54 protein-coding genes and 3 tRNA genes (2 of these 57 only partly in view) are annotated in these 57,342 nt (G+C 69.4%); 31 read left to right on the top strand and 26 right to left on the bottom strand.

The window, feature by feature from the left end:
• From ACFY2Z_RS12930 to trxA, 5 genes are all read left to right on the top strand, one after another.
• Positions 1 to 1,533, top strand: the 3' portion of a protein-coding gene (locus tag ACFY2Z_RS12930) for a serine/threonine protein kinase (RefSeq protein ID WP_390744221.1). 186 nt of this gene lie to the left of the window's left edge; the window shows 1,533 of its 1,719 coding nt (coding positions 187-1,719); the start codon falls outside the window, past its left edge; it ends in the stop codon at positions 1,531 to 1,533.
• A 24-nt stretch (positions 1,534 to 1,557) separates the two neighbouring features.
• Positions 1,558 to 2,271 (top strand): RNA polymerase sigma factor SigM, encoded by a 714-nt coding sequence (gene sigM, locus ACFY2Z_RS12925; RefSeq protein ID WP_390744220.1) that lies wholly within the window; start codon positions 1,558 to 1,560, stop codon positions 2,269 to 2,271.
• Positions 2,268 to 3,200, top strand: a complete 933-nt coding sequence (locus ACFY2Z_RS12920; RefSeq protein WP_390744219.1) for an anti-sigma factor family protein — start codon at positions 2,268 to 2,270, stop codon at positions 3,198 to 3,200. The genes sigM and ACFY2Z_RS12920 overlap by 4 nt, the downstream gene beginning before the upstream one ends.
• A gap of 186 nt (positions 3,201 to 3,386) precedes the next feature.
• Complete coding sequence (trxB, locus tag ACFY2Z_RS12915; protein ID WP_355906678.1) at positions 3,387 to 4,358, top strand: thioredoxin-disulfide reductase; 972 nt, start codon at positions 3,387 to 3,389, stop codon at positions 4,356 to 4,358.
• Between the two features lie 41 nt (positions 4,359 to 4,399).
• The gene (trxA, locus tag ACFY2Z_RS12910; RefSeq protein ID WP_355906675.1) at positions 4,400 to 4,735 is read left to right on the top strand and encodes a thioredoxin; all 336 of its coding nucleotides are present in this window, start codon (positions 4,400 to 4,402) and stop codon (positions 4,733 to 4,735) included.
• 91 nt (positions 4,736 to 4,826) lie between these two features.
• Here trxA and ACFY2Z_RS12905 read toward each other — a convergent pair whose 3' ends face one another.
• The 9 genes from ACFY2Z_RS12905 to rpmH all read right to left on the bottom strand — a co-directional run bounded on the left by ACFY2Z_RS12905 (position 4,827) and on the right by rpmH (position 11,830).
• Positions 4,827 to 5,444 carry a GNAT family N-acetyltransferase gene (locus ACFY2Z_RS12905; protein WP_390744218.1) on the bottom strand — a complete coding sequence of 206 codons (618 nt, stop codon included), beginning with the start codon at positions 5,442 to 5,444 and terminating at the stop codon, positions 4,827 to 4,829.
• Between the two features lie 343 nt (positions 5,445 to 5,787).
• Positions 5,788 to 6,888, bottom strand: coding sequence for a ParB/RepB/Spo0J family partition protein (locus ACFY2Z_RS12900; RefSeq protein ID WP_390744217.1), 1,101 nt, complete (start codon positions 6,886 to 6,888; stop codon positions 5,788 to 5,790).
• Positions 6,885 to 7,958, bottom strand: a complete 1,074-nt coding sequence (locus tag ACFY2Z_RS12895) for a ParA family protein (protein ID WP_390744342.1) — start codon at positions 7,956 to 7,958, stop codon at positions 6,885 to 6,887. Before ACFY2Z_RS12895 ends, ACFY2Z_RS12900 begins: the two co-directional genes overlap by 4 nt.
• Before the next feature lie 306 nt (positions 7,959 to 8,264).
• Positions 8,265 to 8,981: a 16S rRNA (guanine(527)-N(7))-methyltransferase RsmG gene (gene rsmG, locus ACFY2Z_RS12890; RefSeq protein WP_390744216.1), complete on the bottom strand. Its 717-nt coding sequence runs from the start codon at positions 8,979 to 8,981 to the stop codon at positions 8,265 to 8,267.
• A 159-nt stretch (positions 8,982 to 9,140) separates the two neighbouring features.
• Entirely contained in the window at positions 9,141 to 9,653 is a 513-nt protein-coding gene (locus ACFY2Z_RS12885; protein ID WP_390744215.1) for a protein jag, read from the bottom strand.
• Positions 9,654 to 9,668: 15 nt separating this feature from the next.
• Positions 9,669 to 10,946, bottom strand: a complete 1,278-nt coding sequence (yidC, locus tag ACFY2Z_RS12880; RefSeq protein ID WP_390744214.1) for a membrane protein insertase YidC — start codon at positions 10,944 to 10,946, stop codon at positions 9,669 to 9,671.
• Between the two features lie 3 nt (positions 10,947 to 10,949).
• A complete protein-coding gene (yidD, locus tag ACFY2Z_RS12875) occupies positions 10,950 to 11,303 on the bottom strand; it encodes a membrane protein insertion efficiency factor YidD (protein WP_390744213.1) in 354 nt (117 codons plus the stop codon).
• Positions 11,300 to 11,674, bottom strand: a complete 375-nt coding sequence (rnpA, locus tag ACFY2Z_RS12870) for a ribonuclease P protein component (RefSeq protein WP_311693789.1) — start codon at positions 11,672 to 11,674, stop codon at positions 11,300 to 11,302. Before rnpA ends, yidD begins: the two co-directional genes overlap by 4 nt.
• An 18-nt stretch (positions 11,675 to 11,692) precedes the next feature.
• Entirely contained in the window at positions 11,693 to 11,830 is a 138-nt protein-coding gene (gene rpmH / locus ACFY2Z_RS12865; RefSeq protein WP_003956500.1) for a 50S ribosomal protein L34, read from the bottom strand.
• A 422-nt stretch (positions 11,831 to 12,252) separates the two neighbouring features.
• Here rpmH and dnaA point away from each other — a divergent pair, with 422 nt between their 5' ends.
• From dnaA to ACFY2Z_RS12820, 9 genes are all read left to right on the top strand, one after another.
• Positions 12,253 to 14,157, top strand: a complete 1,905-nt coding sequence (gene dnaA / locus ACFY2Z_RS12860) for a chromosomal replication initiator protein DnaA (RefSeq protein ID WP_390744212.1) — start codon at positions 12,253 to 12,255, stop codon at positions 14,155 to 14,157.
• A 983-nt stretch (positions 14,158 to 15,140) separates the two neighbouring features.
• Positions 15,141 to 16,271, top strand: coding sequence for a DNA polymerase III subunit beta (gene dnaN, locus ACFY2Z_RS12855; RefSeq protein ID WP_390744211.1), 1,131 nt, complete (start codon positions 15,141 to 15,143; stop codon positions 16,269 to 16,271).
• 178 nt (positions 16,272 to 16,449) lie between these two features.
• A complete protein-coding gene (gene gnd / locus ACFY2Z_RS12850) occupies positions 16,450 to 17,325 on the top strand; it encodes a phosphogluconate dehydrogenase (NAD(+)-dependent, decarboxylating) (RefSeq protein WP_390744210.1) in 876 nt (291 codons plus the stop codon).
• 54 nt (positions 17,326 to 17,379) lie between these two features.
• A complete protein-coding gene (gene recF, locus ACFY2Z_RS12845) occupies positions 17,380 to 18,501 on the top strand; it encodes a DNA replication/repair protein RecF (protein WP_390744209.1) in 1,122 nt (373 codons plus the stop codon).
• Complete coding sequence (locus ACFY2Z_RS12840; protein ID WP_390744208.1) at positions 18,498 to 19,031, top strand: DUF721 domain-containing protein; 534 nt, start codon at positions 18,498 to 18,500, stop codon at positions 19,029 to 19,031. Before recF ends, ACFY2Z_RS12840 begins: the two co-directional genes overlap by 4 nt.
• 361 nt (positions 19,032 to 19,392) lie before the next feature.
• The gene (gene gyrB / locus ACFY2Z_RS12835; protein ID WP_390744207.1) at positions 19,393 to 21,468 is read left to right on the top strand and encodes a DNA topoisomerase (ATP-hydrolyzing) subunit B; all 2,076 of its coding nucleotides are present in this window, start codon (positions 19,393 to 19,395) and stop codon (positions 21,466 to 21,468) included.
• A gap of 42 nt (positions 21,469 to 21,510) precedes the next feature.
• Positions 21,511 to 24,099 (top strand): DNA gyrase subunit A, encoded by a 2,589-nt coding sequence (gene gyrA / locus ACFY2Z_RS12830; protein WP_390744206.1) that lies wholly within the window; start codon positions 21,511 to 21,513, stop codon positions 24,097 to 24,099.
• Between the two features lie 18 nt (positions 24,100 to 24,117).
• Positions 24,118 to 24,864 (top strand): DUF3566 domain-containing protein, encoded by a 747-nt coding sequence (locus tag ACFY2Z_RS12825; protein WP_390744205.1) that lies wholly within the window; start codon positions 24,118 to 24,120, stop codon positions 24,862 to 24,864.
• Between the two features lie 122 nt (positions 24,865 to 24,986).
• A tRNA-Ile gene (locus ACFY2Z_RS12820) sits at positions 24,987 to 25,063 on the top strand.
• 398 nt (positions 25,064 to 25,461) lie between these two features.
• Here the strand turns inward: ACFY2Z_RS12820 and ACFY2Z_RS12815 are convergent.
• Positions 25,462 to 25,827, bottom strand: coding sequence for a DUF6344 domain-containing protein (locus ACFY2Z_RS12815; RefSeq protein WP_390744204.1), 366 nt, complete (start codon positions 25,825 to 25,827; stop codon positions 25,462 to 25,464).
• A 336-nt stretch (positions 25,828 to 26,163) separates the two neighbouring features.
• Here ACFY2Z_RS12815 and ACFY2Z_RS12810 point away from each other — a divergent pair, with 336 nt between their 5' ends.
• Positions 26,164 to 26,292, top strand: coding sequence for a DLW-39 family protein (locus ACFY2Z_RS12810; RefSeq protein WP_003999697.1), 129 nt, complete (start codon positions 26,164 to 26,166; stop codon positions 26,290 to 26,292).
• Positions 26,293 to 26,560: 268 nt separating this feature from the next.
• Positions 26,561 to 27,898, top strand: a complete 1,338-nt coding sequence (locus tag ACFY2Z_RS12805; RefSeq protein WP_390744203.1) for a hypothetical protein — start codon at positions 26,561 to 26,563, stop codon at positions 27,896 to 27,898.
• Positions 27,899 to 28,015: 117 nt separating this feature from the next.
• On the opposite strand, the gene ACFY2Z_RS12800 is transcribed toward ACFY2Z_RS12805, so the two are convergent.
• Entirely contained in the window at positions 28,016 to 29,692 is a 1,677-nt protein-coding gene (locus ACFY2Z_RS12800) for a protein kinase (protein ID WP_390744202.1), read from the bottom strand.
• 88 nt (positions 29,693 to 29,780) lie between these two features.
• Positions 29,781 to 30,329, bottom strand: a complete 549-nt coding sequence (locus ACFY2Z_RS12795) for a helix-turn-helix domain-containing protein (protein WP_390744201.1) — start codon at positions 30,327 to 30,329, stop codon at positions 29,781 to 29,783.
• Positions 30,330 to 30,510: 181 nt separating this feature from the next.
• On the opposite strand from ACFY2Z_RS12795, the gene ACFY2Z_RS12790 reads away from it, so the two are divergent.
• Positions 30,511 to 30,583, top strand: a tRNA-Ala gene (locus ACFY2Z_RS12790).
• 472 nt (positions 30,584 to 31,055) lie between these two features.
• Here ACFY2Z_RS12790 and ACFY2Z_RS12785 read toward each other — a convergent pair.
• Positions 31,056 to 31,751: a DUF5324 family protein gene (locus ACFY2Z_RS12785; RefSeq protein WP_390744200.1), complete on the bottom strand. Its 696-nt coding sequence runs from the start codon at positions 31,749 to 31,751 to the stop codon at positions 31,056 to 31,058.
• A 472-nt stretch (positions 31,752 to 32,223) separates the two neighbouring features.
• On the opposite strand from ACFY2Z_RS12785, the gene ACFY2Z_RS12780 reads away from it, so the two are divergent.
• Entirely contained in the window at positions 32,224 to 32,757 is a 534-nt protein-coding gene (locus ACFY2Z_RS12780) for a peptidylprolyl isomerase (RefSeq protein WP_311693760.1), read from the top strand.
• A gap of 97 nt (positions 32,758 to 32,854) precedes the next feature.
• Complete coding sequence (locus tag ACFY2Z_RS12775) at positions 32,855 to 33,766, top strand: rhomboid family intramembrane serine protease (RefSeq protein WP_390744199.1); 912 nt, start codon at positions 32,855 to 32,857, stop codon at positions 33,764 to 33,766.
• 304 nt (positions 33,767 to 34,070) lie between these two features.
• Here ACFY2Z_RS12775 and crgA read toward each other — a convergent pair whose 3' ends face one another.
• A complete protein-coding gene (gene crgA / locus ACFY2Z_RS12770) occupies positions 34,071 to 34,325 on the bottom strand; it encodes a cell division protein CrgA (protein WP_390744198.1) in 255 nt (84 codons plus the stop codon).
• A 142-nt stretch (positions 34,326 to 34,467) separates the two neighbouring features.
• Here crgA and ACFY2Z_RS12765 point away from each other — a divergent pair, with 142 nt between their 5' ends.
• From ACFY2Z_RS12765 to ACFY2Z_RS12740, 6 genes are all read left to right on the top strand, one after another.
• Complete coding sequence (locus tag ACFY2Z_RS12765) at positions 34,468 to 35,259, top strand: DUF881 domain-containing protein (protein WP_390744197.1); 792 nt, start codon at positions 34,468 to 34,470, stop codon at positions 35,257 to 35,259.
• Between the two features lie 31 nt (positions 35,260 to 35,290).
• A complete protein-coding gene (locus ACFY2Z_RS12760; protein ID WP_390744196.1) occupies positions 35,291 to 35,971 on the top strand; it encodes a class E sortase in 681 nt (226 codons plus the stop codon).
• Between the two features lie 52 nt (positions 35,972 to 36,023).
• A complete protein-coding gene (locus ACFY2Z_RS12755; RefSeq protein ID WP_390744195.1) occupies positions 36,024 to 36,185 on the top strand; it encodes a hypothetical protein in 162 nt (53 codons plus the stop codon).
• Complete coding sequence (locus tag ACFY2Z_RS12750; protein WP_390744194.1) at positions 36,182 to 36,820, top strand: aminodeoxychorismate/anthranilate synthase component II; 639 nt, start codon at positions 36,182 to 36,184, stop codon at positions 36,818 to 36,820. Before ACFY2Z_RS12755 ends, ACFY2Z_RS12750 begins: the two co-directional genes overlap by 4 nt.
• Positions 36,817 to 37,980, top strand: coding sequence for a class E sortase (locus tag ACFY2Z_RS12745; protein WP_390744193.1), 1,164 nt, complete (start codon positions 36,817 to 36,819; stop codon positions 37,978 to 37,980). The genes ACFY2Z_RS12750 and ACFY2Z_RS12745 overlap by 4 nt, the downstream gene beginning before the upstream one ends.
• Positions 37,981 to 38,073: 93 nt before the next feature.
• Positions 38,074 to 38,838: a class E sortase gene (locus tag ACFY2Z_RS12740; protein WP_390744192.1), complete on the top strand. Its 765-nt coding sequence runs from the start codon at positions 38,074 to 38,076 to the stop codon at positions 38,836 to 38,838.
• Positions 38,839 to 38,997: 159 nt separating this feature from the next.
• Here the strand turns inward: ACFY2Z_RS12740 and pknB are convergent, their stop codons facing one another.
• From pknB to ACFY2Z_RS12710, 6 genes are all read right to left on the bottom strand, one after another.
• Positions 38,998 to 40,980, bottom strand: coding sequence for a Stk1 family PASTA domain-containing Ser/Thr kinase (gene pknB, locus ACFY2Z_RS12735; RefSeq protein ID WP_390744191.1), 1,983 nt, complete (start codon positions 40,978 to 40,980; stop codon positions 38,998 to 39,000).
• A 170-nt stretch (positions 40,981 to 41,150) separates the two neighbouring features.
• Positions 41,151 to 42,638, bottom strand: coding sequence for a peptidoglycan D,D-transpeptidase FtsI family protein (locus tag ACFY2Z_RS12730; RefSeq protein WP_390744190.1), 1,488 nt, complete (start codon positions 42,636 to 42,638; stop codon positions 41,151 to 41,153).
• Positions 42,635 to 44,071 (bottom strand): FtsW/RodA/SpoVE family cell cycle protein, encoded by a 1,437-nt coding sequence (locus ACFY2Z_RS12725; protein ID WP_390744189.1) that lies wholly within the window; start codon positions 44,069 to 44,071, stop codon positions 42,635 to 42,637. The genes ACFY2Z_RS12730 and ACFY2Z_RS12725 overlap by 4 nt, the downstream gene beginning before the upstream one ends.
• Positions 44,072 to 44,098: 27 nt before the next feature.
• Positions 44,099 to 45,610 carry a Stp1/IreP family PP2C-type Ser/Thr phosphatase gene (locus tag ACFY2Z_RS12720; RefSeq protein ID WP_390744188.1) on the bottom strand — a complete coding sequence of 504 codons (1,512 nt, stop codon included), beginning with the start codon at positions 45,608 to 45,610 and terminating at the stop codon, positions 44,099 to 44,101.
• 120 nt (positions 45,611 to 45,730) lie between these two features.
• On the bottom strand, positions 45,731 to 46,243 hold the full coding sequence (locus tag ACFY2Z_RS12715) for an FHA domain-containing protein (RefSeq protein ID WP_390744187.1): 513 nt from the start codon (positions 46,241 to 46,243) through the stop codon (positions 45,731 to 45,733).
• Positions 46,244 to 46,253: 10 nt separating this feature from the next.
• Positions 46,254 to 47,105 carry an FhaA domain-containing protein gene (locus ACFY2Z_RS12710; protein ID WP_390744186.1) on the bottom strand — a complete coding sequence of 284 codons (852 nt, stop codon included), beginning with the start codon at positions 47,103 to 47,105 and terminating at the stop codon, positions 46,254 to 46,256.
• Between the two features lie 705 nt (positions 47,106 to 47,810).
• Here ACFY2Z_RS12710 and ACFY2Z_RS12705 point away from each other — a divergent pair.
• Together ACFY2Z_RS12705 and ACFY2Z_RS12700 are read left to right on the top strand one after the other, a co-directional pair.
• Positions 47,811 to 47,897 (top strand) — tRNA-Leu (locus tag ACFY2Z_RS12705).
• Positions 47,898 to 48,293: 396 nt separating this feature from the next.
• Positions 48,294 to 48,740, top strand: coding sequence for an SRPBCC family protein (locus ACFY2Z_RS12700; RefSeq protein ID WP_390744185.1), 447 nt, complete (start codon positions 48,294 to 48,296; stop codon positions 48,738 to 48,740).
• A 136-nt stretch (positions 48,741 to 48,876) separates the two neighbouring features.
• Here ACFY2Z_RS12700 and ACFY2Z_RS12695 read toward each other — a convergent pair whose 3' ends face one another.
• Positions 48,877 to 49,242 (bottom strand): MmcQ/YjbR family DNA-binding protein, encoded by a 366-nt coding sequence (locus tag ACFY2Z_RS12695; RefSeq protein ID WP_390744184.1) that lies wholly within the window; start codon positions 49,240 to 49,242, stop codon positions 48,877 to 48,879.
• Positions 49,243 to 49,668: 426 nt separating this feature from the next.
• Between ACFY2Z_RS12695 and ACFY2Z_RS12690 the strand changes: the two genes are divergently transcribed.
• From ACFY2Z_RS12690 to ACFY2Z_RS12675, 4 genes are all read left to right on the top strand, one after another.
• Positions 49,669 to 50,331: a calcium-binding protein gene (locus ACFY2Z_RS12690; protein ID WP_390744183.1), complete on the top strand. Its 663-nt coding sequence runs from the start codon at positions 49,669 to 49,671 to the stop codon at positions 50,329 to 50,331.
• A 185-nt stretch (positions 50,332 to 50,516) separates the two neighbouring features.
• Positions 50,517 to 51,995 carry a DUF2252 domain-containing protein gene (locus ACFY2Z_RS12685; protein WP_390744182.1) on the top strand — a complete coding sequence of 493 codons (1,479 nt, stop codon included), beginning with the start codon at positions 50,517 to 50,519 and terminating at the stop codon, positions 51,993 to 51,995.
• Between the two features lie 132 nt (positions 51,996 to 52,127).
• Positions 52,128 to 53,180 (top strand): hypothetical protein, encoded by a 1,053-nt coding sequence (locus ACFY2Z_RS12680; protein WP_390744181.1) that lies wholly within the window; start codon positions 52,128 to 52,130, stop codon positions 53,178 to 53,180.
• Positions 53,181 to 53,266: 86 nt separating this feature from the next.
• Positions 53,267 to 53,596 (top strand): rhodanese-like domain-containing protein, encoded by a 330-nt coding sequence (locus tag ACFY2Z_RS12675; RefSeq protein WP_390744341.1) that lies wholly within the window; start codon positions 53,267 to 53,269, stop codon positions 53,594 to 53,596.
• A gap of 45 nt (positions 53,597 to 53,641) precedes the next feature.
• On the opposite strand, the gene ACFY2Z_RS12670 is transcribed toward ACFY2Z_RS12675, so the two are convergent.
• The 5 genes from ACFY2Z_RS12670 to paaB form a co-directional block, all read right to left on the bottom strand.
• Positions 53,642 to 54,781 (bottom strand): acyl-CoA dehydrogenase family protein, encoded by a 1,140-nt coding sequence (locus ACFY2Z_RS12670; protein WP_390744180.1) that lies wholly within the window; start codon positions 54,779 to 54,781, stop codon positions 53,642 to 53,644.
• A 125-nt stretch (positions 54,782 to 54,906) separates the two neighbouring features.
• Positions 54,907 to 55,971: a 2Fe-2S iron-sulfur cluster-binding protein gene (locus tag ACFY2Z_RS12665; RefSeq protein ID WP_390744179.1), complete on the bottom strand. Its 1,065-nt coding sequence runs from the start codon at positions 55,969 to 55,971 to the stop codon at positions 54,907 to 54,909.
• Entirely contained in the window at positions 55,971 to 56,507 is a 537-nt protein-coding gene (paaD, locus tag ACFY2Z_RS12660) for a 1,2-phenylacetyl-CoA epoxidase subunit PaaD (RefSeq protein ID WP_390744178.1), read from the bottom strand. Before paaD ends, ACFY2Z_RS12665 begins: the two co-directional genes overlap by 1 nt.
• Complete coding sequence (gene paaC, locus ACFY2Z_RS12655; protein ID WP_390744177.1) at positions 56,501 to 57,220, bottom strand: 1,2-phenylacetyl-CoA epoxidase subunit PaaC; 720 nt, start codon at positions 57,218 to 57,220, stop codon at positions 56,501 to 56,503. The genes paaD and paaC overlap by 7 nt, the downstream gene beginning before the upstream one ends.
• Positions 57,217 to 57,342, bottom strand: the 3' portion of a protein-coding gene (paaB, locus tag ACFY2Z_RS12650; protein WP_311693716.1) for a 1,2-phenylacetyl-CoA epoxidase subunit PaaB. 162 nt of this gene lie beyond the right edge of the window; the window shows 126 of its 288 coding nt (coding positions 163-288); the start codon falls outside the window, past its right edge; its stop codon occupies positions 57,217 to 57,219. The genes paaC and paaB overlap by 4 nt, the downstream gene beginning before the upstream one ends.

Genomic DNA, 57,342 nt, shown 5'->3' with positions numbered 1-57,342 from the left:
CACAGCGACCACAAACTCGCCAGACGCTATCGACTCGAAGAATGTCTCACCCGTCTGGACGGCTTCAGCAGCTGGCGTGCGGTGGACGAGAAGCTCCGCCGTGCCGTCGGTGTGCATGTGCTGCCGTCGGACCACCCGAGGGCCCGTTCCGTGCTGGCCGCGGCCCGCTCGTCGGCGCTGCTCGGCGACCCCCGCTTTGTGCAGGTGCTGGACGCCGTCGAGGAGAACGACCTCGTCTATGTCGTGCACGAGTGGCTGCCCGACGCCACCGAGCTGACCACCCTGCTGGCGTCGGGGCCCCTGGAGGCCCATGACGCCTACCAGATGGTCACCCATGTCTCCCAGGCGATGGCCGCCGCGCATCGCGAGGGACTCTCCCATCTGCGTCTGAACCCGGGCACGGTGCTGCGCACCTCCTCCGGCCAGTGGCGCATCCGGGGCCTCGCCGTGAACGCCGCCCTGCGCGGCATCTCATCCGACACCCCCCAGCGCACCGACACGGAGGCCCTCGGCGCACTCCTGTACGCCGCCCTCACCCAGCGCTGGCCCTACGACGAGGACGCCTTCGGCCTGTCCGGGCTGCCCAAGGGTGTCGGCCTGATCGCTCCCGACCAGGTGCGCGCCGGCGTCCACCGTGGGCTGTCCGAGCTCTCCATGCGGGCGCTGGCCAACAACGGTGCCACCGCCTCCCGCCACGAGACCCCGTGCACCACGCCCGAGGAACTGGCGAAGGCGGTCGGCGAGATGCCCCGCATCCGCCCCCCGGAGCCCGCGTTCACCGCCCCGCCGGAGTACCAGCGCACGACGTACCAGCAGGGCACGTACGGCCGTCCCTCGGGCCACCCCGGCATGACCCAGCCCGTGGCGGCCCCGCCGGCCCCGCTGCAGAGCCGTACCGGCAAGGCCCTCAAGTGGGTCGTGTCCGCGCTGCTGATCGCCGCGCTGGGGCTGGGAAGCTGGCAGTTGGCCGAGGCTCTGATGGACCAGGGCGACAAGTCCAACAACACCCATCCGACGCAGACGACCGACGGGAACGACAAGAACAGCGGCAAGCCCAAACCCGCCACCCCGATCAAGATCCAGGGCGCCCAGGAGTATGTCGCCAGCGGTGACCCCCAGGCACCCGACGACGTCGCGAAGACGTACGACGGTGACCGCTCCACTTTCTGGCGGACCAAGCGCTACAACGAGGGTCCGAAGCTGGCGCCGTACAAGCCCGGCGTGGGCATCGTCTACAACCTGGGCTCCGCGCAGCAGATCTCGACCGCGTCGATAGGGCTCCGGTACGGCGGCGACCACACAACGGTCCATCTCTACGCCACGGACTCACTGACGCCCTCGACCGGAGTCGACGGGATGAAGGAGATCGGAACCGCGACGACGACCGGCACCTCTCTCACGGTGAAGGCGGCGAAGTCGGTGAAGACGCAGTATGTGCTGCTGTGGATCACGGATGTGCCAGAGGCGCCCAGCGACGGCTACAGCGGTGCCGGCTACAAGCAGGCGATCACCGACGTGATGTTCACGAGCTGAGCAGACCGAGGGGGAGGGGGTCCGGTGGCGGACGATGCCGCATACGGTGGTGTAAGCGATCAGGACCTCCTCGCCCGTCATACAGAGGGCGATCCCGACGCCTTCGGGGAGCTGGTGCGTCGGCATCGCGACCGGCTGTGGGCCGTGGCCCTGCGGACGCTGGGGGACCGCGAGGAGGCCGCTGACGCCGTCCAGGACGCCCTTGTCTCCGCCTATCGGGCCGCCCATACCTTTCGCGGCCAGTCGGCCGTCACGACCTGGCTGCACCGGATCACCGTGAACGCCTGCCTGGACCGTGCCCGCAAGGCGGCGTCCAGGAAGACCTCGCCCGTCGATGACACGGAACGGCTGGAGCAGCTCCTGGAGCCGCACGAGTCGGCTGCCGCTCCGGCCGAGCGCAATGATCTGCACCGCGAGCTGCTGGAAGCCCTGGGCACTCTTCCGGCCGACCAGCGGGCCGCCCTGGTCCTTGTGGACATGCAGGGCTACCCGGTGGCGGAGGCCGCCCGCATCCTCGATGTGCCGACCGGCACGGTGAAGAGCCGCTGCGCCCGCGGCAGAGCCAGACTGCTGCCGCTGCTCACTCATCTACGGACGGAGAGCGGCGGCCAGGACGGCAAGAAGTCGGGTGGCGGGCGGAACCGGACGCAGGGGACGTCCGTCCCACCCGCAGCGGGACCACGTGACACCGGGTCAAGCGATTCAGCTGCTGTGAAGGGCGGAGGTGGGCGAGCGTGACATCCACGACCGGCACGGCCGGACACCCGGACGCCGAAGAGCTCTCCGACCTCAGCGAGGGGCTCCTCGCGCCGTCCCGTACCACCGACCTACGGCGGCATCTGGAGAACTGCGCCCTCTGCGCCGATGTGTATGACTCCCTCGAGGAGATCCGCGGTCTCCTGGGCACACTGCCGGTACCGCAGCGGATGCCGGACGATGTGGCGAGCCGCATCGACGCCGCACTGGCCGCGGAAGTCCCGCTGGGACCAGTGGCACCCGGCGGCACCGAGACTCCCTCCGCGAGGTCGGCCGTCCCGCATGTTTCACGTGAAACATCGACCACCTCTCCGACCGACCGCCCTTCGGGCCACAGCCGCGCGGCAACGGGACCCGGCCGTACACAGCGCACACGCCGCGGCGGCCGTAGGGCCGTCGCTCTGGGAGCCGTCTTCACGACCGCGGCCCTCGGCCTGGGCGCCCTGTTGGTGCAAACCCTGGGCGGCAGCGACACGGCCAAGACCCCGAACAGGCCCACCGCGCTGCACACCGACGCGGCCCACACCTACGCCGGAGCCACCCTGGAGAAGCAGGTGACCGACCTGCTCGCCGGACAGAAGACAGGCGGGGCCCGGGCCGGCAGCAGCAAGCCCTGGGGCGTCGAGTCCCAAGGTGACACGACGGGGTCCTCGGGCATGGAGCCCAACAGGACCTTCCAGGACACCACCGGCAGCGTGCCGAGCTGCGTCGAGCAGGCCATCCACACCGACCAGCCCGTGCTCGCCTCCGACAAGGGTGTGTACCAGGGAACCCTCGTCTATCTGCTCGTCGCCCCCGACGCCTCCGTCCCCACCAAGGTCACGGCCTATATCGTCGATGCCTCCTGTGTGAAGAAGGCATCGGTCACGCCCGGCACGGTGCTGCTGACGCGTTCGTACGCACGCCCCTGAGGGCTCCCGCGTCGGACGGTCCCTGCCCGGGTTTGGGTTGGCATCTGTGTGCGGTGCAGGGTACTGCGTGTGCCCGGACACACCGGGAATGCGCGCCCCTTAGGATCCGTTGGGTGGGGTGAGAGTACTGAGAGATGCTCCCACCGGCAGATGCAGCAGCAGTCTCCAGAGACGAGGAATGAAGCCGTGAGCGACGTCCGTAACGTGATCATCATCGGCTCCGGGCCCGCCGGCTACACGGCGGCGCTCTACACCGCCCGCGCTTCCCTGAAGCCGCTGGTGTTCGAGGGCGCCGTCACCGCGGGCGGTGCCCTGATGAACACGACCGAGGTGGAGAACTTCCCCGGCTTCCAGGACGGCATCATGGGCCCCGAGCTCATGGACAACATGCGCGCGCAGGCCGAGCGCTTCGGTGCCGAACTGATCCCGGACGATGTCGTCTCTGTCGACCTCAGCGGTGAGATCAAGACGGTCACGGACACTGCCGGCACGGTCCACAAGGCGAAGGCCGTCATCGTCACCACCGGCTCCCAGCACCGCAAGCTGGGTCTGCCGAACGAGGACGCCCTCTCCGGCCGCGGCGTCTCCTGGTGCGCCACCTGTGACGGGTTCTTCTTCAAGGACCAGGACATCGCCGTGATCGGCGGCGGCGACACCGCGATGGAGGAGGCCACCTTCCTGTCGCGCTTCGCCAAGTCGGTCACGATCGTCCACCGCCGTGACACCCTGCGCGCCTCCAAGGCGATGCAGGACCGTGCGTTCGCCGACCCGAAGATCAAGTTCGTCTGGGACAGCGAAGTCGCCGAGATCAAGGGCAGCCCGAAGCTGGAGAGCCTGACGCTGCGCAACCTGAAGACCGGCGAGCTGTCGGAGCTCCCGGTGACCGGTCTGTTCATCGCGATCGGCCACGACCCGCGCACCGAGCTCTTCAAGGGGCAGCTGGACCTCGACGAGGAGGGCTACCTGAAGGTGGACGCCCCCTCGACCCGGACCAACCTGACGGGTGTCTTCGGCGCCGGTGACGTCGTCGACCACACCTACCGGCAGGCGATCACCGCGGCCGGCACCGGCTGCTCCGCGGCTCTCGACGCCGAGCGTTTCCTCGCCGCTCTCGCGGACAGCGAGCAGCAGGCGGAGCCCGAGAAGACCACCGTCTGACCCCTCCCGCCCCACCGCACCACCGAGTTAAGGAGCCCACTGTGGCCGGCACCCTGAAGAACGTGACCGACGACTCTTTTGAGCAGGACGTGCTCAAGAGCGACAAGCCCGTCCTGGTGGACTTCTGGGCCGCCTGGTGCGGTCCGTGCCGCCAGATCGCCCCCTCGCTGGAGGCAATCGCCTCCGAGTACGGCGACAAGATCGAGATCGTCAAGCTCAACATCGACGAGAACCCCGCCACGGCAGCCAAGTACGGTGTCATGTCGATCCCGACCCTGAACGTCTACCAGGGTGGCGAGGTCGCCAAGACCATCGTCGGTGCCAAGCCGAAGGCTGCGATCGTCCGAGACCTCGAGGACTTCATCGCCGAGAAGTGAGCGAGACCGCCGCTGAGCCGAAGCGGCGATGTTTCACGTGAAACACGAATGGGCCAGCCCACCAGGGCTGGCCCATTCGCATGAGTGGCCCTTACAGCGGCCGCAGCGCCGGCTCCTTCTGTACGGCTCCCAGAAGCCGGTCCAGGGCCATCTCGACGTCTTCCTTCCAGGAGAGCGTCGAACGCAGCTCCAGCCGCAGCCGGGGATATGTGGGGTGCGGGCGTACCGTCTTGAAGCCCACGGCCAGAAGATGGTCGGCTGGAAGGAGACAGGCCGGCTCCTTCCAGCGGGCGTCACCAAAGGCCTCGATCGCCTTGAAGCCACGCCGCAGCAGATCCTTGGCCACCGTCTGCACCATGACACGTCCGAGCCCTTGGCCCTGGTACCCCGGCATGATGAAGGCGGTCATCAACTGGACCGCGTCCGGAGAGACCGGGCTCGTGGGGAACGCCGTGGAGCGCGGGACATAGGCAGGCGGCGCGTAGAGGACGAAACCCACCGGGACTTCGTCGACATAGACCACCCGGCCGCACGAACCCCAGTCCAGCAGAACGGCGGAGATCCACGCCTCCTTCTCCAGCCCGGAGGTTCCGGCCTTTACCGCTGCCTCACCACTGACGGGGTCCAACTCCCAGAAGACACACGCGCGACAGCGCTTGGGAAGGTCCGGAAGGTTGTCCAGCGTGAGCGGTACGAGCCGACGCCCCATGAAGGCAGTTCCTCACTTCCTTCGCCCGCAGCGCCACGGGCGGCTGTCAGAGCGCTCCGCTCCCTGAGCAGGCTGCCGACGAACCCGCCGACCGCCCCCAGGCTCAAGCCCGCAGTCACCAGTCCGGTACGGCTCATGGCTCGCATGGCCCCCGCCTCCCCACTGAAGGTACTGCCAGGTGGATGCGCCATACCCGATCGCATCGTATCCATGATGCGATTCCCTCGATACCGCCTGAAAGCAAAGAGCGGGCCGTGTTCCGGTACACACCGGACACAGCCCGCCTTCTCCCCATGGATCGATCGGCCCCGGCCGACATCGCCAGCCGACGTCACCGGGAGACTCAGTCCTCCGGCTCCTCGATGTCGTCATCCACCAGGCTCCGCTGAAGGACCGGCCCCTCACCCGGCGCGAGGGTGCTCAGAATCCGCTCGAGATCGTCCATCGAAGCGAACTCGACGGTGATCTTGCCCTTCTTCTGACCGAGGTCGACCTTCACCCGGGTCTCGAAACGATCCGAGAGCCGGCCGGCCAGGTCGCTGAGCGCGGGAGAGACACGAGCACCGGCGCGCGGCCCCTTGGAGCGCGGCGCACTCTGCGGCCGGGACCCCATGAGCGTGACGATCTCCTCGACGGCCCGCACGGACAGACCCTCGGCCACGATCCGGTGAGCCAGCCGGTCCTGCTCCTCCGAGTCCTCCACGGACAGCAGGGCTCGGGCATGTCCGGCGGACAGCACCCCGGCGGCTACCCGGCGCTGCACAGCCGGCGACAGCTTCAGCAGCCGCAGCGTGTTGGACACCTGCGGGCGCGACCGGCCGATGCGGTCGGCCAGTTGGTCATGGGTGCAGTTGAAGTCCTTGAGGAGCTGGTCGTAGGCGGCAGCTTCTTCCAGCGGATTCAGCTGAGCCCGGTGCAGGTTCTCCAGAAGGGCGTCCAGGAGAAGCTTCTCGTCGTCCGTGGCCCGCACGATCGCCGGGATGGCCTCCAGACCGGCCTCACGGCAGGCCCGCCAGCGCCGCTCGCCCATGATGAGCTCATAGCGCGAGGACGCCAGCTGCCGCACCACGATCGGCTGGAGCAGCCCGACCTCCTTGATGGAGGTGACGAGCTCGGCGAGCGCGTCCTCGTCGAACACCTCACGAGGCTGCCGGGGGTTCGGCGTGATCGAGTCGAGGGGCAGCTCGGCGAAGTGGGCACCCACCGGAGACACGGCGGTCTCCGTGGTGCCGACCGTCGGCTCCTCGGTTTCATGTGAAACAGACGGAAGTGTGGCCACCTTCGCGGCCGCCACTCCTCGGTCCGTGGTCAGTACCGGCCCCGCCCCGGGCGCGGCGGACGGACCGCCGACTGCCGCAGCCGGGGCCGTCGCCTTCTCTCCTGTCGGGGCGGCAGGGATCAGTGCGCCGAGACCACGGCCCAGCCCCCTCCGTCGCTCGCTCACTGGATCCCCTCCACCATGCTCTGTTCCGTCTGGGCGCCCATGTGGGCGTGCTGCGCGTCATAGCTGACGCCGACACCCTTGAGCGCGATTTCCCGTGCCGCCTCAAGATACGAGAGAGCGCCGCTCGAACCCGGATCGTAGGTCAGCACCGTCTGTCCGTAGCTCGGCGCCTCCGAGATACGGACCGAGCGGGGAATGCTCGTCCTCAGCACCTCGTCGCCGAAGTGGCTGCGCACCTCTTGCGCGACCTGAGACGCAAGGCGCGTCCGGCCGTCGTACATGGTGAGCAGAATGGTCGACACATGCAGAGCGGGGTTGAGGTGCCCCCGCACCAGGTCGACATTACGCAGCAGCTGTCCCAGACCCTCCAGGGCGTAGTACTCGCACTGGATCGGGATGAGGACCTCCTGCCCGGCCACCAACGCGTTGACCGTCAAGAGGCCGAGCGAGGGTGGGCAGTCGATGAGGATGTAGTCCAGCGGCTGCTCATAGGCCTGGATCGCGCGCTCCAGCCGGCTCTCCCGGGCCACGAGAGACACCAGCTCGATCTCCGCACCGGCGAGATCGATGGTGGCGGGGGCACAGAAGAGGCCCTCGACATCGGGAACGGGCTGGACCACCTCAGCGAGAGGCTTGCTCTCGACCAAGACGTCGTAGATGGAAGGAACTTCTGCGTGGTGGTCGATCCCCAGCGCAGTGGATGCATTGCCCTGAGGGTCGAGGTCGATCACCAGGACACGGCCACCGTGGAGCGCAAGTGACGCGGCGAGGTTGACCGTCGTCGTGGTCTTACCCACCCCGCCCTTCTGGTTGGCGACCACGATGACCCGGGTCTGCTCGGGTCGCGGCAGGCCCTCACCGGCGCGCCCCAGTGCCTCCACCGCCAGTTGGGCAGCACGACCGATGGGAGTGTCGTCCATCGGGGGCGGTGTTTCACGTGAAACATCCTCCCCCATCGATTCGGTACGGGGACCGGGGACCGGATCGGTCATCGGTCCCGCGATGTTGGCGTCGGACCGCAAGGATTCACTCTCCTCGACTACAGGCTCGCAATGAACAGAGCCTCCCATGCCTTCGGGGTCGTGAACCAGTGAGGTCTGGCCTTCTGTGGAGAAATCCACCTCTGTGGACAACTCCGTGCCCTTCACGGGGGACGAAGCCCTCGAGGTGGACACCTCTCCGAGGGTTCCGAGCGGTTTGCGGTCGCGGGGTTCGGCCGCAGCCCGGCCGCGACTGATGATGCCGTGCAGGAGTGAGCGACGTTTCACGTGAAACACGATGCACAGCGGCCCTGACCGGACCTCCGCGACACTCCGAGATGCGTAGACGGGGCAGCTTGTGTGGAGTACGAGGGCTCATCGAGAATGCGCGCCCGATCAGCGGCGCCGTCGCGTCCGCCCCGTACGGGCCGCCTTCGCCCGCTTGGCCGCGAAGCGTACACCGCCGGGGCTTTCCCCCACCTCTACCCGCACCACGGTCGACAGCGGCTCCACAATGCCCTCGCCGACATGGAGGATGGATGTCTCCACGGCGCCAAGTTTCGCCAGGGCGGTGGCGGCGCTCTTCAGCTCCTCCTCGGCCGTGTCACCCTTCAGAGCAAGCATCTCCCCGTAGGGGCGCAGCAGGGGGATGCCCCAGGTGGCCAGACGGTCCAGCGGGGCAACGGCCCGGGCGGTGACCACATGGACCGGCTGGATCTTGCCCATGACCTCCTCGGCGCGACCACGGACGACGGTCACGTGGTCCAGCCCCAGCAGCTCGACGACCTCGCTGAGGAAGTTGGTGCGCCGCAGCAAGGGCTCCAGCAGCGTGATCTTCAGGTCCTCCCGGACGAGCGCGAGGGGAATGCCGGGTAGTCCGGCACCGGAGCCCACATCGCACACGGTGACCCCCTCGGGCACGACCTCCGAGAGCACCGCGCAGTTCAGCAGATGACGCTCCCACAGCCGGGGCACTTCCCTCGGGCCGATGAGACCGCGCTGCACACCCGCTTCCGCGAGCAGTTCCGCATAGCGGACCGCATCCGCGAAGCGATCACCGAACACCTCGCGCGCCTGCTCCGGCGCAGGGGGAAGCGCTGCTGCCTCCGTCACGGGGACCGTCCTTCCGTACCGCACGAGCGCACTGAGCGCAGACCACCAGAACTATCAGGGACTACCGGCTGCCGGGCACACAGCCGCCAGGAACTACAGGCTGACAAAGTTCGGCCCCGCCTGCTCAACAGACGGGGCCGGAGAAAGCTGCGAACCGATTCAGGCAGGAAGCACGACAACGAAGCGCTGCGGCTCCTCGCCCTCGGACTCGCTGCGCAGGCCCGCGGCCTTGACCGCGTCATGGACGACCTTGCGCTCGAAGGGCGTCATCGGCTTGAGCTTGACGGGCTCGCCGGAGCTCTTGACCTCGGCCACCGCCTCGGCGCCGAGTTCCGAGAGCTCCGCACGCTTCTTGGCGCGGTATCCGGCGACGTCCAGCATCAGCCGGCTGCGGTCGCCCGTCTCCCGGTGCACGGCCAGGCGCGTCAGCTCCTGGAGTGCCTCCAGCACCTCGCCGTCACGACCGACCAGCTTCTGCAGATCCCGGCTGGCCGTGTCGCTGATGATCGACACGGACGCGCGGTCGGCCTCGACGTCCATGTCGATGTCGCCGTCGAGATCGGCGATGTCCAGCAGACCCTCGAGGTAGTCCGCCGCGATCTCGCCCTCCTGCTCCAGGCGGGTCAGGGTGTCTGCACCCTCGGCAGCCGCGGAGGTGGTGCCTTCCGTCACGGGATGGACTCCTTCTTACTTCTTGGACGGGGACTTGGGCCGCTGCGGCCCCTTGCGCTGGCCGGACTGAGCCCTGCTGCGGGTACTGGAGCCGGGCTGCTTCTTCTTGGCGGTGTCGCCCGGCTTGCTGTCCTGCGGCTCGTCGGACTTGGTCAGCGACGGCGACGAAGGCGACTCCTCGGAATCATCCGCCGACTTGGGCCCACCGGACTGACGCTGGGACTTGGTCTGCCGCTTGGGCTGCTGGCGCTTGGGGGCCCCGGTGCCCGGCGTACCGTCCTCGACGGTGGCGACGGCCACGGCCTCGCTCTTCTCCACGGTGCCGTCGGCCTGGGCCGCGAGGCCCGCCTTGGTGAGACCGTTGATGAACTTGCGCTCGAACTCGTTGCGGTCACGGCCCTTGGCGACGATCGCCTTGACGATGGCCTTCTCGCTCCGCCTGCGGATCTTGCCGTGGTGCGTGACGTGCTTGGTCAGACGCTCCAGGTAGGCGGCCTGAGCCTTGGAACCCGGGGTCGGGTTGTTGTGGATGACGTACATCTGCTGGCCCATGGTCCACACGTTGGTGGTCAGCCAGTAGACGAGGACACCGACCGGGAAGTTGATACCGAAGACGGCGAACATGACCGGGAAGACGTACATCAGCATCTTCTGCTGCTGCATGAACGGCGTCTTCACCGTGGTGTCGACGTTCTTCGTCATCAGCTGGCGCTGCGTGTAGAACTGCGACGCCGACATCAGGACGATCATGATCGCGGTGACGACCCGCACGTCGGTCAGCGAGGCGCCGAGGGCGGCGACCTTGTCCGCACCGTCGGTGAACTTCGCGGCCAGCGGGGCACCGACGATGTGCGCCTTACGGGCGCTGGCGAGCAGCGGCTCGTTGATGACGCCGATCGTCTTGCCCGTCGCGATGCCGTTGAGCACGTGGTAGAGGGCGAAGAAGAACGGGGACTGCGCCAGGATGGGAAGGCACGAGGAGAGCGGGTTGGTACCCGACTCCTTGTACAGCTTCATCATCTCTTCGGACTGGCGCTGCTTGTCGTTCTTGTAGCGCTCCTGGATCTTCTTCATTTCGGGCTGCAGCGTCTGCATCGCCCGAGTCGCCTTGATCTGCTTCACGAAGAGCGGGACCAGGCAGATACGGATCAGAATCACCAGGGACACGATGGACAGGCCCCAGGCCCAACCCGTGTCGGCGCCGAAGATCGCGCCATACACCGTGTGGAACTGGACGATGACCCAGGAGACAGGTGTCGTGATGAAGCTGAAGAGGCTGGCAATCGTGTCCACTAATCATGCTCCTTGGGCATGGGACGAGGTCTCTGCGGCCGGGCTCGAGGAGAGGTTCCCCTCGGTGGCCGGTTCGGCGGCGGAGGGCCCGCCCTTGCGTGCGCGCCAGGCGTCGCGCAGCATTTCGTGCCACCGCGGGCGCTTGCGCGGCGGGACATAATCCACACCGCCGAGCGACCACGGATTGCATCGCAGGATGCGCCAGGCGGTCAGTGCCGTTCCCTTGATCGCACCGTGCCGGTCGATGGCTGTGTAGCCGTAGTGAGAACACGAGGGGTAGTACTTGCACACCGGCCCCAGCAGTGGACTGATCGTCCACTGGTAGATCTTGATCAGGGCCAGCAGTGGGTACTTCATCGCGCGCCCCCTCCTCCCAGCAGCCGCTGCAGGGCGGCGTCCAGGTCTCGGGCCAGCTGTGCAGGGTCGGCGTCACCCGATCCGGGCAGCGCTCGTACGACTACCAGGCTACCGGGGGGCAACAGGGCCACTCGGTCTCGCATGAGATGGCGAAGCCTGCGCTTCACCTTGTTGCGTATGACCGCTCCGCCCACGGCCTTGCTCACGACGAAACCCGCACGCGTCGGGGGAGCGCTCTCCCCAGGCGCGTGCGGGTCCGTGGCACCGCTACGAAGGTGGACGACGAGAAGCGGGCGTCCGGCCCGACGTCCTCGGCGTACCGCGGTCGCGAAGTCCTCGCGCCGCCTCAGCCGATGCTCGGTAGGCAGCACGTCATGACCTGTGCGCGATCAGGCGGACAGACGGGCGCGACCCTTGCTACGGCGGGACGCCAGGATGGCGCGGCCGGCACGGGTGCGCATACGCAGCCGGAAGCCGTGGGTCTTCGCGCGACGACGGTTGTTCGGCTGGAAGGTGCGCTTGCTCACTCGGGGGCTCCAGTAATGATTCGGTGGTTGGCGGGGTGTCGCCTGGCTGTCACCGTGCGCCCACGAGTAGCTCGCATTACGCCCGAGTGCACCGCTTCCCGATCACCGACATGTTCCCTGGTCGGAACTGGTACGTGATCTGTGCCCATCGGAGGCAGGCGGCAGCAGCCATCGACAACTCGACCTGGTTACGGTACGCGGGCCCGCGCCGTCCGGTCAAACCAGCGAGCCATGAGAGACACTTGTCCACAGGCTGGGGACAACAACTTGAACCACGCCGGTCGCCCTGACTACCGTGACTGGACTCCGATTCGTTCCCTTGGCGCCCGCCCAGCTGTTTCGTCCCGGGCCCGACCCGCCCGACCTGTATTCCGACCCTCCCGCGACCGCGTGTGCGTGGGACCTGTGAGAGAGCGTGCCCTGTGGCTGACGTACCTGCCGATCTTGCCGCAGTGTGGCCGCGAGTACTCGAGCAGCTCCTCGGTGAGGGGCGTGGGCCGGGGGTCGAGGCGAAGGACGAGCACTGGATCCGGCGCTGCCAGCCGCTGGCGCTGGTCGCCGACACCGCCCTGCTCGCGGTGCCGAACGAGTTCGCGAAGGGTGTCCTGGAAGGCCGGCTGGCGCCGATCGTCAGCGACACGCTCAGCCGTGAGTGCGGCCGCCCCATCCGCATCGCGATCACCGTCGACGACTCCGCGGGCGAGCCCCCGGCACCGGCCCCGTCCGCCCAGCCGCGCTACGAGGAGCCCGAGCTCCCCGGTCGCGACCCCTACGACTCCCGGAGCGGTTACGAGGGATACGGCCGCCACCGCGCGGACGACCACCGAGCGGGCCGGGCCGACCAGCTGCCCACCGCCCCCGCGGACCAGCCCCCGGCCGCCCGCACGGACCAGCTCCCGCGCACCCGCGCCGACCAGCTGCCGCACGCCCGTCCCGCGTATCCGGGGGAGTACCAGCGCCCCGAGCCCGGCGCCTGGCCGCGCTCGTCGCAGGACGACTACGGCTGGCAGCAGCAGCGTCTCGGCTTTCCCGAGCGCGACCCGTACGCGACGCCGGCGCCCGACTACCGCACGCAGTCACTGGAGCGCTCGCCGTACGAGCAGCAGCGCCCGGACTACGACGGCGCGCGCTCCGACTTCGACCAGTCGCGCCCGGACCGGCGCGAGCTGCCGGAGCCACCCTCCGGCGGCGGCCATGTGCACCGGGGCGGTCCGGCGGGCCCGGGCCTGCCCCCCACCGGCGCGCCCGGCCCGCTGGCCGCGCAGCCCGCGCCGGCGACCGGCCCGGGCGAGCCCACCGCGCGGCTCAACCCGAAGTACCTCTTCGACACGTTCGTCATCGGCGCCTCGAACCGGTTCGCGCACGCGGCCGCGGTCGCCGTCGCCGAGGCACCGGCGAAGGCGTACAACCCCCTCTTCATCTACGGCGAGTCGGGCCTCGGCAAGACGCATCTGCTGCATGCCATCGGCCACTACGCGCGCAGCCTCTACCCGGGCACCCGGGTGCGGTACGTGAGCTCCGAGGAGTTCACCAACGAGTTCATCAACTCGATCCGCGACGGCAAGGCGGACGCGTTCCGCAAGCGCTACCGCGACATGGACATCCTGCTGGTCGACGACATCCAGTTCCTGGCGCAGAAGGAGTCGACGCAGGAGGAGTTCTTCCACACCTTCAACACGCTCCACAACGCCAACAAGCAGATCGTGCTGTCCTCGGACCGGCCGCCCAAGCAGTTGGTCACCCTGGAGGACCGGCTGCGCAACCGCTTCGAGTGGGGCCTGATCACCGACGTCCAGCCGCCCGAGCTGGAGACGCGTATCGCGATCCTGCGCAAGAAGGCGGTGCAGGAACAGCTCAACGCCCCGCCGGAGGTACTGGAGTTCATCGCCTCCCGCATCTCGCGGAACATCCGGGAGCTGGAGGGCGCGCTGATCCGGGTGACGGCGTTCGCGTCGCTCAACCGTCAGCCCGTGGACCTCGGTCTGACGGAGATCGTGCTGAAGGACCTGATCCCCGGCGGCGAGGACGCGGCGCCCGAGATCACCGCGACGGCCATCATGGCCGCCACCGCCGACTACTTCGGCCTGACGGTGGAGGACCTGTGCGGCACCTCGCGCGGTCGGGCCCTGGTGACCGCCCGGCAGATCGCGATGTATCTGTGCCGTGAGCTGACGGATCTGTCGCTGCCGAAGATCGGCGCCCAGTTCGGGGGCCGCGACCACACGACGGTGATGCACGCCGACCGCAAGATCCGCGCGCTGATGGCCGAGCGGCGCTCCATCTACAACCAGGTCACCGAGCTGACGAACCGCATCAAGAACGGCTGACGGCCGCACCCGCGCACCACCGCTGAGGGCGCCCCCGGGAATCTTCCCCAGGGGCGCCCCGGCCGTTCCCGGGCACCCTGTGGGGCCCCGGGCGGGCGCCTCCGGACGCTTCCGGACGCCCTCTCGTCCCGTTCCTCGGGCCCCCGCGTGCGCCCGCTCCCGAGGAAGCGGGGTCCCTCTGCGGTCAGCTCGTCGGCAACCTGCTGTTCGAATACCTGCCGGGTTACGGCCACTCTCCACAGATACGGCGACTTTCTTCCGTCCACATGCTGGGGACTGCCGAGTTGTCCAGATCGCATCCACAGGCCGACCCGTCGAAAGACCATCCCGCCAGGTCAGCCGCTTGTGGATTGGTGGACGAACGATCTCCACAGACTGTGGACGAAACAAAGATCCACAGGCTGTGTACGAAGTTGTCCACCGACGACCCACAGACTGTGGCCGGTTGTCCCCAGTGTTCCCCAGCTTCTCCACATGCCTGTCCACTGTTCGGCAACGTGACGCGGCTTCTCACCGGACGGAGTGAAAGGCGTCACACCAAGGTGCCTGGTTGGGCTGTGGGAAAGGTGGGTAAAGCTGGGGACGGCACTGGGGAGAAGTGCCCCTCGGCTGTGCACGGGGTGTGCAGAACTTTCCGTTCTCCACAGATACGCCTGGTTGTCCACCGCCGCCGCCCACAGGGTCAGTGGACAAAATCTTGCCGCTGAGCTGGGAAAACGCAGTTATCCACGGTTTCCACAGGCCCTACTACTACCCCTACTCAGAGAGTCCGGGGAATTCGTCTGGAAGCGGGGCCTGTGCACAACTCGCCCTCCGGCCGTCGACCGCGCCTCATCACGACTTGACCCCGAGAGGCACCGACTGTCAGCGGTGTGCGTCAGACTGGTCCCCGGTGTCCTTCCCGTCACAGGGGCTCTCGACACCGAGTCAGACGAGAAGGCCAGCAGGGCGAGAACGCCGGCAACAGCAGGAGGCGGCTTACGGTGAAGATCCGGGTGGAACGCGACGTACTCGCGGAGGCAGTGGCCTGGGCGGCGCGCAGCCTCCCGGCCCGTCCGCCGGCGCCTGTCCTCGCCGGCCTGCTGCTGAAGGCCGAGGACGGTCAGCTGAGCCTCTCCAGCTTCGACTACGAGGTCTCGGCGCGCGTGTCGGTGGAGGCCGAGGTCGAGGAGGAGGGCACGGTCCTCGTGTCCGGCCGTCTCCTCGCCGACATCTCCCGCGCCCTCCCCAACCGCCCGGTGGAGATCTCCACAGACGGTGTACGGGCGACGGTGGTCTGCGGCTCCTCGCGGTTCACCCTCCACACCCTCCCTGTGGAGGAGTACCCGGCGCTGCCCCAGATGCCGAACGCGACGGGCACGGTCCCGGGCGAGGTCTTCGCCTCCGCCGTGCAGCAGGTCGCCATCGCCGCCGGCCGCGACGACACCCTGCCCGTGCTCACCGGTGTCCGCATCGAGATCGAGGGCGACACGGTCACGCTGGCCTCCACCGACCGCTACCGCTTCGCGGTCCGCGAGTTCCTGTGGAAGCCGGAGAACCCGGACGCGTCCGCGGTCGCCCTGGTGCCCGCCAAGACCCTCCTGGACACCGCCAAGGCGCTGACGAGCGGTGACTCCGTGATCCTGGCGCTGTCCGGCTCGGGTGCGGGCGAGGGACTCATCGGTTTCGAGGGCGCCGGCCGGCGTACGACGACCCGTCTGCTGGAGGGCGACCTCCCGAAGTACCGCACGCTGTTCCCGACGGAGTTCAACTCGGTGGCGACCATCGAGACCGCCCCCTTCGTGGAGGCCGTCAAGCGCGTGGCCCTGGTCGCCGAGCGCAACACCCCGGTGCGGCTCAGCTTCGAGCAGGGCGTGCTGATCCTGGAGGCCGGCTCCAGCGACGACGCACAGGCTGTGGAAAGGGTCGACGCCCACCTGGAGGGCGACGACATCTCGATCGCCTTCAACCCGACCTTCCTGCTGGACGGTCTGAGCGCCATCGACTCCCCGGTGGCCCAGCTGTCCTTCACGACGTCCACGAAGCCCGCGCTGCTCGGCGGCAAGCCGGCCGTGGACGCCGAGGCGGACGACGCGTACAAGTACCTGATCATGCCGGTGCGGCTCAGCGGCTGACGGCTGTCCACAGGACGCCCCGGGCCCGGTGGATCACCGGGCCCGGCGGGTAAACCCGCAGGTGAGAGGGGCTACGCATGAGCGCGTGGGCCCACAGGTGTGCATGAGGACCCGGGTTTAGGCTCGGACGCAGGTACGAAAGTGCCCTCATGCCACATCGCAACCTAAGGAACAACTGATGGAGCTCGGTCTCGTCGGCCTCGGCAAGATGGGCGGCAACATGCGCGAGCGGATCCGCCGCGCAGGCCACACCGTCATCGGATACGACCGCAACCCGGACCTCGCCGACGTCCACAGCCTCGAAGAGCTTGTGGACAAGCTGCAGGCCCCGCGGGTGGTGTGGGTGATGGTCCCGGCCGGTGGCCCGACCCAGTCCACGATCGACGAGCTGGCCAAGCTGCTGGAGCCCGGTGACGTCGTCGTGGACGGCGGCAACTCCCGCTGGACGGACGACGAGAAGCACGCCGAGGAACTCGCGGCCAAGGGCATCGGCTTCGTCGACTGCGGTGTCTCCGGCGGCGTCTGGGGCCTGGAGAACGGCTACGCGCTGATGTACGGCGGCGACGCCGCGGACGTCGCCAAGGTGCAGCCGGTCTTCGACGCCCTCAAGCCCGAGGGCGCCTTCGGCGCGGTGCACGCGGGCAAGGTCGGCGCGGGCCACTTCGCGAAGATGGTCCACAACGGCATCGAGTACGCGATGATGCAGGCCTACGCCGAGGGCTGGGAGCTGCTGGAGAAGGTCGACTCCGTGGAGAACGTTCGCGAGGTCTTCCGTTCCTGGCAGGAGGGCACGGTCATCCGCTCCTGGCTGCTGGACCTCGCGGTCAACGCCCTCGACGAGGACGAGCACCTGGACAAGCTGCGCGGCTGGGCGGCCGACTCCGGCGAGGGCCGCTGGACCGTGGAGGCGGCCATCGACAACGCGGTGCCGCTGCCGGCGATCACCGCGTCGCTGTTCGCGCGCTTCAGCTCGCGGCAGGACGACTCGCCGCAGATGAAGATGATCGCGGCGCTGCGGAACCAGTTCGGCGGCCACGCGGTCGAGAAGAAGTGATCCACAGGACCGCCCGGCGGTCCACACACCCCTGAGGGAGGTCGGCGAACGACCATGCACGTCACGCATCTGTCGCTGGCCGACTTCCGCTCGTACGCCCGGGTCGAGGTCCCGCTCGACCCGGGCGTCACCGCCTTCGTCGGTCCCAACGGCCAGGGCAAGACCAACCTCGTGGAAGCGGTCGGCTATCTCGCCACCCTCGGCAGCCACCGCGTCTCCTCCGACGCCCCCCTGGTCCGGATGGGCGCCGAGCGCGCGATCATCCGGGCGCAGGTCCGGCAGGGCGACCGACAGCAACTGGTCGAACTGGAGCTGAACCCGGGCAGGGCCAACCGCGCCCGCATCAACAGGTCCTCGCAGGTCAGACCACGTGACGTGCTCGGCATCGTGCGCAGCGTGCTGTTCGCGCCCGAGGACCTCGCGCTGGTCAAGGGCGACCCCGGCGAGCGCCGCCGCTTCCTGGACGAGCTGATCACCGCCCGCTCCCCGCGTATGGCGGCCGTCCGCTCCGACTACGACCGGGTCCTCAAGCAGCGCAACACCCTCCTCAAGTCGGCCGCGCTGGCCCGCCGCCACGGCGGCCGCTCCATGGACCTGTCCACGCTCGACGTCTGGGACCAGCACCTCGCGCGCGCGGGCGCGGAGCTGCTCGCCCAGCGCCTCGACCTGATCGCCGCGCTCCAGCCGCTCGCCGACAAGGCGTACGAGCAGCTGGCCCCCGGCGGCGGCCCCCTCGCCCTGGAGTACAAGCCGTCCGCGGCCGGCGAGGCCCACACCCGCGAGGCCCTCTACGAGCAGCTGACGGCCGCGCTCGCCGAGGCCCGCAAGCAGGAGATCGAGCGCGGCGTCACCCTGGTGGGACCCCATCGCGACGATCTGCTCCTCAAACTCGGTCAGCTGCCCGCCAAGGGGTACGCGTCCCACGGCGAGTCCTGGTCCTACGCGCTGGCGCTGCGCCTGGCGTCGTACGACCTCCTCCGTGCGGAGGGCAACGAGCCGGTGCTCGTCCTCGACGACGTCTTCGCCGAGCTGGACACCCGCCGCCGCGAGCGCCTCGCCGAGCTGGTGGCGCCCGGTGAGCAGGTCCTGGTGACCGCCGCGGTCGACGACGACGTACCGCACGTACTGACAGGGACGCGGTACGCCGTGTCCGACGGCACCGTGGAGCGCGCATGAGCACCGGCGAACCCGCACCGAAGAAGACCCCCGAGCTGTCGGGCGTGGACCTCGCGCGCGTGGCGCTCCGAGCCGCCAAGGAGCAGGCACGCGCGCGGGGGGACGCGGCACAGCAGAAGAAGCAGGCGCGACGCGGCGGCCTGCGCTCCGGCGCGCGCGCCGACGGCCGCGACCCCATGGCGCTCGGGGCGGCCATCAACCGGCTGATCACCGAGCGCGGCTGGGAGACCCCGGCGGCGGTCGGCGGTGTGATGGGCCGCTGGCCGCAGATCGTCGGCGAGGACCTGGCCAAGCACTGCGTCCCGCAGCGGTACGACGAGGACGAGCGCGTTCTGACCGTGGGCTGCGACTCCACGGCCTGGGCCACGCAGCTGCGGCTGCTGGCCCCGCAGCTGGTCGCGCGGCTGAACGACGATCTCGGGCACGGAACGGTCCGGTTGATCAAGGTCCATGGGCCCGGCGGCCCCGCCCGCCGCTTCGGCCCCCTGCGCGCCCCGGGGAGCACGGGCCCCGGCGACACCTACGGGTGACCGACATCACGTCGGGCCGTCGGACGCATGCGCCGACGGCCCTTTCACTGTGCTCGCGCGCGGTTGCGAACGCCCACCGGACTCCGACGTTGCCAAGGGTTGACAGCCGGAAGCGCTGAGTGCCGCGTAGAGCCCCTTGGAGACCCGTTCCGCATATGGGGAGTCGGGCGAGACCGGTTGAGGGCGGCACATGCGGATCCAGGTACCGGCAAACCCCCATCACTGTCGGCGCTACCGGTAGACTGGGTGACAATCCCGCCCCGATCGTGGGGACCGTCCGGGTAACGCTGAGCAACGCTGATCAAGGCTTACCAACGCAACACGCCGCAGCCGCTCCGGCAACCGCCGACGAGCCTGGCTTGTGCTGTGCCAGAAAGGGCGCTTCGTGGCCGATTCCGGCAACCCCAACGAGAACATCCCCTCCACCGACGCCGACGCGGCGACCAGCGCGAACGGCGAGGTGACTGCGTCGTACGACGCCAGCGCCATCACCGTCCTCGAGGGTCTGGACGCGGTCCGCAAGCGACCCGGTATGTACATCGGCTCGACCGGTGAGCGTGGACTGCACCACCTCGTGTACGAGGTCGTCGACAACTCGGTCGACGAGGCGCTGGCCGGCTACGCGGACACGATCGACGTGACGATCCTCGCCGACGGCGGTGTGCGTGTCGTCGACAACGGCCGCGGTATTCCGGTGGGCATCGTCCCTTCCGAGAACAAGCCTGCCGTCGAGGTCGTGCTGACCGTGCTGCACGCAGGCGGCAAGTTCGGCGGCGGCGGCTACGCGGTCTCCGGTGGTCTGCACGGCGTCGGCGTCTCCGTCGTGAACGCCCTGTCCGGCAAGGTTTCCGTCGAGGTCAAGACCGACGGATACCGCTGGACGCAGGACTACAAGATGGGCGTCCCCACAGCGCCGCTCCAGCGGCACGAGCCCACCGACGAGACCGGCACCTCGGTCACCTTCTGGGCCGACCCGGACATCTTCGAGACGACCGAGTACTCCTTCGAGACGCTCTCGCGGCGCTTCCAGGAGATGGCGTTCCTCAACAAGGGCCTGACGATCAGGCTCACCGACGAGCGCGAGTCGGCGAAGGCCACGACCGGGGCGGACGAGGCGGGTGCCGACGAGAAGGCCGAGGTCAAGACCGTCACGTACCACTACGAGGGCGGCATCGTCGACTTCGTGAAGTACCTCAACTCCCGCAAGGGAGACGTGGTGCACCCCACCGTGATCGACCTGGAGGCCGAGGACAGGGACAAGAGCCTGTCCCTCGAGGTCGCGATGCAGTGGAACAGCGGCTACAGCGAGGGCGTGTACTCCTTCGCCAACATCATCCACACCCACGAGGGCGGTACGCACGAAGAGGGCTTCCGCGCCGCGCTGACCTCGCTGATCAACAAGTACGCGCGGGACAAGAAGCTGCTGCGCGACAAGGACGACAACCTCACCGGTGACGACATCCGTGAGGGCCTGACCGCGATCATCTCGGTCAAGCTGAGCGAGCCGCAGTTCGAGGGCCAGACCAAGACCAAGCTCGGCAACACCGAGGCGAAGACCTTCGTCCAGAAGGCGGTCTACGAGCACCTCAACGACTGGCTGGACCGCAACCCGAACGAGGCGACGGACATCGTCCGCAAGGGCATCCAGGCGGCCACCGCGCGCGTGGCGGCCCGCAAGGCCCGTGACCTCACCCGCCGCAAGGGCCTGCTGGAGACGGCGTCGCTGCCGGGCAAGCTGTCCGACTGCCAGTCGAACGACCCCACCAAGTGCGAGATCTTCATCGTCGAGGGTGACTCCGCCGGCGGCTCGGCCAAGTCCGGCCGCAACCCGCAGTACCAGGCGATCCTCCCGATCCGAGGCAAGATCCTCAACGTCGAGAAGGCGCGGATCGACAAGATCCTGCAGAACCAGGAGATCCAGGCACTGATCTCCGCCTTCGGCACCGGCGTGCACGAGGACTTCGACATCTCCAAGCTCCGCTATCACAAGATCATCCTGATGGCGGACGCCGATGTCGACGGCCAGCACATCAACACCCTGCTGCTGACCTTCCTGTTCCGCTTCATGCGGCCACTGGTCGAGGCCGGCCACGTGTTCCTCTCCCGTCCGCCGCTCTACAAGATCAAGTGGGGCCGGGACGACTTCGAGTACGCGTACTCGGACCGCGAGCGGGACGCGCTGATCGAGCTGGGCCGCCGCAACGGCAAGCGGATCAAGGACGACTCGGTGCAGCGCTTCAAGGGCCTCGGCGAGATGAACGCCGAGGAGCTGCGGGTGACCACCATGGACATCGACCACCGCGTCCTCGGCCAGGTCACCCTCGACGACGCGGCCCAGGCCGACGACCTCTTCTCGGTCCTGATGGGCGAGGACGTCGAGGCACGCCGCGCGTTCATCCAGCGCAACGCCAAGGACGTCCGCTTCCTCGACATCTGAGTCGGTCTCAGCTGACCGCACCAGGAAGGATCTTCACCAGCAATGGCCGACGAGAACACCCCCGTGACACCTGAAGAGGGCGGCGACACCCTGCGCATCGAGCCTGTCGGGCTCGAGACGGAGATGCAGCGCTCGTACCTCGACTACGCGATGTCCGTCATCGTCTCGCGTGCGCTGCCCGACGTGCGGGACGGCCTCAAGCCCGTGCACCGCCGCGTCCTGTACGCGATGTACGACGGCGGCTACCGGCCCGAGAAGGGCTTCTACAAGTGCGCCCGCGTCGTCGGCGACGTCATGGGCAACTACCACCCGCACGGCGACTCCTCCATCTACGACGCGCTGGTCCGCCTCGCGCAGCCGTGGTCGATGCGGATGCCGCTGGTGGACTCCAACGGCAACTTCGGCTCCCCGGGCAACGACCCCGCCGCGGCCATGCGCTACACCGAGTGCAAGATGGCGCCGCTGTCGATGGAGATGGTCCGCGACATCGACGAGGACACCGTCGATTTCACGGACAACTACGACGGCCGCTCCCAGGAGCCGACGGTCCTTCCGTCCCGCTTCCCGAACCTGCTGATCAACGGCTCCGCCGGTATCGCGGTCGGCATGGCGACCAACATCCCGCCGCACAACCTGCGGGAGGTCGCGGCCGGCGCCCAGTGGTACCTGGAGAACCCCGAGGCCTCGCACGAGGAGCTGCTCGACGCCCTCATCGAGCGCATCAAGGGCCCCGACTTCCCGACCGGCGCGCTGGTGGTGGGCCGCAAGGGCATCGAGGAGGCCTACCGCACCGGCCGCGGCTCGATCACCATGCGCGCGGTCGTCGAGGTCGAGGAGATCCAGAACCGCCAGTGCCTGGTGGTCACCGAGCTGCCGTACCAGGTCAACCCGGACAACCTCGCGCAGAAGATCGCCGACCTGGTCAAGGACGGCAAGATCGGCGGCATCGCGGACGTCCGTGACGAGACCTCCTCCCGCACGGGCCAGCGCCTGGTCATCGTCCTGAAGCGCGACGCGGTCGCCAAGGTCGTGCTGAACAACCTCTACAAGCACACCGACCTGCAGACGAACTTCGGCGCCAACATGCTGGCGCTGGTCGACGGCGTGCCGCGCACCCTGTCCCTGGACGCGTTCATCCGCCACTGGGTGACGCACCAGATCGAGGTCATCGTCCGCCGTACGCGCTTCCGGCTGCGCAAGGCCGAGGAGCGCGCGCACATCCTGCGCGGTCTGCTGAAGGCTCTGGACGCCATCGACGAGGTCATCGCGCTGATCCGGCGCAGCGACACCGTCGAGATCGCGCGCGACGGCCTGATGAGCCTCCTGGAGATCGACGACATCCAGGCGAACGCCATCCTCGAGATGCAGCTGCGCCGCCTCGCGGCCCTGGAGCGCCAGAAGATCGTCCAGGAGCACGACGAGCTCCAGGCGAAGATCCGCGAGTACAACGAGATCCTCGCCTCGCCCGTCCGCCAGCGCGGCATCATCAGCGAGGAGCTCGCCGCGATCGTCGAGAAGTTCGGCGACGACCGCCGCAGCCAGCTCGTTCCCTTCGACGGTGACATGTCCATCGAGGACCTCATCGCCGAGGAGGACATCGTCGTCACGGTCAGCCGCGGCGGCTACATCAAGCGCACGAAGACCGACGACTACCGGGCGCAGAAGCGCGGCGGCAAGGGAGTGCGCGGCACGAAGCTGAAGGAGGACGACATCGTCGACCACTTCTTCGTGTCGACGACGCATCACTGGCTGCTGTTCTTCACCAACAAGGGCCGGGTCTACCGGGCCAAGGCCTACGAGCTGCCGGACGCCGGCCGGGACGCCCGCGGCCAGCACGTCGCGAACCTGCTGGCCTTCCAGCCCGACGAGGCGATCGCCGAGATCCTCGCCATCCGCGACTACGAGGCCGCGCCGTACCTGGTGCTCGCCACCAAGGGCGGACTGGTCAAGAAGACGCCTCTGAAGGATTACGATTCGCCGCGCTCCGGTGGTGTCATCGCGATCAATCTCCGCGAGATGGAGGACGGTTCCGATGACGAACTGATCGGGGCGGAGCTGGTGTCGCCCGACGATGATCTGCTTCTGATCAGCAAGAAGGCTCAGTCGATCCGGTTCACCGCGACCGACGAATCCCTGCGTCCGATGGGCCGTGCCACCTCGGGCGTCAAGGGCATGAGCTTCCGCGAGGGGGACGAGCTTCTCTCGATGAATGTTGTTCGACCCGGTACGTTCGTGTTCACTGCCACCGACGGCGGGTACGCGAAGCGGACCGTCGTCGACGAGTACCGCGTCCAGGGTCGCGGCGGCCTCGGCATCAAGGCTGCCAAGATCGTCGAGGACCGTGGTTCGCTCGTCGGCGCGCTGGTGGTCGAGGAGACCGACGAGATCCTCGCCATCACGCTGTCGGGCGGTGTGATTCGTACGCGAGTCAACGAGGTCAGGGAGACGGGCCGTGACACCATGGGCGTCCAACTGATCAACCTGGGCAAGCGCGATGCCGTGGTCGGCATCGCACGTAACGCCGAGGCGGGGCGTGAGGCGGTGGAGGTCGACGGTGACGATGCCGTGGACGAGACCGCCGAGGCCGCGGCCACCGGCACGGACGAGGGTCTGGCGCCCTCGGCCGAGTAGCACGAGGAGTGAGTCAGCGTGAGCGGAGCCACGGGCGCCGGATCGACCGGTACGGACACGGACGGCGGCGGCCGTGGCTCCGCCACGGACTCGACGCACTCCCATGAGTCTCATGGATCCCAGGGGGGAACTGTGACGGACACCCGAGGCCCGCAGACCCAGCAGTACGAGGCTGGAGCGGGTCCGGCCGCTCCGGGCGCCGCTCCGGCCGCGCAGCAGGCCGCGCCGGAGGCACAGCCGGCCGCGGCACCGGCCGACGTCTCACCCCTGCCGGGGGAGCGCCGGTCGCAGCAGGCCGCGGGGCCCTACCACCCGCCGCAGGCCTACCAGGCGCAGCAGCAGCCGGCGGCAGGCGCCGTGCGCCGTCCCCGGACCGGCGCGAGCACCACTCCCCGCACCCGCAAGGCGCGGCTCAGGGTGGCGAAGGCCGACCCGTGGTCGGTGATGAAGGTCAGCTTCCTGCTCTCCCTGGCGCTCGGCATCTGCACGATCGTGGCGGCCGCGGTGCTGTGGATGGTCATGGACGCCATGGGTGTCTTCTCCACGGTCGGCGGGACGATCTCGGAGGCCACCGGCTCGAACGATTCGAACGGCTTCGACCTCCAGTCGTTCCTGTCCCTGCCGAACGTCCTCATCTTCACGACGGTCATCGCGGTCATCGACGTGATCCTGGCGACCGCCCTCGCGACGCTCGGCGCGTTCATCTACAACCTCTCCGCGGGCTTCGTGGGCGGCGTCGAGCTGACGCTGGCGGAGGACGAGTGAGCGGGACCTGAAGGGGCGCGACGGCCCGGCCGTCCGCCCCCGGGTAACCGATTTTGGGACTTCCCACGTCGTGCGCTAATCTTCAGGGGTCAGCGCGCGGGACACACACCGCAAAGCGCGGCGGGGCTATAGCTCAGTTGGTTAGAGCGCATCCCTGATAAGGATGAGGCCACAGGTTCAAATCCTGTTAGCCCCACCAGCACGAGGACCCCCGACCGATCAAGGTCGGGGGTCCTCGGCATTTACGGCGCACATCAAGAAAGCCGCCTTGCGTCCCCCTGTGACCTGCCCGGATGCCTCCCGTCCGGAGTCGGCGAGAGTGATCGACGTCGTGCTGACGCCGAGAGTGGGCGATTTCCTGCCGGTGGATCCGGCGTCCCGTGGATGGGCAGGGTCTGATCCTCACTCGGCGGTCCCACGGACATTCCCGCGGGAAAGGACGCATCCGGTTCTGAGCGGCGGCATGTGTCAACGGCCCGGCACCTGGGAGCAGATGCCGGGCCGTTTGCCCTGGGGGTGTTGTTGTACGCAAGATCGCCCGGGGTGGGGCCGCGACGTTTTCTGAGGGGACGGCGGCGCGCGGTCGGAGGGGTCAGGTCAGTGCTGGAGCCGCACGGTCGTTTCGGGAGGATCGGCGGGCCGGCTGGGGGCTCGGAGCGCGCAGCGGGCCAGGCGGAGCGTCGGGGCGGAGACCGGTAGGCGGCCACGGCAGGTCGGGGAGGAACCGTGGGCCTCGGCGCGGATCCGTTGTTTCATCGTGGGGGGCAGGGACCGGTCGCGGGGCCATCGTGTGTGGACCGGTCGCGTCGGTGTCACCTGGGCGCTGGTCGTGTTGCGGGCCGGCTGGTGCTGGGGTACCTCCGCGGCGGCGGTGGTCGTGGTGATGAGTCCCAGCGCGGTGAACAGCGCGAGGAAGGCGGTGACGACGGCGGTCCACAGCTTCAAGACCGTGTTACGGGCCATGACCCCTCACTTTCGGGTCGAGCGATTTGCGTACTTTCCTCATGATGTGTATGGGGGTCGCGAAGTGGTGGACCGACGCCCGTGGCGCGTCGATCTTCGGATGAACACCACTCGGATGGACGCACAGGACCCGGAAAAGTCAGGAAAGGCGCGGGAGGGCGTCGAACATCACACTCTGTGAGGGGTGCTCACGCGGAGATGCGACCAGGGCGCCCGGCCGTACTCGGGTCTGCCGGACCGGAGTTGAGCACCGGCTCAGGTCACCGATCGATATCAATCGGTGTGTATAGTCGGGCGCCAGAAGTCCCCTACGTCAAGGAAAGACGAGGTCGCGCGGTGAAGAAGCTTCTCCTGGTCGCACTGGCCGCCATCGGCGGGCTCCTCGTGTACCGCCAGATCCAGGCGGATCGCGCCGAGCAGGATCTGTGGACGGAGGCGACCGACTCCGTGCCCACGGGTTCGTGAGTCCTCACGGACGACAGACATCAGAGCAGGCCCCGACCGCCGGTGCGGTCGGGGTTTTGTGTTTCCCCGCCTCCTCAGGGGGAGCGTTTCGGCCGCTCGTACGCAATACCGGGATGTCGCCGTGGCCCGCGGGGCAGGATGGGCGGCGGCCCGGGACAGCGGAGCACGGCGGGGGTGCAGCGTGAGGAAGCGGCGTACGGAAGCGGGAGGCGGAGCCCCGCGGCGTAGTCGTACGCCGGCGCACGCGGCCCTGGCGATGTGCGCGGCGATGGCGCTCGGTGCGGCGTCCGTGCTCCCCGCGCAGGCCGCACCGGCCTCCGCGGCCGACGACGGCCCGCCCGCCGCGTACGCGTTCGCCCCCGACGCCCGCACGATCACCGGTGCGACGGGCACCACGGACGCCGCACGCCTGGATCCCGGGCACCTCTACCGCAGCGCACTGCCCCCGGGGGCCAAGCGCTACTACCGGCTCGACCTCGACGCCGCCACCAACGCCTACGTCTCCGCGACGGCCGTGCCGCGGGCGGGGGCCCGGGTCACCTCATCCGACGGCCTCAAGGTGTCCGTGCAGGACGCCGACGGCACCACCTGCTCCTCGGACACCGCGCACTTCGGTCCGACCCAGAGCCCGCACCCGATCGCCGCCTGGGCCTCGCGCGAGACCGGCCCCGGGACCTACGGGTGCAAGGGGGCGGGGCCGTACTACGTGGTCGTCGAACGGCGCGACCTGACCGCCGCCCTGCCCATCGGCTGGGATCTGGAGCTCGACTACGTCTCCGAGCCGGCCCCGCGCCGGACCGGTGCCGTCACCCCGCCCGGCACCTGGAACTCCGCGCCCCCCGAGCCCGTACGCGGCGAGGCCGCGCGGCGCGCGGGAGGGGCCGGCTTCGCCGGGGCGAGCGCGGTGGGGCAGGGCGTCTGGCAGGACGCGATCAGGCCGGGAGAGACCCTCTTCTACAAGGTGCCCGTCGACTGGGGACAGCAGCTCTCCGCCAGTGTCGAGATGGGCAGCTCCGGGGGCGGCGACGGCTATGTCGGCACCGCCCTGGCCATGTCGCTGTACAACCCCGTCCGGGCCTACGTCGAGGACGCCGACGCCGGGTACAGCGGCGCGCAGACCTCGGCGGCACTGGATCCGCTGCCGCCCGTCGACTACGCCAACCGCGGGGCCGTCGGCAGCCGTGCGGGCGGCATGCGGTTCGCGGGCTGGTACTACCTGGCCGTCCACCTCGGGGCGCCCACGGCGGAACGGTTCGGCAGCGGCCCGTTCGGGCTGACCCTGCGGGTGCGGGTGAGCGGGAAACCGGTGCCCGGGCCGGTGTACGCCGGGCGGTCCGCGCCGCGTGATGTGTTCCTGGTCAGGGCCGGGGACCGGGAGGAGGCGGCGGCGGGGGCCGGGACGCGGTCCGACGCGGGTCCGGGCGACGGCTCGGGCGGATCCTCGCCCCGTACCGCTCCGACCCGCATCCGCAAGGTGGCGGCGGCTGACCCCCGCGCGATGACCATGGTCGCCGTGGGCGGGATCGGCACGGGAAGCGCGCTGGTCCTGTGGCTCGGCCTGTGGACCGTGGCCGCCCGTCGGCGGGAGCGCCGCCGGGCGGGGTGAGCGCCGCTCAGATGCGGGTCAGGGCCCAGAAGCCCACCGCGAAGCAGACGAGCGCGAGGAGCAGGACCGGCACGGCGACCTTCGCCGGCGGTCCCGCCGGCCGGGGAGCCGCTCTGCTCAGATGCGGGTGAGGGCCCAGAAGCCCACCGCGAAGCAGACGAGCGCGAGGAGCAGGACCGGCACGGCGACCTTCGCCGGCGGTCCCGTCGGCCGGGGAGCCGCTCTTCGGCCGTGCCGCGCGACCCGCTGCGGCCGGGTGGAGGCGTACGGCGACGGCACGGCCCCCGCGTGGGCGCTCTGCCCGGCGGCGGGCGCCGGGGCCGTGTGCGGGCCGGCGGCGGGCACGTACGTGGGTTCGTGACGTGGGGCGGGTGCCGTGTACGCGGGCGCCGGAGCCGGGGCCACGACGGTGGCGGGGGGCGCGGGTGGCTGTCCGGGCGGCCCCGGCACCGCACCGAGCGCCGCTCGTGGCAGCGGCGGCGGCAGCGGGAAGCTTCCGGTGTCCGACATCGTGGACGGCCGCGCGGGAGGCGTCGGATCGACGGCCGGCCTGGGCGGTACGCCGTCGGGCGCGACCTGCGGTTGTACCGCGGGGGGAGGCGGCCCGGGGGCCATGGCGGGGGTGCCGGGGCCAGGGGGAGGGGGCGTGGGAGGGGCGGCGGGCGCGGGCGTGCCGGACGCTGTGGGTGCGGTGGTCGGGCGTGGGGGGATCGCACCGGTCATGAGCCGTGCCGGTCCGCCCTCGGTCCCGGCGGACGTCGGCCAGGCGGTGCCGTTCGCCCCCGAGCCATGCGCCCGCGAGTCGCTTGCCCCCGTGCCACCTGCCGCGTTGCCCGATGCGTCGAGTGCGCGGCCCGATGCTCCGTCCGCGGCCCCCGATGGGCGTGTGCGCCCCGTCACCCCCGACGCCGTACCCAGCGGTCCCTCGGGCCCGAATCCCGCCGGGAGCGGCCCGAGTTGGTCGAAGATCTCGACCTGATCGTCGTCGTCGCCCGGCTCGGGCAGCAGCTCCCTGGCCGAGCCGAGGGCCTTGCGTGCCCCCGTGGCGGTGCGGAAACGCGCGGCCGGGTCCGGTTGCAGCAGTGTCGCCACGACCTCCCACAGGGGCGCGGGAACGCCGCGCGGTGCCCCGGGAGTGCCATGGGACGCGAAGTGCTCGACCAGGGCCCTGGCGTCCGGTTTGGCGCCCTGGAGCAGATACAGCGCGACCAGGCCCACGGCGAACAGATCGGACGGGAAGTCCGGTTCCGAGCCGAGCAGTTGCTCGGGTGCGAGATAGCCGGGGGTCCCCACGACATAGTCGGTCTCCGTCAGCCGCGGCTCTCCCAGGCGCATCGCGATGCCGAAGTCGGACAGCCGCAGCCGGGGCCGGGCGGTGCCGGTGGCCTCCAGAAGCACGTTGGCGGGCTTGATGTCCCGGTGCACGACACCTTCCGCGTGCACGGCGGCGAGCCCGGACAGCAACTGGTCGAGCAGGGTGCAGACGAACGCGGGAGGCAGCGGGCCGTAGTCCCCGACGAGATGGACCAGCGAGCCCCCGGCGACCAGGTTCATGGTGAACAGGACCTTGTCGTCGTCCGCGGCCCAGCTGGCCGGGGCGAGCACATGGGGATGGTCGATGCGCAGCGCCTGCTCGCGCACGAAGCGCAGCAGCGCGTGGGCGTCTCTCTGCTGCAGGACCTTCGCGGCCACATAGCGGCGCCGCCGGTGGTCCCAGGCGCGCCAGACCGCGCCGACTCCCCCGCGCCCGATGGGATCGACCAGTTCGTACCGTCCGGCGAAGACCTCACCCATGGTCGTACGTCGCTCCCCCTTCCGGACGGCGTCGGGGACTCCCGCGCACCCTCCCCGGCGCGGGAGCCCCCGGCGGCCGAGGTCTCGGCTAGTTCTGGTGGGACTGGTAGTGGGCGACCGCGTCGGAAGTGCGGCCGGCGCCGTACACCCGGAGGAACTCTGCCAGCTCCGGGTGGCTCGGGGCGAGGGTGTCCGCCGCCTCGATGATGTCGCCGGCCGCCGCCACCGAACGCAGCAGTGACTGGATCTCGCGTACCACCCGCTTGACCGTGGGCACTCCCGAACTGCTCGTCGTCTGCGCGGTGTTGTTGAGCACGGTGCCCCCCTGGGACTTTCTGATCTCGTCCATCCGCTCGGTCGCCTCGGCCGCGCTCACACTGCCGTCCGCGACCTGCCCCGCCAGGTCCTGCAGCAGTTGCACCCGCTGGACCACCGCGGGATTGCCGATCTTGGCGCGCTGACCGCTCATCAGCTGTGACAGCATCGGCGCGGACAGGCCCAGTACACCGGCGAGACGGGCCTGGTTGAGGCCGAGATCCTCGATGAGCTTACGGAAGAGCGCCCCCAACGGCTCTCCGTACCAGTTCCGCTGCAGCTCCCGCGCTCTTGCGGTGGCTTCCTGCTGTGCGGCGTCCATTGCGTCTCCCCATCGCTTCCCCAAGTACTGCGGTTCGCTGTCGCGAACCACGACGAGCATCTTACGGAGAGTGGTCGTCCACGGGGACCCCCCACTTTTTTGCGAGATTCCGGGGGTGACCCGGTACGCTGGTGCGCAGCGCCCGGCGATGTGTGTCCGCGTCGGCCGGACGTGCGTACTCGGGGCCTTAGCTCAGTTGGTAGAGCGCTGTCTTTGCATGGCAGATGTCAGGGGTTCGACTCCCCTAGGCTCCACAATCTCGGACCGGTCAGGCGCCCTCGCGGCGGCTGGCCGGTTTTCCTTTGGGGGTGACCTGCACCACTCCTGCCTGTTTGCAGACATTGCATTTCTTTGCGCAAACGATATCGACGCTCGCCGAACTCCGGGCTCCGAGGTGAGGGGCCGGTGAGGTCAGGGGGCCGGTGCGGGGTGGTTTGAGACATCTTGTGTGGGTCGATGTGCCCGGAGGTGCGTAAGCGTAGGGATGCGCTCCGTAAGTGAAGTCTCCACGGAACATGCACACATGAGGCGTTGCAAACGTCATCGCGCGGAGAAAGTGTGGACACCGTCCGGGAGTGAGGGGGAATCTTCCGCTGCCCCTGGGGTGTGTGCGGGCTCCCACGCCGTTCCACGTGAAACATCGCCGGGGCAGCACTGTGGGGCAGGAGTCGTTCAAGTCTCCTGCCCCACACGGGCGTTGAGGTCCGGTGTCGACGCCGTTCGGATTCAGCGGCGGTCGTCGCCGTCCGAGGAATCCTCCTCGGCCTGCTTCGCCTGTACGTCCGGGTCCAGCGAGTCGGTGCCGTCCACCGACGTCAGACGGTCGTCCTGCGGGATCTCGGTCGCGGCGGGAGGCTCCACGAGCCACTCGGGGTTCGCCTGCTTGTCCCACCACTTCCAGGCGGCGAAGGCGCCGGCGGTCAGCAGGCCCAGCAGCCCCAGTCCCTTGAGGGCACGGCCGGCCCTGGCCCGCCGCCGCTGCCGCCGCACCAGCTTCTGGACCTGCTGCGGTGTGACCTGACCGCGCAGCGCGGCCAGCGCCGCGGCTCCACGGGCCGCCGCCTCCTCCCGTACCGGACCGGCGACCGCGACCGCCTGCTCGATCCGCGGGCGGGAGTAGTCGGCTGCCTGACGGGCGGCCTTGAGGGTGTAGGCGGCCGCTTCCTGCGCGGCATGGTCCACCTTGGGTGGCACATGGGTGCGGGCCTGTTCCAGTCGCGGGGCGAGGTGGGCGCCGTACTGGATACGAGCCTGCTCGGCGGCCTGCGACACCCGGGGTGCGAGACGCACGCGCGCCTCGTGTGCGTAGTGCGCTGCCTTGTCCTTGGCCGTGTCGGCGTAGGGCGCCACCACTTCCGCGGCATGCAGCACGCTGTCCTTCGCCGAGCCGGTCGCGGCGCGCACGCTGTCGATGCGGGTCACGGGATTCCTCCTCCTCGGTGGCGTACGGTCATTCGACTTTCCCGCCTTTTACGGATCATGCCTCTCGAAGGACTCCCGAGCATGCGAGGACGGGCATCCGGGTCACAAGGCCATGAGGAGCCGCACGGGGCGCCTCGGGCCGGTACCGGACCGACGACGGACGGGACGATCACATGCATTCGGCTGATCGCGCGCTATAGCGGATGAATACGGGCAACAGGAGCTTGTCCCCGACAATGCCACGGATCGCCGTGCCGCGCCCCCGTGACGGCAGGACCCGGCCTGATTTCCGCTCTCCCGGACTCCGGGGCGGCCCGGAGCCCGGTCCCGGATCCTCCCGGTCGCGCGGTCAGCCGACCGGGGTGTGCCGGGGGAACACACCGCGGATGCGGCCCAGAAGCGGTGGCCGGACGACTCGGGGCGCGTAGCGTGCGAGGATCAGGGAGTCACAGAGGACAACGGAAGGCACATCGTGGCTGAGCAGCTTTACGCCACCCTGAAGACCAACCACGGCGACATCCTGGTCCGGCTCCTGCCGAACCACGCGCCCAAGACGGTCCGTAACTTCGTCGAGCTCGCCAAGGGCGAGCGCGAGTGGGTCGATCCCGCCACCGGTGAGAAGTCCACGAAGAAGCTCTACGACGGCACGGTCTTCCACCGGGTGATCAGCGGCTTCATGATCCAGGGCGGTGACCCGCTGGGCAACGGCACGGGTGGCCCCGGCTACCAGTTCGAGGACGAGTTCCACCCGGACCTCGCCTTCGACAAGCCGTACCTGCTGGCCATGGCCAACGCCGGCCCGGGCACCAACGGCTCGCAGTTCTTCATCACGGTCGCCCCGACGGCCTGGCTGACCCGCAAGCACACCATCTTCGGTGAGGTCGCCGACGCGGCGAGCCAGAAGGTCGTGGACTCCATCGCCACCACCCAGACCAACCCGCGCACGGACCGTCCGGTCAACGACGTCGTCATCGAGTCGGTCGTCGTCGAGTCCCGCGAGGGCTGACCCCACCGGGACACCCCGCACGAGGGAACAAAAGCGCCCCGCCCATCCGTAAGAGGATAGGGCGGGGCCAACCCGTCGTACGGAGAGTGAGGGGACCATGGGCCAGGCGCCAGGCAGTCCGCAGGACCCGCAGAACCAGGGGCCGCACGAGGCCCGGGAGCTGCCGGTCTGCTACCGGCACCCGGACCGTGAGACGGCCATCCGCTGCACCCGCTGCGAGCGGCCCATCTGCCCGGAGTGCATGGTCAGCGCCTCGGTGGGCTTCCAGTGCCCCGAGTGCGTCCGCACCGGGTCCGGTACGGGCCACGCCCCGGCCGCCTCCCAGCCGCGCACGCTCGCGGGCGGCACCGTCACCGCCGACCCCCGGCTGATCACCAAGATCCTCATCGGGATCAATCTGATCGTCTTCCTGCTCCAGCAGGCGCTGGGGGACACGTTCACCGACCGCTTCGCCCTCATCGGGCAGGCGACGTTCTCGATGGGCGGTCCGCTGCAGGGTGTCGCCGAGGGCCAGTGGTACCGGCTGCTGACGGCGATGTTCCTGCACGCCAACTACGTCCACATCCTGTTCAACATGCTCAGTCTGTGGTGGATCGGTGCACCCCTGGAGGCGGCTCTGGGCCGCGCCCGCTATGTCGCGCTCTACTTCACCTCCGGACTGGCCGGCAGCGCGCTCACCTATCTGCTCGCCGCCCCGGTCGAGCCCTCGCTCGGCGCCTCCGGCGCGATCTTCGGGCTCTTCGGCGCCACCGCCGTGCTCATGCGCCGGCTCAGGTACGACATGCGCCCGGTGATCGGTCTCCTGGTGGTCAACCTGATCATCACCTTCGGGTGGGGCAACATCGCATGGCAGGCCCATATCGGGGGACTCGTCGCCGGTGTGGTGGTCGGCTACGCCATGGTCCACGCCCCGCGCGAGCGGCGGAACCTCGTCCAGTACGGGACGTGCGCAGTCGTGCTGGCCGTCGTGGTCGTGATGGCCCTCGTGAGGACGGCCCAGCTCACCTGAGCGGCGTATTCGCACAGGCCGTAGCCCCAGGTTGTACCCAGCGTTGTCCACAGTCTGCGGCGGATCTTGTGCATGCTGTGGGGAACAAGCGTGCCCCCTGTCACCGGCCGGAGTTTTCGCAGGTGGGACAGGGGGCGAACATACTTGCGGAGGCTGGTGATCCCGTCGTACCGGCGTCAACCCCCGATGGGTTATCCACAGATCGTCGTTCTTTTTCCACTGGCCGCCGCCTCTGTGGACAAAAGCTGTGGATAACTCGCCGCAGGATCCCGGGTGAAGCCGTCCACGCAACCGTGCGAGGCCGCTACTTCCACTGTGTGGAGACGCCGAACCCCGCCGCGATGAAGCCGAAGCCCACCACGATGTTCCAGTTGCGCAGTGCGTGGATGGGCAGCGAGCCGTCGGTCACGTAGAAGACCACGATCCATGCGAGGCCGATGACGAACATCGCCAACATGACGGGCGCGACCCAGCCGCGGCTGTCCAGCTTGATGTTCGCGGCCTGCTTGGACGGCGGCGGCGTGTAGTCGGCCTTCTTGCGGATACGTGACTTCGGCACGAGGGTCTCTCCTGTCGATGCGCTGCGTGGCCGCGCAGGGAACGGGGCGGGGCTCCGGGGCAGCGTACAAGGGGACACTGAGCGCTCCCCCGGGCGTCCGTTAGCGTAGTGCTTCCGCGGCGCCTAAGGAGATAAGGGTACGTTGAGCAATACGGCCGACTCCCCCCAGCCGGGTTCCGGTTCCCCCCGAACGGGGACCACGCCCCGGCTGCGGCCCGTGCGTGTCCTCACCGTGGGCGTCTTCGCCCTCGCCGGGCTCCTCTTCTTCACGAGCTTCAACACGGCCAAGGGCACCAACATCCGTACGGACTCCTCGCTGCTGAAGCTCTCCGACCTGATCCACGACCGCAGCCACAAGAACGCCCGTCTCGACGAGTCCAACGCGACGCTGCGCGATGACGTCGAGGGCCTCGCCAAGCGGACCGGTGGCGGCAGCAGCAAGGCCGAGGAGGCCCGGCTCGCGGCGCTGGAGAAGAACGCCGGCACCCAGAAGCTCACGGGCAAGGCCGTCACGGTCACCCTCAACGACGCCCCGCCGGGCGCCACCGCCAAGCTCCCCGGCTACCCCGAGCCGCAGCCCGACTACCTGGTCATCCACCAGCAGGACCTGCAGGCCGTGGTGAACGCCCTGTGGCAGGGCGGCGCCCGCGGCATCAAGGTCATGGACCAGCGGCTGATCTCCACCAGCGCCGTGCGCTGCGTCGGCAACACCCTGATCCTCCAGGGCCGCGTCTACTCGCCCCCCTACAAGATCACCGCGATCGGTGACCCGGACAAGCTGCAGAAGTCCCTCGCCGCCTCGCCCGCGATCCAGAACTACATGGTCTACGTCAACGTCTACGGCCTCGGCTGGAACGTCACCGAGAACGGAACGGTGACTCTTCCCGGCTACTCGGGCACAGTGGACCTGCACTACGCGAAGCCCGTGGAGTAAGGACCGGGAACGGCTGCCGCTGGGGGAACCTGTGCCGGTACGCGTGATCGTCAGGACCGTCAGCGAACTGTGCATCACCGTCGGCACCCTCATCGTGCTCTTCGTGGTCTACGTCCTGCTCTGGACCGGAGTGCGGGCGGACAGTGCCATGCACGACCAGATCGACCGGCTCACCCGGCAGTGGGCGAAGGGCAGGACGACGTCCGGGAGCCCCGCCGGCCCCGGGAGACCCGCCCCGTACGTCCCCGGCAGACCGTTCGCCGTCATGTACATCCCGCGGTTCGGTTTCACGTGGAACAAGCCCGTCCTGGAGGACACCGCCACGGACACCCTCAAGAAGGGACTCGGCCACTACGCGCACACCGCCCAGCTCGGCCAGGAGGGCGACTTCGCGGTCGCCGGACACCGGCGCACCTACGGCGACCCCTTCAAGGACTTCCCGCTGCTGCGGCCCGGCGACGCGATCGTCCTCACCGACGGCACCACCTGGTTCACGTATCGGATCGACAAAGGCCCTTACAAAACCGTGCCCTCGGACGTTGAGGTGATCGACCCTGTGCCACGTAAGTCGGGGTATACGCGTCCGGGACGCTATCTGACGCTGACCACGTGCGATCCGGAATGGGGGCACAGTCATCGCCTGATCGTCTGGGCGCACCTCGATGTCACACAGCCTGTGGACACAGGGAAACCGAAGGCCCTGCGCCGTTAGTCTGGTTGCGTGCGGCGGGAGTCTGGTGCCGTGGTGAGACGAAAGGGACGGCATGTACGGCTGGATCTGGCGGCATCTGCCGGGGAACGCTTGGGTGAGGGCGCTGATCTCGATCGTCCTGGCCCTGGCCGTGGTCTATGTCCTCTTCCAGTACGTGTTCCCGTGGGCCGAAACGCTGCTGCCCTTCAACGATGTGACGGTGGACAACCAGTGAGCGCGCGCATTCTCGTCGTCGACAACTACGACAGCTTCGTCTTCAACCTGGTGCAGTACCTCTACCAGCTGGGCGCCGAGTGCGAGGTGCTCCGCAACGACGAGGTGTCCACCGCCCACGCGCAGGACGGCTTCGACGGCGTGCTGCTGTCGCCCGGGCCCGGCACCCCCGAGGAGGCCGGCGTCTGCGTCGAGATGGTGCGGCACTGCGCCGCGACCGGCGTCCCCGTCTTCGGCGTCTGCCTGGGCATGCAGTCGATGCAGGTGGCCTACGGCGGCGTCGTCGACCGGGCACCGGAACTCCTGCACGGCAAGACCTCCCTCGTCGAGCACGAGGGCAAGGGCGTCTTCGCCGGGCTCCCCTCCCCCTTCACCGCGACCCGCTACCACTCCCTGGCCGCCGAGCCGGAGACGGTGCCGGCCGAGCTGGAGATCACGGCGCGGACGCACGACGGGATCGTCATGGGCCTCAGACACCGCGAACTCCCGGTCGAGGGTGTGCAGTTCCATCCCGAGTCGGTGCTCACCGAGCACGGCCACCGGATGATGGCCAACTGGCTGGCGGAGTGCGGTGACCGGGAGGCCGTGGCGAGGTCGGCGGGGCTCGCCCCGGTGGTGGGCAGGGCCACGGCGTGACCGCGCTGCGCCCCGAGCGCGACACCGCCGCCTCCTACGGGAACGCCGCGGACCAAGGACCCTCGTACGGGCAGCAGCCGTACGAGGGCGGTGGCGCGTGGCAGGGGCAGGCGTGGCAGGGCGCAGGAGGCCACGGTGACCAGCAGTCCTACGGGCAGCAGGCACCGCAGCAGGCACAGGACGCGACAGCGGTTTTCCCGGCGTACGAGGAGCCCTCGGCCGCCGCGTCCTACGACCCGCGCATGCCGGTGGACAGCGAGACGGTCGCGCTGCGCGCCGTGGACCCGGAGGAGGCGCGCCGTGCCGCCGGGGCCGCCGCCCCGCAGGGCGGCCGTGCCGCGCGGCGCAAGGCTGCCGGACGGCACGGACGGCGCGGTGGGGGCCCGACTGGCCCCAGCGGGCCGCAGACGGCCGCTGAGAGCCCTGGGACGGCTTCGGGGGCGCCCAGGTCCCGGGTGGAGGCCCGACGGGCCGCACGGGCCCAGAAGCCCGGTGCCGCGGTGGTGATGAGCCGGCTGGTGGGCGAGCTGTTCATCACCACCGGTGTGGTGATGCTGCTGTTCGTGACCTACCAGCTGTGGTGGTCGAACGTACGGGCCCACCAGGAGGCGGGCAGCGCCGCCCAGCACCTCCAGCAGGACTGGGCGAGCGGCAAGCGGGCACCGGGCGTGTTCGCACCCGGGCAGGGCTTCGCCATCCTGCACATCCCGAAGCTGGACGTGGTCGCCCCGATCGCGGAGGGCACCAGCAAGACCGGGGTCCTCGACAAGGGCATGGTCGGCCACTACGGCGAGGGCAGCCTCAAGACGGCCATGCCGGACGCCAAGACGGGCAACTTCGGGCTCGCGGGGCACCGGAACACGCACGGCGAGCCGTTCCGGTACATCAACCGCCTCCAGCCGGGCGACGCGATCGTGGTGGAGACGCAGGACGACTACTTCGTCTACAAGATGACGTCCACCCTCCCGGTGACCTCGCCGTCCAACACCAGCGTGCTGGCGCCCATACCCAGGGGGTCGGGTTTCACCGCGCCGGGCCGTTACATCACCCTCACCACCTGCACGCCGGAGTTCACCAGCACGTACCGGTTGATCGTCTGGGGCAAGATGGTCGAGGAACGCCCACGCAGCAAGGGCAAGCCGGACGCGCTCATCTCGTAGGGCACGCTACGTTCCGAAGCCGCTCATTTCGTGGGCCGCTCATTGGCGAGGCCCGTGGACGCACGGGCACATGGGACAGACGGGGCAGATGCAGTGGGAGTGACGACCGACCAGGACGAGCAGACCGGCGCGCCCGCGACCGGTCCCGGCTCCCCCTCCGCGCCGCGGCGCCGCGGGTCCGGCCGGATCGCGTTCGCCGTCAGCGTCTTCGGGGAACTCCTCATCACCGCGGGCCTCGTGCTCGGCCTGTTCGTCGTGTACTCCCTGTGGTGGACGAACGTCCTCGCCGACCGCAAGGCGGACCGGCAGGGCGACAAGGTGCGCGACCACTGGGCGGCCGAGAAGGGCAGCGGCCCGGGGGCCCTGGACACCAAGGACGGCATCGGCTTCCTGCACGTGCCCGCCATGCACAACGGCGAGGTGCTGGTCGAGAAGGGCACGTCGACGAGCGTCCTCAACGACGGTGTGGCCGGTTACTACGTCGACCCCGTCAAGGCGGCCCTGCCGATGACGGGCAGGACCGGCAACTTCGCGCTGGCCGCGCACCGCGACGGGCACGGGGCGAAGTTCCACAACATCGACAAGCTGAAGAAGGGCGACCCGGTCGTCTTCGAGACGAAGGACGACTGGTACGTCTACAAGGTCTTCGCGATCCTCCCGGAGACCTCGAAGTACGACGTGAAGGTCCTCACCGCCGTCCCCGAGGAGGCGGGCGTGAAGAAGCCGGGCCACTACATCACCCTGACGACCTGCACCCCGGTCTTCACCTCCGAGTACCGCTACATCGTGTGGGGCGAGCTGGAGCGAGTGGAGAAGGTGGACAGCAAGCGGACGCCGCCGAAGGAACTCCAGGACTGACCCCCCCCGGCTCGCCGGCCGCTTCCGTGGGGTCATGAAGCTCAGGCCGTCGCTGCTGACGTCGATCAGCTGGAGTCCGCGGCGTGGGAACTTCGGTCCGGGTGCGACAGGGGCCCGGCACTCCATGAGTGCCGGGCCCTGATCGCCGATCTACGAAGGTCAGCCGAAGTTGCCGCCGAAGAGGCCGCCGCCGTTCCCGCCGTTGTTGCCGTTGCCCTGGTCCTGGGTGACCAGGGTCACCGAGGTGCCCTGCGGGACCTGGGAGCCCGGGGTGGGGTTGGACCCGACGACGATGGCGTTGGGGTCCTGGGAGCCGGCGATGTTGCCGACCTGGAGACCCGCCTGCTGCAGCGCCTGCTCGACGTCCTTCAGCTTCTGGCCCTGGATGTTCGGCGGGACCTGGACCTGCTGGGCCGCCTTGCCGAACTGGATGGTGACCGTGGAGCCCTTCCTGACCGTGCTGCCCGGCTGGGGGTCGATCTTGACGACCTTGCCTGCCTGGTTCGGGTCGGTGACGTCCACCTCGGCGCAGTTGGCGGTCAGGTTGCTGGCCTGCAACTGCTGCTTGGCGGCGTCACAGTTCGCCGCGGTCGACACGTCCGGCACGGTCGTCGTCGCCGGGGCGACGGCCACGGTCAGCGTGATCGTGGAGTTCTTCTCCTTGTCCACACCGCCCTTCGGGTCCTGCGTGATGACGACACCCGGGGTCTGGTCGGACTCCTGCGTCTTCTGCTCGACCTTGAAGCCCTTGTCCTCGAGCTGGGACTTCGCCTGGTCGAACTGCACACCCCGAACGTCGGGCACCGTCACCTTCGGGGCACCCGTCGACACCACCAGGTTGATCGCGGTGCCCTTGTCGACCGAGGACTTGGCCTTCGGGTCCTGGTCGCAGACACTGCCCTTCGCCTGGTCGTCGCAGGGCCTTCGGGTGATGTTGCCCACCTTCAGGTCGGCGTTCGTCGCCAGTTGCCGCGCGTCCTTCAGGGTCTGTCCCACGAGGTTGGGCACCTCGGTGGAACCGTTGCCCACACCGTTGCCCGTGAACATCCACTTGCCGATGAGGATGGCACCGACCAGCACCAGCACACCGGCGACGACCAGCAGGATCGTCGACGTGTTGGACTTCTTCTGGCGGCGGCGGTCCGGGCGGTCGTCGTAGCCGAAGCCGCCGCCGTCCGGGGTCATCGGCGGCAGCATCGTCGTGGCGCCGGCACCGGGCTCGGCGCGCAGGGCCGTCGTCGCCTGGTCGTCGTGGTAGCCGCCGTAGCCGACGGAGCCCATCGCCGCCGTCGCCGCGACCGGCTGGCCGTCGAGGCACGCCTCGATGTCCTGGCGCATCTCGTCGGCGGACTGGTAGCGGTAGTCCGGGTCCTTGACCAGCGCCCGGAGCACGATCGCGTCCATCTCGGGCGTGATCTCGGGGTCGAAGACGCTCGGCGGCTGCGGCTCCTCGCGCACGTGCTGGTAGGCCACCGCGACCGGGGAGTCGCCCACGAACGGCGGCCGGACCGTCAGCAGCTCGTACAGCAGGCAACCCGTCGAATACAGGTCGGAGCGGGCGTCGACCTGCTCGCCCTTGGCCTGCTCGGGCGAGAGGTACTGGGCCGTTCCGATGACGGCGGCCGTCTGCGTCATGGTCATGCCGGAGTCGCCCATCGCGCGGGCGATACCGAAGTCCATCACCTTGACCTGGCCGTTGCGCGTCAGCATGACGTTCGCCGGCTTGATGTCGCGGTGGACGATGCCGTTGCGGTGGGCGTACTCCAGGCCCTGGAGGATGCCGATGGTCATCTCCATGGCCCGCTCCGGCAGCAGCTTGCGGCCGCTGTGAAGAAGCTCACGGAGCGTGGAGCCGTCGACGTACTCCATCACGATGTACGGGATCGAGACCCCGTCGATGTAGTCCTCACCCGTGTCGTACACCGCGACGATCGCGGGGTGGTTGAGCGAGGCGGCCGACTGGGCCTCCCGGCGGAACCGGGCCTGGAAGGAAGGGTCACGCGCCAGGTCGGCGCGCAGCGTCTTCACTGCCACGGTGCGGCCGAGGCGCGTGTCATGCGCGAGGTAGACCTCCGCCATGCCACCACGACCGAGCACATGGCCCAGCTCGTACCGGCCGCCGAGGCGACGCGGCTCTTCCATAGCTTCCTACCAGCCCTCTCCGTCGGTCCCGACCACACCCGCGTATGGTCCGGCGGTGTGCTGTCCGGGCATACGCTACCCGGCTCGCTTTGTGTGACCTGGCCACATCCGCCACCCGATACAGGACCGGTATCGCAACGTGCACCGATGTGAAGGGGACGTGACAGGGGTCACTTCTTGCTGTTGATGACCGCCTCCATGACGTTCTTCGCGATCGGGGCGGCAAGACCGCCACCGGAGATGTCGTCACGGTTGGCGTTGTCGTCCTCGACCACCACGGCCACGGCGACCGGCGAGCTGCCGTCACCGAGCTTGGCGAACGAGATGAACCACGCGTACGGCTTCTCGCTGTTGTTCAGACCGTGCTGGGCGGTACCGGTCTTGCCGCCCACGGTGGCGCCGCCGATCTGAGCGTTCTTGCCGGTACCGTCCTTGACGACCGTCTCCATCATCGACTGCAGGATCTGGGCGTTCTTCTCGGACAGCGGACGGCTCATCTCCTGCGGCTGGGTCTGCGTGATCACGTCCAGGCCCGGCGTCTGCAGCTTGTCCACCATGTACGGCTTCATCAGCTTGCCGTCGTTGGCGACCGCCGAGGCGACCATCGCCATCTGCAGCGGGGTCGCGGCCGTCTCGAACTGGCCGATCGAGCTCAGCGCCGTCTGCGGCTTGTCCATGTCCTTGGGGAAGTTGGAGGCGTTGGACCGCACCGGCGTGTACTGCTCGGAGTCGAAGCCGAACTTCTTCGCCTCCTCCAGCATCTTGTCCTTGCCGAGGTCGGCGCCGATCTTGCCGAAGACCGTGTTGCAGGAGAACTGCAGCGCGACCCGCATGGTCGCGTTCTTGCAGGGGATGTTGCCCTCGTTCTTCAGCTCGGTCTTGGTGTTCGGGAGGATGTAGGGCAGCGGGGAGTCGGTGTTCTGGTCCGCGCCGCTGTACAGCCCGTTCTCCAGCGCCGCCGCCGCCGTGACCACCTTGAACGTGGAGCCCGGCGGGTAGGTCTCGCGCAGCGCCCGGTTCAGCATCGGGTCGCTCGGGTCGTTCTTCTTCTGCAGCTGCGTCCACGCCTTGGAGTCGACGGACGTGGAGTTGCCCGCGAACGACGACGGGTCGTACGACGGGTAGGACGCGAGCGCCAGGATCGCGCCCGTCTGCGGGTCCAGCGCGACGGCCGCGCCCTTGCCGCCGACGTTCTTCAGACCGTCGTAGGCGGCCTTCTGCGCGGCCGCGTTGAGCGTGGTGACGACGTTTCCGCCGGACTGCTGCTTGCCGGTCAGCATGTTCAGCGTGTTGCGGAAGAACAGCCGGTCGTCGTCGCCGGTGAGGATGCCGTCCTCGAGGGACTCCAGCTGCGTGGCCCCGAACGCCTGGGACGCGTAGCCGGTGACCGGCGCCCACATCGCGCCGTCCTTGTAGGTGCGCTTGTACGCGAAGTCGTTGAGGCTGTTGGTGGACGTCTTCTTCGACCCGGTGATCGGGTTGCCGTCGACGATGATGTCGCCGCGGGGCTTGGAGTACCGCGCGATCAGGACCCGGCGGTTGTTCGGGTCCGTGCGCAGCTTGTCGGCCTGGAGGTACTGGAGCCAGTTGTCGCGGACGAGCAGCGCGAGGACGAGGAGCCCGCAGAAGATCGCGATCCGGCGCAGAGGCTTGTTCACGGGCGGACCACCTGGGTCATTTCGGCGTCGGGGTTCGGAGCGGGGGACGGGGCCGGACGGCGCGCGGTGTCGCTGATGCGCAGCAGGATGCCGATCAGTGCCCAGTTGGCGATGACGGAGGAACCGCCGTACGCCAGGAAGGGCATCGTCATACCGGTCAGCGGGATGAGACCCATGACACCGCCGGCGACCACGAAGACCTGGAGCCCGAAGGCGCCGGACAGGCCCACCGAGAGCAGCTTGCCGAACGGGTCGCGGGCGGCGAGGGCGGTGCGCACGCCGCGCTCCACGATCAGACCGTAGATCAGCAGAAGCGCCATGATGCCGGCCAGGCCCAGCTCCTCGCCGAAGGTCGCGAGGATGAAGTCGGAGTTGGCCGCGAACCGGATGAGATCGGAGTGGCCCTGGCCGAGACCGGTGCCGAGGGTGCCGCCGGAGCCGAACGCCCACAGCGCCTGCATGGCCTGCTCGGAGTGGCCGGCGACGCCCTGGCGGCTGAGCATGAACTCCTTCATCGGGTCCATCCAGGCCTGGACACGCTGCTGCACGTGCGGCTCGAACGACGCCACACCGACCGCGCCGACCGCGGACATCAGCAGACCGAAGACGATCCAGCTGGTCCGCTCCGTGGCGACGTACAGCATGATGACGAACATTCCGAAGAACAGCAGCGACGTACCGAGGTCGGTCTCGAAGACCAGGATGAGGATCGAGATCGCCCACACGACGAGGATCGGGCCGAGGTCGCGGCCGCGCGGCAGGTACAGACCCATGAAGCGGCGGCTGGCCAGGGCGAGCGCGTCACGCTTCACCATCAGATAGCCGGCGAAGAAGACCGCCAGCACGATCTTGGCGAACTCACCGGGCTGGATACTGAAGCTGCCGACGTGGATCCAGATCTTCGCGCCGTAGATGTTGGCGCCGAGACCCGGGACGAGCGGCAGCAGGAGGAGGACGATCGCGCCCACCATGGAGATGTACGTGTAGCGCTGCAGGACCCGGTGGTCCTTCAGGAAGATCAGCACGACGGCGAAGAGGGCGATGCCCATCGCGGTGTACAGCAGCTGGCGGGGCGCCGCGGTGCCGGCCTGCTTGATGGCCTGCAGCAGCTTCGACTGGTCCAGCCGCCAGATGACGACCAGGCCGAGCCCGTTCAGCAGTGTCGCCAGCGGCAGCAGCAACGGATCCGCGTACGGGGCGAACTTCCGTACCACGAGATGGCCCACGCCGGCCAGCAGGCCGAGGCCGAGGCCGTAGCTCAGCAGGCCGGGCGGCACCTTGTTGTTGATGGCGAGGCCCACGTTGGCGTAGGCGAACACCGGAATGACGACGGCGAAGACCAGCAGCGCCAGTTCGGTGTTGCGGCGGCTCGGCGCGCCGATCGCGCCGATCGTGGACGTGTGATGCGTCGTCGTGTTCGTACTGCTGCTCATGGTGTGACAGGGCCCCTCACGGCTTGCTTACTGCTTACCGCACAGTGAGACGACCTTCTGCTCTTCCTCCGAGAGGGTGGGGCCGGGTGTGGGAGTGGGTGCGGTCGGTGACTTGGAGGTCGGCGCCGAGGGCGTCGGCGATGGCGAGGCCTTGGACGTCTGGGAGGTCTTTGTGGTTCCCGTGGCGGACCCGCCGGGCTTCGTGCTGCTCTGGCTGCCGCTCTTCTGGCGCTCGCTCTCCTTTTGGCACGCGGACGCCTGCACCGACAGCTCGGAGATCTTCGACTGGGCCGCCGTGAGGCCGCCCTCGGCGATGGTGGCCCGGATCTGCTTCTGCTGATACGGCGGCAGGTACTTGAGTTCGATCTCGGGGTGGTCCTTCTCCACCTTCGACAGCGACACCCAGGCGAGGTCCTGGCTGATACCGCGGTAGAGCGCCACATGCTCACCGTTGGTGCCGACGTAGTACTGCGTCTGCGTCCACTGGTAGGCGCCGTAGCAGCCGCCGCCGATCACGCCGAGCACGAGAGCCGTGTAGAAGGATCTCTTCAGCCACCTGCGGCCCCTGCGCGGCTTGATGAAGTCCTCGTCGGTGTAGTCGCCGAAGCTGCCCGCCGGGGCGTAGCCGTCGGTGTCACCGCTGCCGGGCGGGCCGAACTCGCCGCCGCCCTGCCCGGGCACCTGCCGGCCGAGACCGGCGGCGCGGCCCGCGGGCGTCTGCATGATGCCGTTGTCGTGCAGGTGGAGCTGGTTCTCGGCGACCGCGCCCACCACGACCGGGGTGTCGGACAACTGCCCGGCGAGGGTGTCCCCGGTGTCCAGGTCGAGGACGTCGGCCACGATGACCGTGATGTTGTCGGGGCCGCCCCCGCGCAGCGCGAGCTGGATCAGCTCCTGCACGGTCTCCTGCGGGCCCTGGTAGCTGGCGAGGGTCTCCTCCATCGTCTGGTGGGAGACCACTCCGGACAGCCCGTCGGAGCAGATCAGATACCGGTCGCCGGCCCGCACCTCACGGATCGACAGGTCGGGCTCGACATGGTCGCCGCTGCCCAGCGCCCGCATCAGCAGCGAGCGCTGCGGATGGGTCGTGGCCTCTTCCTCGGTGATGCGGCCCTCGTCGACGAGCCGCTGCACCCAGGTGTGGTCCTGCGTGATCTGCGTCAGGACGCCGTCCCGCAGCAGATACGCGCGCGAGTCGCCGACGTGCACGAGACCGAGCCGCTGACCGGTCCACAGCAGAGCGGTGAGCGTGGTCCCCATGCCCTCGAGCTGGGGGTCCTCCTCCACCATCGCCCGCAACTGGTCGTTGGCACGCTGCACCGCCGTGCCGAGCGAGGTGAGGATGTCCGAGCCCGGGATGTCGTCGTCGAGCGCGACGATCGTGGAGATCACCTCGGAGGAGGCGACCTCGCCGGCGGCCTGGCCACCCATCCCGTCGGCGATCGCGAGCAGCCGCGGACCGGCGTAACCGGAGTCCTCGTTGCCCTCGCGGATCATGCCTTTGTGCGATCCGGCGGCGAAGCGCAGTGACAGACTCATGCGCACCTCGCCTGTCGGCTCCGGGTACATCCGCACGGTGCCCACCCTCCGGTCGGGAGCGCGCCGGAGCCCATGGTGAGGGCCTCCGCTGCGTGCTCGCTCCGCTCGCTCATTGTCGTACTACTTCCGCAGCTCGATGACGGTCTTGCCGATGCGGATCGGCGCACCCAGCGGGATCGGTGTGGGGGTCGTCAGCCGGTTCCGGTCGAGGTACGTGCCGTTCGTGGACCCGAGGTCCTCGACGATCCACTGGCCGTCCCGGTCGGGGTAGATCCGGGCGTGCCGGCTGGAGGCGTAGTCGTCGTCCAGCACGATGGTGCTGTCGTGGGCGCGGCCGAGCGTGATGGTCTGGCCCTGCAGCGCGACCGTCGTGCCGGTCAGCGACCCCTCGGACACGACCAGCTTGGTGGGGGCACCGCGGCGCTGGCGGTTGCCGCTCGGCTGCTGCCGCTGCGGCGGCGGCCCCGCCGGCCGGGCCGCCTGCTGCGGCCGTCCGGCGTCACGGCGCGCGCCGCGCTGTGTGACACGCGTACCGAACAGGTCGCTGCGGATGACCTGCACGGCCACGATCACGAACAGCCACAGTACGGCCAGGAAACCCAGCCGCATGACCGTGAGGGTCAGCTCTGACATTGCCCCCGCTTCACCCTTCGGCTTGCCGGTAAATGATGGTGGTGCTGCCCACGACGATCCGCGAGCCGTCGCGGAGCGTAGCGCGGGTGGTGTGCTGCCCGTCCACCACGATGCCGTTGGTGGACCCGAGATCCTGGATCGTCGAGGGCGTTCCGGTCCGGATCTCGCAGTGCCGGCGGGAGACGCCGGGGTCGTCGATCCGCACGTCCGCCTCCGTGCTGCGACCCAGCACCAGCGTCGGACGGGAGATCTGATGGCGGGTGCCGTTGATCTCGATCCAGTAGCGGGTGCGCCCGCCGGACGCCGGAGCGGCACCGGGACGCTGACCCGCGGGCTGCGGGTACCCATAGCCGCCGGGGCGCCCGCCGGGCGGCGGCGCGGTCGGCATGGGCGGTGCTCCCGCCGGCGCGGCGGACGGCGGATAGCCGTAGCCGCTCGGGGCCTGCCGCCCGGAGGGGGCGGCGGGGGCGGAAGCCTGCTGGTCGGTGGAGGAGGCCAGGGTGCGGCTGCGCACCCGGTACAGACCGGTGTCGAGGTCGTCGGCCTTCTCCAGATGGACCTTGATCGGGCCCATGAAGGTGTAGCGCTGCTGCTTGGCGTAGTCGCCGACCATGCCGGCCAGCTCGTCGCCGAGCTGGCCCGAGTACGGGCTCAGGCGCTCGTAGTCCGGCGCGCTCAGCTCCACGATGAAGTCGTTGGGGACCACGGTCCGGTCGCGGTTCCAGATCGTCGCGTTGTTGTCGCACTCGCGCTGCAGCGCGCCGGCGATCTCCACGGGCTGGACCTCGGACTTGAACACCTTGGCGAAGGTGCCGTTGACCAGACCTTCGAGACGCTGCTCGAACTTCTTCAGGACTCCCATGGGGCACCTCCTCCGTCGTTGCCGTCCTGGGTACTGCTTACCTGGTACTGCTTACTGATCGTATCCACGCGCCGGAAAATCGGCTGGTTCCCCCTGTCGGCCCTGTCGACCGGTGTCGACGCCTGCGGCGTTCCCTCCGGACGACCTCTTCGAACTCCTTCTGCTCGTACTGCGTGCCCGTACCGCGTGCGCGCACTCCTGTGCATGGATCGTAGAGGCGGCTGCAGACCAGTGTCCCGCACCTGACCGCGGACCCTGCCCCCTCCTGGAGAGATGAGCGGGACCGGTACGAGGTTGATACGTGAACCGATTCGGGTTGAGACGTTGGGTGGGGGTGGGGGACGGGGGTGCTGAGGGGCGGAGACAGGGCGGTGGGGCGGGGGTCGTGGGTCGTGGGACATGGGAGGCCGGGTCGGCGCGGCTGAGGTTGTGGGACAGGGCGTGGCGTGGGGCGGGTGTCGGGGCCCCGGGCACGGCGGCAGGGTGCGGGGGTCAGGTGTGAGTGCCGGGCGGCCGTGGACCGCAGGTGGGGGCAGGTCCGGGGGGTGAGTGCCTCGCGTCGCTGGTCGCAGGGGGGGTGCGGGCGGGCGGGGCGGTAGCCCTGGGGGAAAGGGATGTGAACCCACCCTCTCCACCGTGCTAATGTTCTGGATGTCGGAAGGCGCCAGCACCGAAAAGGAGCGGGAGCCGGAAGACACACCCAATGCGCGGGTGGCGGAATAGGCAGACGCGCTGGATTCAGGTTCCAGTGCCCGCAAGGGCGTGGGGGTTCAACTCCCCCCTCGCGCACCACTAGGTAGTGACGAACGGGTCTCTGCCGGTGACGGAAGTCACCGCAGGGGCCCGTTTCTCGTTGTGCCCGGAGTTGTGAGACAACACACCGCCCGACCCTGGACGCAGTCGCCCCGTCAGTGAGCTATCTCACGGACGGGGGCAGCGGTTGTGCGGGTGACCCCTGGCCGTGCCGCAGTCGCACGGCGGCCTTGCCGCGCGAGTCGGTGAACACACAGTCGAATCCGTTCACGATCGTCGTCGACCCGGAGGGGACGGGCGGTGGGCCGGATGGAGACGGTGACGGAGGCACAGATGACTCCGCGGCGGGGCCCGTAAGAACTCTCGGGTCGCCTTGGGGTGACACTCTTCCTTCAGTGGAGCCGCCACCTGGGTCACCGCCCGCGAAGGACATCCGTGCCGCACTTCGAGATCGTCACCGTGCTTCCCGTCACTCCCGAGCGGGCATTCGATGCCTGTCTCGATGTCGAGGCGCACACCCGATCGATGGCCTCCTCCTCGGAACGGGCAGTAGGAGGCACGACACAGGGCAAGCTCGTGCTCGGCCAGGCGGTGACCTTACAGGCCCGGCACTTCGGCCTGACGTGGAGGCTGACCGCCCGCATCACCGACTGGGGTCCGCCACGGTTCTTCGTCGACGAGCAGGAAGCCGGCCCGTTCAGGCACTGGCGGCACACGCATCGCTTCGAACCGCACCGTGACGGCGGCACCCTCATGACCGACGTGATCGACTTCTCCTCGCCACTGGGCGTCCTGGGGCGGATCGCGGACTGTGCCGTCCTGCGCTGGTACATGCCAAGACTCATCAGGTCGCGTAACGCCTACCTGGCGGCGAACCTCTGAGGACACGTGCCTTTGTGGAGTGCCGGAGGTGAGTCCTCGCACTGCCGCATCGCCCCGAGGGAAACGGCAGGGCTGGTCGCGTGACGTATCTCACGTGCCTGTGATGCGCGGCACGTGATTCCTGGTCCTCGTTCGCTCAAGGGCGGTCGAGGCGCAGGCGTGCGGGCCGCGGCAGGCCCGCGACGACCAGGTCGTAGGAGTCCTCGATGAGTTCTCGGACCAGTTGGTCCGGCAGTTCGCCGTCCACCGTCACCGTGTTCCAGTGGCGCTTGTTCATGTGCCATCCCGGGACGATCAGCGCGGGGTGCTCACCCCGCAGCCGCAGCGCGTCCTCCGGGTCGCACTTCAGGTTCACGGTGAGCGGGCGGGCGCCCAGGCCCGTCAGGGCGAAGGCCTTGCCCTCCACCTTGAAGACGGAGAGCTCCTGGGCGGAGGGGAAGGGGAACTCCTCCACAGCCGCAGTGAAGGAAAGGCAGAAGGACCGCAACTGCTCGGGGGTCAATCCGGAGTCTCCTCGTCCTCGGAGGCGGGGCCTACCGGCTCGGCCGGGGCCGAACGCGAGCGTGAACGCCTGGCGGGACGTCACGCGCCCATTGGAACACGACCGGCCGGAAAAGGGCCCCGGACGCTGTCCCGTACGAGGCGGTGGACAACCCGGGGCATGCGTCGGAAGTCACATGTTCGGAAGTCACATGTGATGTTGCCCGACTCGCCTGTTCATCTTGGAGGTTACGCACGGCGCTCTCCCCTCGTCAGCCGCCGTGTGTCGGGTGCCGCATCGGTGCTGACGCTGGCCCTCGGCGTCGGCCTCACGGCCTAGGTCGCCCTGGCCACCACGGCCGGCGCCGCGACGACGTCGGCCACCGCCGCACTCGGAGCCAACGGCCGTCAGCTCTTCTACACGGCCGCCTCCGGCCAGACCAACAAGGTGACCGTCACCGAGTCCTCCACCCGCAACACCGCGAAGATCACCTATGTGATCGACGACATCGTCCCGATCACGGCCGGGACCGGCTGCGCCTACCCCGTCGGCCCCGACCACACCAAGGTCTCCTGCACCGTGACCACCGTGGACAGCCAGGACCCCTACGCCGCCCTCACGCTGAACGCCGGCGACGGCAACGACACCGGCACCGTCCACAACAACACCGGCCAGGCCTACTACCTCAACCAGATCTCCCTGGGCAGCGGCAACGACAGGCTGACCGACACCGGCACGGTCGACGGCAGCTTCGTCTCCGGCGACGCGGGCAACGACACCATCACGGTGGGTGCGGCCTCCGTGGTCTTCGCCGGTGACGGCAACGACACGGTCCACTCGACGGGCGACATCGTCGACGCCGGCAAGGGCGACGACGTGATCCACGGCGGCGCGGGCGACCAGAACCTTTCCGGCGGCGACGGCAACGACACCCTCCACGGCGGATCCGGCAACGACCTGCTGTACGGGGGCAAGGGCAACGACGTCCTCTACGGCAACAGCGGCGTCGACCAGCTGTACGGCGACAGCGGCAACGACCGGCTGTACGGCGGCCCCGGCAAGGACATCCTCTCCGGCGGCCCCGGCAGGAACGTCGTCCACCAGGACTGACCGTTCGCTCCCCGACCGCCCCTGGACACCGCCCCACCGTCCGCCGCGCTTCCCGGGCCACGCCGTCCGGCCGCCTGCCGGCCGCGCCGCACGCGAACCGGCGCTGACCAGGTTGTCCACAACTACCGAGTTGTCCACAGGGTCTGACGCTCCCCGCCCACCGGCTGTACGGTCATTCGCAGTTGATGTTCGTACAGCCGCAAGAACAGCGGACAACGGGGGAGGCGGTCGATGTGACCGAGACCGGCACGGTGACCGGGGCGGCGCTGCCGCTGCAGGCAAGCAGGATCGCCGCGGTGCGGGGCTTCGCGCCCTGGCCAACACCGGAATCACCCAAGGACGAGGGCAAGGCGCTGCGCGCCCGGATACGGCGCCGGGCGCACGCCGAACTCGTGGTGGACACCGGCCGCCCCGACGCGGTCACCGCCGTCGAGGAGTCCAACCACGGCCGCCTCCCCGAACTCACCCCCATACGCGTCGGCAGAATGGCCGCCACGCCCTTCGCGTTCCTGCGCGGCTCGGCCGGCCTCATGGCCTACGACCTCGCCCGAACCCCGGCCACGGGCATCCGCGCCCAGATCTGCGGCGACGCCCACGCGGCCAACTTCGGCCTCTACGCCGACGCCCGCGGCGGCCTCGTCATCGACCTGAACGACTTCGACGAGACGGTCCACGGCCCCTGGGAATGGGATCTCAAGCGCCTTGCCGCCTCCCTGGTCCTCGCCGGCCGCGTGGCCGGAGCCGGCGAGGACACCTGCCGGGCGGCGGCCCAGGACGCGGTCGGCGCCTACCGCCGCACGATGCGCCTGCTCGCCAGACTCCCCGTCCTGGACGCGTGGAACGCGATCGCGGACGAGGAACTGGTCTCCCACACCGACGCCCACGACCTGCTCGGCACCCTGGAGAGGGTCTCCGAGAAGGCCCGGGCCAACACGAGCGGACGGTTCGCGGCGAAGTCGACCGAGCCGGTCGACGGCGGCGGCCGCCGCTTCGTGGACGCACCGCCGGTGCTGCGCCGCATACCGGACGCGGAGGCGGCGGCGGTCGCCGCCTCGCTGGAGCACTATCTGACGACCCTGTCCGAGGACCGCCTCCCGCTGCTCGGGCGGTACGCGGTGCACGACGTGGCGTTCCGCGTGGTCGGCACGGGCAGCGTAGGCACCCGCTCCTACGTGGTGCTGCTCCTCGACCACCGCGGCGAACCACTGGTCCTCCAGGTCAAGGAGGCCCGCCCGTCCGCCCTGCTCCCGCATCTGGCGACGGCCGGCCACCCGATACCGGAGACGGAGCACGAGGGGCGCCGGGTCGTCCTCGGCCAGAAGAGGATGCAGGTCGTCAGCGACATCCTGCTGGGCTGGACGACGGTCGACGGACTCCCGTACCAAGTAAGGCAGTTCCGCAACCGCAAGGGCAGCGTCGACCCCGCGGCGCTGACCGCCGACCAGGTCGACGACTACGCCCGCATGACCGGAGCGCTGCTGGCCCGCGCCCACAGCCACAGCGCCGACCCGCGTCTGATCGCGGGCTACTGCGGAAAGAACGAGGAACTGGACGAGGCGATCGGTACGTTCGCCGTGGCCTACGCGGACCGCACGGAGGCGGACCACGCGGAGTTGGTGGCGGCTGTGCGGAGTGGGCGATTGGCGGGGGAGATGGGGGTCTGAGGGGGCTTGAGGGGGGTGGGGAGGGAGGGGGTGGGGGAGGGGGACCCCCCCAGAAGCTGCGGCGATCCGCTCGAAGGCCCAGGACCCCGACAGACCCCGCAGCCGCCCTCCCCCGTGTCATACGCTGGTGCGGTGACGACGCCCGAAGCCGAGCAGAGCGAGTCTGTGTCCGCTGCCGAGGAGCCGCTCGCCGAGAGCGCCGGTTCCGGGTCAGCCATGGGGACCGGGGAGGTGCGCGCTGCTTCCGGTGAAGCCATGGAGGCGGGCGATGACCGGAACGCCTCCGGTGAGACCGCAGCGACCGGCGAAGAATCCACTGCCTCCCCTACGGCCGCAGCGACCGGCGAGGGCTCTGCCGGCTCTCCTGCGACCGGGGAGCCCGGCGAGGGCGGTAGCGGCGAGGCCCCCGGGCCGCGGCCCGAGGAGCGGCTGGAGCAGGCCGTGCGGGCCGCCGAGCAGGCGTTGATCGAGTACGAGATCGCCGTGGAGACCTTCCGCGTCGAGGTGGAGAACTTCTCGCGGCTGCACCACCAGAAGCTGGGCCCGATGTACGCGCGTCTCGACGAGCTGGAGGCCGAGATCGCCGAGGCGCGGGCCGCCCGGAGCGGGGATCCGGAGGACATCCGGCTCGCTCACGAGGCCCGGGCCCGGGTCATGCCGATGCCGGGTGTGGAGGAGCTGTTCCACGGCTGGATGGACTCCGAAGGGCTGTTCCCGGAGGCCCAGGCGATGCTCACGGACCAGCCCGTGCGGCCCCCGCAGCGTGTGCGCCCCAGTGAGGAGGCCCGCAGGCTGTACCGCGAGCTGGCCCGTAAGGCGCATCCCGACCTGGCTCAGGACGAGGACGAGCGCAAGCGGCGCGACGAGTTCATCTCACGGGTCAACGTCGCGTACGCGCGCGGTGACGAAGCGCAGTTGCGGGAGCTCTCCGAGGAGTGGGCGGCCGGTCCCGTGCCCGAGGAACGCAGGCCGAGCCCCAGCGAGGAGCTGTACGCCCGTCTGGAGTGGCTCGCCCAGCGCAAGGACCTGCTCACGCTGGTGGCCCGGGAGCTGGAGGAGAGCGCGATCGGCTCGATGCTGCGGCTGGCCCCCGACGACCCCGACAGTCTTCTGAACGAGATCGCGGAGCGGCTGCTGGCCCAGGTCGCGGAGAAGGAAGCCGAGCTGGCGGCGCTGCACGGCTGATCCGTCCGGTCCGGCCCGGTGGAGTGGGGCGGGGCAGGTATGTGCGCCCGTCGGGTAGCGTCGGGGGTATGCATTTCGGAGCTGGTGTGCCCACGGTCGAGGTCGCGGACCTCAAGGACGGCGACTTTCTGCTGGACGTCCGTGAGGACGACGAGTGGCAGGCGGGTCATGCCGAGGGGGCGCTGCACATCCCTCTCAGCGAGTTCGTGGCTCGGTACGGTGAGTTCACCCAGGCGGCGCCGCAGGACGGGCGGGTCCATGTGATCTGCCGTTCCGGTGGGCGTTCGGCTCAGGTCACGATGTACCTGGCCCAGCAGGGTGTGGACGCGGTGAACGTCGACGGCGGCATGCAGGTCTGGGCCGCCGAGGGCCGTCCTGTCGTGGACGGCAAGGGCGAGCCGGGTTTCGTGCTCTAGTTCCGGAGGGCCGGCTCTGCCGGCTGCGGGCGGGTTTTGTGGCGGTCAGCCCAGAGGGTGTGTCGCCAGCAGGTCGCCCAGGGTTTCCTCGTGTGCCGCCGCGGGGCCGAGTGAGAGTTCCAGGTGCTTGGCCCAGGCGTGGTAGCGGTGCAGGGCGTAGTCCGTGTCGGCGCCGAATCCTCCGTGCAGATGCTGCGCGGTCTGCACGACCCGTCGGATGCCCTCCGACGCCCAGATTTTCGCGGTCGCCACGTCGCCGGCGGGGGGCAGTGCGCCCTGTGCGCCGGAGCTGATCCGCCATGCCGCCTGCCAGAGTGTGGCCTCCATGGCGCGCAGGTCGATGTACCGGTCGGCGGCCTGTACGGCGACCGCCTGGAAGGTGGCGATGGGGTGGCCGAACTGCTCTCGCCTGCCGGTGTACCCGCTGGTCATCTCCAGTACTTTCTCGCCGAGGCCGAGGGCGAGTGCGCAGGTCCCGGTGGTGAGGAGCAGCCGGAGTCCCTCCCAGGCGCCGTCGGCGTCCAGCAGATACCTGGCGGCGACGCGTGCGGAGTCCAGATGGAGTTCTGCGAGGCGTTCTCCGGTCGTGGAGAACTGGTCGGCGAGTACGACGCCTTCGTGTGCCCGCGGGACGAGGGCGAGGACGGTGCGGCCGGAGTCGCGGGTGTGTGCCGGTACGAGGACGAAGTCGGCGGTGTGGGCCCAGGGGATCGCCGTCTGGGTTCCGTCCAGCACCCAGGTGTCGTCTGTCTTCTGGCGTGCGACGACCGCGAGTTCGGCCGGGTCGTGGCCGGTGCGGCCGTGCGCGGCGACCGTGAGGGTCAGTTCTCCGCGGCCCGCCCGGGCGAGTAGTTCCTTCTTCGCTTCGGTGCTGCCGTGGGCCTGGACGGAGGTGGCCGCGGCGGTGTGCTCCAGCAGGGGGACGCGGGCCAGTGCCTTGGCGGACTCCCGGAGGACCAGGCAGAGCGCGATGGGGTCGAGGTCGGCGCCGCCGTACTCGGTGTCGAGGAGCAGGCTGAGCAGGTCCGCGTCCGCGAGCCGGGCCCACAGCGTGCGGTCGAAGTCGTCGGCGACGGCGCCCGGGGTGAGTGCGGGGCTGGGTACCCCGTCCGGCGCGACCCCGGCGAACTGGGCCTTTGCTGCCTCGAGTGCCGCCTGCTGCTCCTCGCTGAAGGTGAAGTCCACGGCCTGTCCTCCCGGCGGCTCCGCTGATCTGACGGAGCGTCAAGATAGAACAGGTTCTATGAGAAGGGAACGGTCCGGGAACGTGGAGCGGCACGGTTCCGGCGGTGCGCCGATGCCGGTGCCGCTCAGCGGTCGAAGTCCAGCTCCACCTTCTCCGTGACCGGGTGCGACTGGCACGCCAGCACATATCCCGCGTCCGTCTCCTCGGGCTCCAGCGCGAAGTTGCGGTCCATGCGCACCTCGCCCGAGACCAGGAAGGCCCGGCAGGTTCCGCACACTCCGCCCTTGCAGGCGTAGGGGGCGTCGGGCCGGTTGCGCAGAACCGTCTCCAGCAGCGATTCGCCGTCGCGGACCGGCCAGGTGCCGCCGCGCCCGTCGAGCCGGGCGGTCACGGCGCTGTGTGCGGGGACCGGTGCGGACGAGGTGACCGCGGTGGCCGCCTCCACGTGGAAGATCTCCTCGTGGATCCGCGTCCGCGGCACCCGGAGCCCGCGCAGTGCCCGCTCCGCCGACTGCACCAGTCCGAACGGTCCGCACAGGAACCAGCCCGCGACCTCGTCCACCGGGAGCAGCGCCGGCAGCAGCCCGGACAGCCGGTCCTCGTCGAGCCGGCCTGTCGGCAGTCCTGCCTGCTGTTCCTCCCGGGAGAGCACCGTGACCAGCTGGAACCGCTCGGGGAAGCGGTCCTTGAGGTCGGCGACCTCCTCCAGGAACATCGTGGAGGCGGACGTCCGGTCGCTTCGTATGAGGCAGAACCGGGCGCGGGGCTCGCGTGCCAGCAGGGTGGAGACGATGGACAGCAGGGGGGTGATTCCGCTGCCGCCGACGATCGCCGCGTACAGTCCGGGTGTCGGCTCCAGCGTGAACCGTCCTGCGGGGGTCATCACCTCCAGCTCGTCGCCGACGGCGATCTCCTTGAGCACGTAGGTGGAGAAGGCGCCTCCGTCGACCAGTCGGACCCCGACCCGCAGGGTGCCCGGACCCTCGTCGTCCGGGGCCGGTGCGGGGGAGCAGATCGAGTACGTACGCCGGACCTCCGTGCCGTCGACGGTGCGGCGCAGGGCGAGGTGCTGGCCGGGCGCGTGCCGGTACTCCTCGCGCAGTGCGGGCGGCACCGCGAAGGTCAGGGCCACGGAGTCATCGGTGAGCCGGTCGACGGCGGCCACGGGGAGCGGGTGGAACCGGGCCATCACAGCTCCTTGAAGTGGTCGAAGGGCTCACGGCAGGCGAGGCAGCGGCGCAGCGCTTTGCATGCGGTGGACGAGAAGCGGCTGAGCAGCTCGGTCTCGTCGGATCCGCAGAACGGGCAGCGCACGGGCTCCTCGGGTCCGGGGGCGTTCGCGGCCGTGCGGGTGGGGCCGAGGTCCAGGGGGACGGGGCCGGACGTCCGCCGGGTGCGGGGTGGCGCTATGCCGAACTCGCGCAGTTTGCGGCGGCCTTCGGCGGTGATGTCGTCCGTCGACCAGGCGGGGGTGAGCACCGTGCGCACCGTGACGTGGGATACGCCGTGTTCCCGGAGCACACGCTCTATGTCCAGGGCCATCGCCTCGATCGCCGGGCATCCCGTGTAGGTGGGGGTGAGTTCGACCTCCACCGCGTCGGGGCCCTGCACATGGACGGCTCGCAGGACGCCCAGTTCCTCCAGGGTGAGGACGGGCAGCTCGGGGTCGGGGACCGAGCCGGCGAGTCGGCGCAGTTCCTCTTCGAGGGCGGTGGCCGTCACCATGACGCCCCCGGGTGGCTGCGGTGCAGATGCTGCATCTCGGCGAGCATCCGTCCGAAGGGTTCGGTGTGCAGTCCTTGCCGGCCGGCGCCTGCGGCCCATGCCCCGGACCGGGGTCCTTCGGGCATGTCCAGGGTGGCGCGGCGCAGGACGTCATCGATCGAGTCCAGCCATGCGGCGCTCAATCCGGGCCAGTCGATGTCGAGGCCTTCGACGGGCTGGAACATCTCGCCTGTGAACCGCCACAGGGCCTGGCACGCCTGCTGCATCCGCTCGTGGCTGTTGTCCGTGCCGTCGCCGAGCCGCAGGGTCCACTGTTCGGCGTGGTCCTGGTGGTAGGCGACCTCCTTGACCGCCTTGGCGGCGAGGCCGGTGAACTCGCTCTCCGTGGTGGCCAGCCGGGTGTACAGCAGCCGCTGGTAGGTGGAGAAGTACAGCTGGCGGGCGATGGTGTGCGCGAAGTCGCCGTTGGGCTGTTCCACCAGTTGGAGATTGCGGAAGGCGCGCTCCTCGCGGAGGTAGGCGAGTTGGTCCTCGTCGCCGGCCATGGACAGCAGCACCCGGGCCTGGCCCAGCAGGTCCAGGGCGATGTTGGCGAGCGCGACCTCCTCTTCGAGCACGGGCGCGTGGCCCGCCCACTCCCCCAGGCGGTGCGAGAGCACCAGGGCGTCGTCACCGAGGGCCAGGGCGGCCGTGGTGTGCCGGGTGACGGTCACAGGTGCTTCACCCCTTCCGGGATCTCGTAGAACGTGGGGTGCCGGTAGGGCTTGTCGGCGGAGGGCTCGAAGAAGGGGTCCTTCTCGTCCGGTGAGGAGGCGGTGATCGCGGTGGACGGCAC

The sequence above is a fragment of the Streptomyces sp. NPDC001222 genome (assembly GCF_042896945.1).
GTDB classification, from domain to species: Bacteria; Actinomycetota; Actinomycetes; order Streptomycetales; family Streptomycetaceae; genus Streptomyces; species Streptomyces gibsoniae.
This window is presented reverse-complemented; position numbering and strand designations above follow the sequence as displayed.

Excerpts from the sequence above, each read along its gene's own strand:
- ACFY2Z_RS12720 (WP_390744188.1), bottom strand. The coding sequence starts at position 45,610 with ATGAGTCTGTCACTGCGCTTCGCCGCCGGATCGCACAAAGGCATGATC.
- ACFY2Z_RS12685 (WP_390744182.1), top strand. The coding sequence starts at position 50,517 with ATGTTCGTACAGCCGCAAGAACAGCGGACAACGGGGGAGGCGGTCGAT.
- ACFY2Z_RS12800 (WP_390744202.1), bottom strand. The coding sequence starts at position 29,692 with ATGGGTGAGGTCTTCGCCGGACGGTACGAACTGGTCGATCCCATCGGG.
- ACFY2Z_RS12725 (WP_390744189.1), bottom strand. The coding sequence starts at position 44,071 with ATGAGCAGCAGTACGAACACGACGACGCATCACACGTCCACGATCGGC.
- ACFY2Z_RS12840 (WP_390744208.1), top strand. The coding sequence starts at position 18,498 with ATGAGCACCGGCGAACCCGCACCGAAGAAGACCCCCGAGCTGTCGGGC.
- ACFY2Z_RS12805 (WP_390744203.1), top strand. The coding sequence starts at position 26,561 with ATGGCGCTCGGTGCGGCGTCCGTGCTCCCCGCGCAGGCCGCACCGGCC.
- ACFY2Z_RS12905 (WP_390744218.1), bottom strand. The coding sequence starts at position 5,444 with ATGGGGCGTCGGCTCGTACCGCTCACGCTGGACAACCTTCCGGACCTT.
- pknB (WP_390744191.1), bottom strand. The coding sequence starts at position 40,980 with ATGGAAGAGCCGCGTCGCCTCGGCGGCCGGTACGAGCTGGGCCATGTG.
- ACFY2Z_RS12710 (WP_390744186.1), bottom strand. The coding sequence starts at position 47,105 with ATGGGAGTCCTGAAGAAGTTCGAGCAGCGTCTCGAAGGTCTGGTCAAC.
- ACFY2Z_RS12815 (WP_390744204.1), bottom strand. The coding sequence starts at position 25,827 with ATGGCCCGTAACACGGTCTTGAAGCTGTGGACCGCCGTCGTCACCGCC.
- paaD (WP_390744178.1), bottom strand. The coding sequence starts at position 56,507 with ATGGTGACGGCCACCGCCCTCGAAGAGGAACTGCGCCGACTCGCCGGC.
- yidD (WP_390744213.1), bottom strand. The coding sequence starts at position 11,303 with ATGAAGTACCCACTGCTGGCCCTGATCAAGATCTACCAGTGGACGATC.
- ACFY2Z_RS12665 (WP_390744179.1), bottom strand. The coding sequence starts at position 55,971 with ATGGCCCGGTTCCACCCGCTCCCCGTGGCCGCCGTCGACCGGCTCACC.
- ACFY2Z_RS12895 (WP_390744342.1), bottom strand. The coding sequence starts at position 7,958 with ATGGGAGGCTCTGTTCATTGCGAGCCTGTAGTCGAGGAGAGTGAATCC.
- ACFY2Z_RS12775 (WP_390744199.1), top strand. The coding sequence starts at position 32,855 with ATGGGCCAGGCGCCAGGCAGTCCGCAGGACCCGCAGAACCAGGGGCCG.
- gyrA (WP_390744206.1), top strand. The coding sequence starts at position 21,511 with ATGGCCGACGAGAACACCCCCGTGACACCTGAAGAGGGCGGCGACACC.
- ACFY2Z_RS12715 (WP_390744187.1), bottom strand. The coding sequence starts at position 46,243 with ATGTCAGAGCTGACCCTCACGGTCATGCGGCTGGGTTTCCTGGCCGTA.
- recF (WP_390744209.1), top strand. The coding sequence starts at position 17,380 with ATGCACGTCACGCATCTGTCGCTGGCCGACTTCCGCTCGTACGCCCGG.
- gnd (WP_390744210.1), top strand. The coding sequence starts at position 16,450 with ATGGAGCTCGGTCTCGTCGGCCTCGGCAAGATGGGCGGCAACATGCGC.
- ACFY2Z_RS12755 (WP_390744195.1), top strand. The coding sequence starts at position 36,024 with ATGTACGGCTGGATCTGGCGGCATCTGCCGGGGAACGCTTGGGTGAGG.
- ACFY2Z_RS12795 (WP_390744201.1), bottom strand. The coding sequence starts at position 30,329 with ATGGACGCCGCACAGCAGGAAGCCACCGCAAGAGCGCGGGAGCTGCAG.